We start from the raw sequence: 54,182 nt of genomic DNA, 5'->3' as shown, positions 1-54,182 counted from the left end.
TGGAGGTGGAGCCGAGCAGCAGGGCGAAACCATGGCGGCCGTGGGAGCCGACCACGATCAGGTCGACGTCTTGCTCCTCGGCGAAGCGGTGAATCTCGGTGTCGGGCATGCCTACCACCACGTGCTGGTTCTCGCGGGGCACATGGGTATCGGCGATCTCGGCCAGGCGCTCCTTGGCGTGTTCGTCGAGCTGGTCCTGGATGCTGGTGAGGTCCATGGGGATGTCGCCGCCATAGGCGAAGCCCAGCGGCTCCAGGGTATGCATGATGGACAGCTTTGCCTCGTTGCGGTTGGCGATCTGCATCGCCCGCTCCAGGACCTTGTAGGAGTCCTTGGTCAGGTCGACGGCGACCAGGACATGACGATATTCATTGCTCATGGTGTGACTCTCCGTACAGCGACCCGCGCTTTTGGGTATGCCCCCACTCTAGGACGCCTGGCGTGACAAGACAACGACTTGCATCAAGATTCACAGGGAGAAACGCATGGCCTGGTTGATCATTCTCATCGCGGTGATGCTGGTGATTTCACCGGTACTCTGGCTCAAGCCGAGCCCGCGCCAGAAGCGGGTAGCGCAGATGCGCACGGCCATGAGTCGGGCTGGCGTCACCGTCAAGCTGGCCAAGCCACCGTTTCATGACGCCAGGGGCGTCATGCCCCACTACCGCTGGCCCTATCCGCCGCAGCAGCCAGGGCCTGATTTCACGCTGGTGCGAGACGTCGAAGCCGGACCGGCGCTCAAGCCGTTCCGACATGGCTGGTACTGGCGCTTCGAACCGCTGCGGCCACTGCCGGCAGCGGCCGAAGCACCGCTCGAGGCACTGCTGACGCGTCTGCCCCTGGATGCCAAGGTGCTGGAGTCGAACCGGGCGGCTCTTGGCCTCTGGTGGTGGGAGTCACAGGATGCCGAGCGTTTCGCCAGCTACCTGGAAGACTTCGCGGCCCTGCGTGACGCCCTGGCTGGCCGTCCCGACCATCCGGAAAGGGAGGTACCCCTGGAGGGGCCGCGCGCCTGAGGAAGGTCACTCCACGTCTTCGCGGGCCTGGATCGCCAGGCCGTTCTCCTCGATACTCGTCAGCAGGCTAGCCAGTTGGGCGACCTCCTGATTGTCGAGGCCGGCCAGCATCTCGCTGCGCGCCTGGCTGACCACCGCATCGATCTGCTCCAGTAGAGGCGTCGCCTCGGGCGTCAGGTAGATCCGCTTGGTGCGGCGGTCCTGCTCGCAGCCGCGCCGCTCGATCAGTCCCTGCTCGGAGAGCTGGTCCAGAGTGCGGACCAGGGAGGGGGCTTCGACGCCGATGGCCCGGGCCAGGTCACACTGGGGTTGGCCATCGCCGAGCCGCCAGAGGTGATAGAGAGTGATCCAGCGGGTCTGGGTCAGGCCCAGCGGCGCCAGGCGCTGGTCGATGACGGCACGCCACAGGCGTGGCACGCGAGACAATTGGAAGCCGATGTTCTGGTGCATGGAGCTGTGCATCCGGGAGAAGCCTCGTCGGATTGTCCGAACCGGCGACGTGGAATGCAAGCAGGCTTATCGTTTCAGCCCTCTTCCGGCCCCTGTCCACCCGCGCCCGGGTTACCCTCTGCCTGGTCTGTTTCATCCGCTTCGTCCGCTTCGGCGGTATCCGTCTCTTGGTCGGTGGCCATCTGCTCCCCGGGCACCTTGGATTTCGCCTCCTCCTGACCCTCCTCTGAGGGTGCACCCTCGGCAGCCGGCTCGGGTCGGGGCAGCAGCTGTCGGATGTCCAGGCCGGGAATGCCCGAGGGCCGCTCGATCATGCCGTCGGCCAGGGTGGCCGCCTGGTCGTCGTCACTCACCGTGAAGCGCAGCATCCCGATCCGCTGGCCGCCGTCGGTCATCACGTCGATTCGCCATGAGCCACTGGGATTCTCGGGAAAGTTCTCCTTGTGGCTCCAGGCACGGTAGCCGGCTTCGCGCCCTCCCTGGATTTCCAGCGGGATGCGGTCGACCTCCTCACCATCCTGTCGCCATACGTGCACCACCTCCTCGCGCAGGCCGCGGGGGGCATGGACCGCCGTGAAGGCATAGAGCCCTTCGCTGGTCAGCGCGGCAGGGGTCAAGAGCATGCTGCCGATAGGGCTTCTGGCCTGGGTATCGAAGCCGGGAGAAAGGGCACTACCCGAGATCCACAGGCTGGCCGGTGGCACCCAGATGCGACCTGCCCAGGCCGCGCCTGCCAGCAGCGGCAACAGCACCAGTATCGCCAGCCAGCGTGAGGCGGTCATCGGCCGCAGCAGGTGCATCAGGCTCGGCAGGCTGAACAACACCATAGCACCGATGGCCAGCAAAAGGCTCTGGCGGGTGGTCAGGTGCAGAAGGGTCGGCAGGGCGACAAGTACCACCAGGAAGACGCACTGGGCATGGAAGGCGAAGTAGAGCCAGCGAAGCCGGTCGGCCAGCCGATAATAGAGTGGGTCGAGGATCGACAGCAGTGCCATGGCCAGGATCAGCAGGGTGAAAATTGCCTGGCCGCTCTGCCATACCGTGGTGGCGAGCATGAAGGGCAGGGTGAAGAACAGGGTCTCCTGGTGGATCAGCTGGGCGATGAAAGCGGTCACGCCTCGCGGCAGGGTCGGGTAGCCACGACGGGCCAGCGTCCGGTCAATCAGGCTCTCGGAGAGCAGCAGCATCCATGCCAGCAACATGCCCAGGGCCAGCATCGCCCCGAGCCACTGCTGGCGCTCCACCAGGAAGAAGCTTCCTAGTCCGGCGGCCAGAGCCATCGGTGGCCACAGCCAACTCCAGGGCCGCACGCGTTCCACCAGCCGTTCGATGCGTGCCTGCCAGGTGCTGAGGCGTGGCGACTGCCTGCCGGCGGCAGTTGTCGCAGAGGGCTGGGGTGCATCCGTCGGCGGTTCTCTTTTCATCCGTCGAGTCTAACAGCGCTGTCCCCGTTGGGGTGAGTCGCTCTGGACGTGCCATGCTGTGGGCAGGGCTTGACGTTCGGTCTTGGCTACACCAAGCTGTCAAAAATAAAACGATCGTATGAATTTCTGCGTGGAGGTTCCTGGATGATCTATCAAGGCAATGCCATCACGGTGGCACGTGGTCTCAAGGACGGGAGCGATGCCATTGCCACGCTCACCTTCGATCTGAAGGGCGAGTCCATCAACAAACTCTCCAGCGCCGTGGTCGCGGAGTTGGGAGAGGCCGTCGCGGCCATTCGTGCCGAAAGTGGCCTCGAGGGCCTGGTGATCGGCAGCGCCAAGGAGGCGTTCATCGTCGGCGCCGACATCACTGAATTCCATGGCATGTTCGAGCAAGGGGCGGAGCAGATCGAGGCCATGCTTGAGCGGGTGCACGGTATCTTCAACGCCATCGAAGACCTGCCATTCCCCACCGTCACCGCCATCAATGGCCTGGCCTTGGGCGGTGGCTGCGAGATCTCCCTGGCCACGGACTTTCGCGTCATGGCCGAGTCCGCGAAGATCGGCCTGCCCGAGACCAAGCTGGGTCTCCTGCCGGGCTGGGGTGGCTGCGTGCGGCTGCCGCGCCTTATCGGTGCCGACAATGCCATCGAGTGGATCGCCGGTGGTACCGAGAACCGCGCCGACGCTGCTCTCAGCATGGGAGCAGTGGACGCTGTGGTTCCGGGCGAGCAGCTGGAGGATGCGGCGCGCGACATCCTGGCTCGTGCCCAGGTAGGCGAGCTCGACTATCAGGGCCGCCGCGCCGAGAAGAATGGCCCGCTGGGCCTCGGCCCTATCGAACAGATGATGGCCTTCGAGACTGCCAAGGGCTACGTGGCCGGCAAGGCGGGGCCGCATTATCCGGCACCCATCGAGGCGATCAAGGTCATCCAGAAGGGCGCCGGTGAGTCGCGTGCCCGTGCCCAGGCCATCGAGTCCAAGGCCTTTGCCAAGCTCGCACTGAGCGATGTCGCCTTCAATCTGGTCGGCCTGTTCATGAACGATCAGGTGGTCAAGAAGAAGGCTGGTCAATACGAGAAGCAGGCGCGGCCTGTCAAGCAGGCGGCGGTGCTGGGGGCCGGCATCATGGGCGGTGGTATCGCCTACCAGAGCGCCTCCAAGGGCACACCGATCCTGATGAAGGACATCAAGGAGGATGCCATCGAACTGGGCCTCAAGGAATCACGCAAGCTGTTCGCCAAGCAGGTGGAGCGGGGCAAGTTCTCCACCGAGCAGATGGCCGAGAGGCTCAGCAACATCCGTCCGACGCTCTCCTACGGCGATTTTGGCAACGTTGACCTGGTGGTCGAGGCGGTGGTCGAGAACCCCAATGTCAAGGGCAAGGTGCTGGCCGAAGTGGAAGAGGCGGTCGGCGAGGAGGTCATCCTCACCACCAATACCTCTACCATCTCGATTACTCGCCTGGCCGAGAACCTCAAGCGACCCGAGAACTTCTGCGGCATGCACTTCTTCAATCCGGTGCATCGCATGCCGCTGGTCGAGGTGATCCGCGGGGAAAAGACCTCTGACCCCGCCGTGGCGGTCACCGTGGCCTACGCCCGCGCCATGGGCAAGACGCCCATCGTGGTCAACGACTGCCCCGGTTTTCTGGTCAACCGAATGCTCTTCCCCTACTTCGGCGGTTTCAATTTTCTGCTGGAGAAGGGCGCCGACTTCCAGCGTATCGACAAGGTGATGGAAAAGTTCGGCTGGCCCATGGGGCCTGCCTACCTGCTCGACGTGGTGGGGATCGACATCGCCGTGCATGCCGGTGAGGTGATGGCGGAAGGTTTTCCCGAACGCCTGGCGCAGGAGGGCAAGAGTGCCGTCCAGCTGATGTTCGACAACGACCGCCTGGGCCAGAAGAGCGACAAGGGCTTCTACGCCTATGAAGAGGACAGGAAGGGCAAACCGAAGAAGGTCAGCGACGACGATGCCTATGCGCTGGTCAAACAGGTGGTCAAGGAGGAGACGGCGTTCTCCGATGAGGAGATCATCGCCCGCATGATGGTGCCGCTGTGCCTGGAGGCCGTACGCTGCCTGGAGGACGGTATCGTCGGCAGTGTTGCCGAGGCTGACATGGCGCTGATCTACGGTATCGGCTTCCCGCCGTTCCGCGGGGGCGCGCTGCGCTACATCGATGCCATGGGTGTCGACGCCTTCGTCGAGCAGGCCGAGCGCCTGGCCGAGGAACTCGGCCCGCTCTACGCGCCCACCGAGAGGCTGCGCCAGATGGCCAGCTCCGGCGAGACATTCTATGCCAGCAAGGCCCAGGATTGAGTCCACCACGTAACGGTCAGGACGTTCCGGACATTATTTAAGGAGTTATCGATGAGCTTGAATCCGAGAGACGTGGTGGTGGTCGACTGTGCCCGTTCTGCCATGGCCAAGGCCAAGCAGGGCGCCTTCCGCCATGTGCGTGCCGAGGACCTTTCCGCCGCGGTGATGCAGGCGCTGTTCGACCGCAACCCGGGGCTCGACCCCGCCGAGGTCGATGACGTCATCTGGGGGTGCGTCAATCAGACCCTGGAGCAAGGCATGAACATCGCCCGCAACGCGGCGATCCTCACCGGGATCCCGAATAGCGTGCCGGCCCAGACGGTGAATCGCCTGTGCGGCTCGTCGATGAGTGCGCTGCACATCGCAGCCGCCAACATCCAGGCTGGCATGGGCGAGTTCTACATCATCGGCGGCGTGGAGCACATGGAGCACGTGGGCATGACCTATGGCGTCGATGTCAACCCGGCGGCCAGCAAGCACGTGGCCAAGGCGGCCATGATGATGGGGCTGACCGCCGAGCTGTTGGGCAAGATGCATGGCATCTCCCGTCAGGATCAGGACGCCTTCGGCGTGCGGTCGCACCAGCGCGCCCAGGCGGCGATGGAGAACGGCGGGTTCGACCGCGAGATCATCGGCATCGAGGGTCATGACGCCAACGGCTTCCGGATTCGGGTCGGCCGCGACGAGGTGATCCGCAGTGACGCCAGCCTGGAGAAGATGGCCGAGCTCAACCCGGCCTTCGACCCTCGTGGCGGCACCGTGACCGCCGGTACTTCCTCGGCGCTCTCGGTGGGAGCGGCCGGCATGGCGGTGATGAGCTACGAACGGGCCAGGGCGCTGGGTCTGGCGCCTATCGCCCGGGTGCTCTCCACCGGCGTGGCCGGCTGCGATGCCTCGATCATGGGTTATGGCCCAGTGCCGGCGTCGAAGAAGGCGCTGAAGAGTGCGGGCCTGACCATTGACGACATCCAGACCGTAGAGCTCAACGAGGCCTTCGCCGCCCAGTCGCTGCCGGTGCTCAAGGACCTGGGCCTGCATGACGCCATGGACGACAAGGTCAACCTGCATGGAGGCGCCATCGCCCTGGGCCATCCACTGGGTTGTTCAGGGGCGCGTATCAGCACCACCCTGCTCAACGTGATGCAGGAGCGCGATACCACCTTGGGCCTGGCGACCATGTGCATCGGCATGGGCCAGGGGGTAGCCACGGTGTTCGAACGCCTCGAATGACGCTTCTAGTCACCTGTGCAAAAAGCGGCGGCGTCCTTTGGGGCGCCGCCGCTTTTCCCGGCAAAGTGCGATGAACCTTTTGATTTGGGCTCTTTCGAAGTGGGTTATTTTTTAATTGACTGTGGCGTCATTTCGTCACGGCGGCGAGGCGACGTGTTTCCTTGTCTTCCAAGACCATGGCCTGATTGTCCTTGATCCAGCCCTGTTCGCGATAATAGCGCAGGGCTCCTTCATGCAGGGGAGCGCTGAGCCCTTCCTGAATCATCGACTGGGGGGTCAACATGCCCAGAGCGGGATGAGCCGCCTTGAAGCGCATGAAATCATCGAAGACCCCTGACACCAGCCGGTAGACCAGGTCCGGATCGGTATCCGCCGTGGTGACCAGGGTGGCTCTGACGCCGAAGGTGCGCACCGCCGGCTGGTCCGGGCCGTAGAGGCCGCCGGGAATCGAGGCTCGTGTGAAATAGGGATAGGCCCCGACCAGCAGGTCAACGAACTCGCCCTCCACATCGACGATGGCGGCATTGCAAAGCCGGATAGCCTTGGCCACCGAGGCATTGGGGTGCCCCACGGTGTAGACCATGGCGTCGATGTTGCCGTGGCAGAGCTCCATGGACTGCTGGTCGGCCGGCAGGTCATGAATCAGCCGGAAGTCACTGCGGCTCCAGCCTCGAGCTTCCATCAGCCTGAGCATGGTGCCGCGCTGTCCGGAGCCCGGGTTGCCGATATTAACCGAGCGTTGCTGCAGGTCGTCGAAGCTCTGGATTCCGGCGTCGCGGCGGACCACCAAGGTAAAGGGTTCGCTGTGCAGCGAGAACACCGAGCGCAGGCTTTCATGGGGGCCATCATTACGGAATCCTTCGGTGCCCTGGGTGGCGTACTGATGCAGGTCCGACTGGACCATGGCAAGCTTCATCTCGCCACGCCGCAGGGCCCGCAGGTTGGCACTGGAGCCCTCGCTGGGCTGGGCCCGGCAGGGCATCTCGACGACACGACATAGCGCGCGCCCGACCACATGATAGACACCGGAGGGGCTGGCAGTAGCGATGATCAGGGGGTCGTCGGCCTGGGCTGAAAGTGGGTTCCAGAGGAACAGACTGGTCAGGCCGATGGCCAGCAGCCTTGCGGTTGGTTTCATAATTTACCTCGCGTCAGTGAGTCAGTCAGAGGCATTCCAGAACCAGGAGGGGACTGAGCGGAAGTCATAGGTGGAGAGACTTCACATCATCTCTGGCCGACAGGCTGTATTGTTGTGTTCTTGTTGTCATTGTCTTGTTGTCGCGCGATCAGTTGGTGCGCCATTCGAGACAGTCCGAACATGCCTGCGCATGTTCGGTCTCCCTTGAGGTATAGCCGATGCTCGAGAGTCGGAAGGGCCTATCAAAAGAATATAATCGCATATAGTTAGATCACGCCGGCCTCAAGCCCTGCCGCCATTGTCATGCCCAGCTCCTCCACCTGGTCGGCAAAGGCGTCCTGCCACTTTCCACGCAGGATCAGCGGCGCCTGAACCCACTTCCAGCGCAACCCGGTGACGATCCCCTCCACTGCCCGTTGGGTGCCGGTGCCGTCGCGGCCGGCACGGATATAGAGCGCGCAGGGCAGGCCCTGCTTTTCCTCCAGCACTGGATAGTAGCTGCGGTCGAAGAAGTCCTTCAATGCCCCGCTCATATAGCCCAGGTTCTCGGTGGTGCCCAGCAGGATGGCATCGCAGAACAGCAGATCCTCGGGGCCTGCTTCTAGCGGTGCCTTGACGGTGACCTCGACCCCCTCGACGTCGGGGTGGCGGGCGCCGCATTCGGCGGCCTCACGGAGCCTGAGGGTATTGGTCGAGGGAGCATGAGCGACGATCAGCAGGCGAGGCATGGCGGACTCCCGGGTTGAATTCGTGGCTTACGGCCATCATGCCATGGCCAGGTGGCGTTGACAGGCCGCGGGCTTTCTCCGACGCTGTTTCGGCGCTGTCGCACCGTCATTCCGACAATTCGACACCCAGGGAGGTTGATCACCATGGCCTTTGCACTCTCGACCATGCAGCTGGAAAGCTCCGCCTTCGCGGCGGGGGGTGCCATTCCGACGAAACACACCGGGGAGGGTGACGATACCTCGCCGGCACTTTCCTGGCAGGGCGCCCCGGAGGGCACCAAGAGCTTCGCTGTGATCTGCCACGACCCGGATGCCCCCTTGGTGCAGAACGGTGGCTACGGTTTCGTGCATTGGGTGCTCTACAACCTGCCGGACTCTACCACCTCGCTGACGGAGAACAGCGGCGAGGGCACCGTCGGGATCAATCACTTCGGCAAGACGGGCTACGGGGGTCCCATGCCCCCGGAAGGCCATGGCGTGCACCAGTACTACTTCTGGGTGCTGGCGCTGGACAAGGCCACTGACCTGCCGGAGGGTCTGTCGATGCATGAACTGCTCAAGCAGGTCGAGCCTCACCTGCTCGGCATGAATCGCCTGGTGGGTACCTACCAGCGCGACTGATTCGGGCGACACCTTTTCGCCACCCCTGCCGCGAATGCTGGCTCGTGTCGCACTACGAGGCGGGCCAGCGATCTTCGTCTGACTTCAGGGCTTGGCCTCACTCGGCGCCGGAACAGCTACGTCGTGGTGGTCGATCACCAGATGTTCCCGTTCTTCGCAGAATGCCTCCAGGGCCTCGCTGGTGTGACCTGGCCGATGATGTAACTCGATCTCCATCGGCGAGGTGGGTGCCGCCGATGGCGTCAAGCTCGAGGAGGAGATGCTGATTACCGAGTCGGGCGTCGAAAAGCTCAGCCGCGACCCCTTCAACGAGGCGCTGCTCGGCCGTGAGTTCTTAAGGATCGCGACGCCGGAAGCCTGCTCTGGCCCACCAGAGTTGGTGAGAGCCAGGTCACGCTATACAAGAAAAGCAGGGAACAATGATGGAAATTATCGGTAATACCGTCATGTCCGAGTTTTCGGATTTCAACGATGTGAGCGAGCTGGTCGTTGTTGTGATCAGATTGCTGTCCGCTGCCGTTCTGGGTGGCTTGCTTGGGCTGGAAAGGGAGCTGCGTGGCAAGGCTGCTGGCATTCGTACCCATATGCTGGTCTGCATGGGTGCAGCTCTTTTCATATTTATTCCGCAGCAAGCGGGTATCTCGGATTCGGAGATGAGTCGAGTCATTCAGGGTGTGATTGCCGGTATTGGCTTTCTGTGTGCTGGTACCATTATTACCGGAAAGGATGAGCAGGCTGCCACAGGGCTTACCACGGCGGCTGGTATCTGGTTCACGGCAGCCATAGGGATAGCCGTTGGGCTGGGGCGCGAGCAAACGGCGGTGTTGTGCGCGGTTCTGGCTTGGGTAGTCCTGTATGTGATGCCTTTCTTCACGCGTTTTATTCGCAATAAAATCCCTTGGTAGAAGAGGTCCAAGGATCGAAAGGTGTCAGTATATTGGTACGATATGTGATCGAACTAGTGGCTGAGTTTCCCTGTGTCGCCGGTGACACTGCAAACTCGTTCCTCGCATCGATATCCATCTCGCTATAGACGCCTGCTGAACGCTATCTTGATCATAGGACTGGTCATCTCCATGTTGGTCCAGCGCAAGATGCTTCACAATCCAGTCGCCTCGGTAGCACAGGGGTTGCCGTGCTAGCCACCCTCGAGGGAGAGACACCCCATGTCCGAACTGCCACTGCTGAAGGTCTACTACGACGGCATCTGCCCTGTCTGCCGGCGCGATCGCGCCCGCTACGAGCGCTGGGCGGGGGAGGCTGGTCGGCAAGTGGTGTGGTGCGATGTGACTGAACACCAGGAGACGCTGCGTGAGAGGGGCGTTGACCCTCAGGCAGCACTGCTCTCGCTGCATGTGGAAGAGGAAGGTGGGCACATCAAGGAGGGTATCGACGCCTATATCCTGTTGATGCGCCGGGTGCCACGGCTGAAGCCCCTAGCTTGGCTGATCGGCCTGCCGGGGCTAAAGCCAGGGCTGCGCTGGCTCTATGACCGCTGGGTTAGGCGGCGGCTGGCTCGAGAAGGGCGCCTGCCCTGAGGTCCAGTGGTAATCACCGCGTCGGTCTGGGCTCCGATGGGTGCGGTTTGGCCAGAGCCTGCACCCAACAAGCGGGGCGGTATGTCGCGTCTCTGTTGGTAATGGCTCAGTGCTCGCGATGGGCTGACCAATGTCGCTGCATCTCGAGAAAGGTGAGCGAAGCCGACCAGGTGATCAGCATGAAGCCGATCAGCGCCTCTGTTCCCGTCATGAAGCGGATCGGGCCTGTGGGGAAGAGGTCGCCATAGCCCAGGGTGGTGTAGGTGATCGCCGAGAAATAGACGTAGTCCAGGAAGTTGACGGCCCCGATGCCCGACAGGCCGCCAGCCAGGGGATGCTCAGCGAGCAGGGCCATCGCCACGGCAAAAATCCAGATCTCGGTGACGTGGGCGGCGAAGAGGCCGAAGGTCAGCTTGAGAAAGCGCCGGCGCAGTGTGCTTTGTGACTGTTCCAGGCCCTGCCACAGTCTCAGCGACACCTCGTAGTGCAGCAGGATACAGGCCACCACGGCGATAAGGGTGATCGCCACGGCCCAGAGGTGGCCAGTATCCAGGGGGGCATCGAGCACGTGCAGGGATCCTGTTGTCGAGATGCATGAAGCCTAGCGCGATCATTGGGCGTCAGTCACGGGCCCGGGCCTTGCTCGGCAAGGGGTGACCAAAACAGAGGGCGGGCCCGAGGCCCGCCCTGCTGCATACTTCCAACCGATTTTGCGGTTACTTGTCGGCCGTCTCGGGCTTTTCGGAACCCTGATGTTCCAACGCCCCGGCCTGATCCAAACGGGGGTGGTTGTCGCGGAATTCGCGATGCGGATCCGGCAGGGCGTCCAGGGCCTGGACGGTATGGGTGATGGCATGGATCGCTGCCAGCACGTCCTTGGTGTAGCCGGTCTCGGAGATGGTGTGCATGTTGCGGATCGGGAAGCCGATGGAGGTGGCCACGCAGTCCACGGCGGCGAGTACCCCAGCCATGCCGTCGGTGCCGGTGTCCGGACCCACGATGTCGCGCTGCATGGGAATGTCCTGTACTCGGGCGGTGGTCTCGATGATTCGATTGAGCTGCTCGCTGGCGATGGCGCCCACCGACATGGTGAACCCCTTGCCCATCTCGAGCGGCTGCATGCGTCGGTCGCCGATACCGGGGGCGGCCACGTAGTCGTGGTTCACGTCCACGGCGATGATCGCGTCGGGACGCATCTCACCGGCCATGACGCGACTGCCGAAGCGGCCGATCTCCTCGTAGCTGGCGATGGTGAACAGCACGCGCACCTGTTCGGTGCCACCCGCCTCGGCGATCAATCTCGCGACCTCGGCGGTGACGAAGCAACCCAGGCCGTTGTCTAGGTAGGCACCGTAGAAGGTATCCGGGCTAAAGCCGTGACGGATGGGGCGGTTGAAGATGATTGAGTCCCCGGGCCGCACACCCAGGTTCTCTACCTGCTGCTTCTTGTTCTCGCCATGGATCTGCAGGTCGAGGTAGATCTGCTCCTTCTTGATACCCTTCTCGCCCGAGCGCTGCGCCGGGTCGGAGAAGTGGATGGCACCCAGCGCTTCCACGGTGCCGCCATCGATGCGCCGGTAGCTTCCCTGCGCTCCGGGGTCCTCGCTGAACAGTGTGACCTCATGGCCGATTAGCACGTTGGGCAGGAAGGCGTCGGTGTTGATCCAGATCTTGCCATCATCGCCGATGGAACGGACCTGCATGCGGATCTTGTCAGCATGGCCGATGATCATCACCTTGAAGAGGTCGTCGCGGCCGGGGTGGGTATCCAGTACCACGCCGGCGTGACCCATGAACTGTTGCAGCTTCCATTCCGCGGGGGCGAAGCTCTCGAAGTGGGGCTTGAGGACGCCATAGGTCATGGCGCCCTCGAGGCCTACCGGGCTGGGTGCGGACAGGATGCGCCGCATCAGGTCGAACTGCGGCTCGGGCATGGGGCTGTTCCAGGGCTTTGACGTATCGCTCATGACGTTCTCTCTTGCTCGTTCAGGGAAATGGGGCTGGATGGGGCGGGCGCTTCAGCGCCAACGGCGCATCCAGTAGCGCCGGCCGATGGGACCCGGCCGCTCGTTGATCTCTGCAGGCTTGTGGCCGTGATCCCCGAGAGGATGATGCAGGGAGGATTCAGGCAACTCGTCGATCTTCATCAGCCGGCGGGTACGCTCCTCCGTCGGCGGGTGAGTACGCAGCCATTCAAGCCCCGCGGGTGGGTAGCGGCCAAATAGCGTGGCCAGCCATCGGCCTTGGTGGCGTTCCAGCACGTTCAGCGCCGAGGCCAGTCCCTCAGGGTCGCCTGTCAGGGTCGCGGCGTCCAGGTCGGCGGTGTATTCGCGGTTGCGAGAGAGGGCCAACTGGAGCAGGGTGCTCAGGCTGGGCGCGAAGGCCACCACGAGCAGCAAGCTCCAGGGCAGGCGAACGTCGCCGGCCAGAATCATCGGCACCATCAGCAGCAGGCTGATCTGTAGTGCCGTGGTCAGCCAGAAGGTCAGGCGGGTCATGGCCGCAGCCATGGACATCACCCGCGTATCGCCATGGCGCAGGTGACTTACCTCGTGGGCCAGCACGCCGGCCAGTTGGCGCAGCGTCAGGGTACGCAAGAGGCCGTCGGTGACGGCGATGCCGCCATCGCGCCGGGTGCCCACGGCGAAGGCGTTGAGATCCGACGAGGGGGCGTAGAAGAGCTGTGGGGGCTGGGTCAGGCCGGCGCGCTCATAGAGGGTGTCGAGCAGCCGGTAAACCCTCGGCGCCTGGTGGCGGTCGAGCAGGCCAGCTCCGGCTTCGGCGAGGACGTAACGGGCCGGCACCCGACTGCTGGCGAAGGCTACGGCCATCACGACACCGAGGCTCACCACTATCCCCAGGCCACCGGCCAGCAGGTAGCCGGGCACGGCCAGCACCAGCGCCAGCCCTCCCATGATCAGCAGGGTCTGCAGGCTGTTCTTCAGCCGGCTGTGCAAGAGTCGTAATGTCCCGATCGGCATGGCGTCTCTTTGCGGTGGTCAGCCGTGCAGCCGGTGCAGGCTGTCGATCAGGCGCCGGCAGATGGCGTCGAGTCTCTCCAGCTGTTTCTCGTCGCGCAGCCGGCCGTCCTGGTCCAAGGCATCCGAAGCCCGGGCCACGGCAAGCTGCTCGGGCAGCACTGTCACACCGATGTTGGCCAGCAACTGGCGGATCAGCGCCAGGCTGCGAATGCCGCCCAGCCCGCCGGGCGAGGCAGAGACCACTGCGGCCAGCTTGCCCTCGAAAAGCGCGAGGCCGCTCTCGCCCTTGTGGGGACGGGTCAGCCAGTCGAGGGTGTTCTTGAGCAGCGGAGTGATGAAGCCATTGTACTCCGGTGAGGCGATCAGCAGCCCCTCGTGGTCGGCCAGGCCGCGTCGGAGCACCAGGGCGTTCTCGGGCAGGCCCTGCTCGGCCTCCAGGTCGCCATCGTAGAGCGGCATGGGATGGTCGCGCAGGTCGATGAAGGTGGGCCGGCCCCCCAGCAGTTCGATGCGCTCGGCGGCCTGGCGCGCCAGCGCCTTGTTGTATGAGCCGGTGCGGCTGCTACCGGCAAAGACCAGGATCCGGGGGTGGGGCTGGCGATCCGTCATGTTCGGCTCCTCTATCGTCCTTCTCCCTGCCAGCATGGGGGCGCAGGACTTGGTTCACAACACCGGGGCTTCCGGGGATCAGGCGTGGTGGGGCAGATGGCCGGCGAGCATCCGGCGCAGTGGCTTCACGGCCAGGCTGGTCAGCACGATGAGTCCCAGCCACTCGACCCAGGCCGGCAACAACTCGCCTACCTCCTCGATCTGACGGCTTATGTCGAGCTGCCACCAGTTCGCCACGGCATCCACCGCCAGCCCCAGCAGCACGGCGCTTGTCAGGATTCCGACGAGGTAGGCCGCCAGGCCATGATTGCCCATCTCGCGGCGGAAGACCCCGAGAGTGGCCAGGCTGGTGACCGGCGCGGCGATCAGGAAGACCAGCACGGTGCCCGGCGACACACCGGCCAGCAACAGCCCGGCGGCGATGGGCGTGGCGGCGGTGGCGCACATGTACAACGGTATCCCGATCACCGCCATGATCAGCATGGCCCCCAAGCCGCTGCCCAGCTCGGCGAGTTGCTGTGGTGGCACCAGGGCGATCAGGACGCCGGCGACCAGCAGGCCCACCAGCAGCCAGAGGCTGATATCGTCGAGGATGTCTGTGAAGGCGTAGCGCAGTCCGCCGGCCAGTCGGGAGGTGAGCCCCGGCGACGCGCTCTCGGCAGGGGCGTCTCTTGCCTCGTCACAGCCGCCGCTGCAGCAACTCCCGCAGTCGGCCTCGGCGCGGATCTTGCTGCCGGAAGAATCGCTCGCCGGAGCTGTGCGGCCCACCAGCAAGCCGGTGACGATGGCGGTGAGCACCGCGCTGGTCGCGCGGGCCACGGCCATGAAGGGGCCGAGCAGGGCATAGGTGATGGCCATGGAATCTACGCCGATGCCCGGCGTGCCGATCAGGAAGGCAGTGCTTGGGCCGCGCGAGGCGCCGCCACGATACATGGCCAGCGCCGTGGGGATGGCGCCGCAGGAGCAGAGAGGCAGGGGGGCGCCGATCACCGCCGCGCGCGCGATGCTACCCAGGCCCCGGCCGCCCACCCAGCGCTGGAGCAGGGCCTCGGAGACCAGGGCCTTGATCAGCCCGGCCATTACCAGCCCCAGCACCAGCCAAGGGGCGGCAGAGAGGGCGACATCCAGGATGGCGTTCAGCAGGGACATGGGACGCTCCTCGGGGGAATGCTCTATTCTGGGGCCGGCAGTCACCCGTCCGTCAAGCGTGGCGCACGCCGGGGGTGCGATGCGCCCCTCGTCAGCCCCGGATCTCGGCGATGACCTCGCCGGTCTCCTCGTTCAGCCCTATCTCCTGGAAGCCGAGGCTGGCATAGAAATCCCGGGCGACCTGGTTGGTGGCCACATAGCAGATCGCGATCCGCTCGAAGGGGCCCTGCGCCCGGATCTCGTCCAGCACGCACTGCATGGCCCCGTACCCGATGCCTCTTCCCTGATGGTGTCGGTCGACCATGAGACGGAAGATGTTGTAGGCGGACGGCCGGTCGTCGTGGTCGAAGGATTCGTACATGAGAAAGCCGACCACTTCCCCGTCGCAATAGATGGCGCGAGGCCGGTAGGTCGGATGCAAGCTCGATTCGGCAATGGAATAGAGGTTGTCAGCGACATAGCCCCGCTGTAGTGCCGCGACCTCCAGCGCGATGACGGCGTCGAAGTTCTCGCGGCTGACGTCCTTCAGTGCAATGTCCATCGCCTGCTCCTCCCGTTGGGGCATGACCCGCCGCATGGGGTGAGGCGTCGTAGCCGCTCAGCCGTGGCCGGGTGCCCCGGGGATCGGGATCGTCCGGTGCACCTCACCCAGCCGCGGGCTGCCGACCCGCACGGTCACCTCGCCCTCACCCATGACCACCCAGCATACACGGGCCTGGTGGCTGTTGCCTCGGGAGCGCTGGAACCAGGGCATGTGGGCGGCGTCACCGAGACCGCGGCCCCAGCCGTCCAGATGCCCCAGCACCCGGCGGGCCCGGCCGGGTTCGTGCAGCCGGCAGCCCCCGGGGGGTGGCCTCGGCCTCCACGCCGACGTTCCAGGGGCGCTGGCGCGCGGCCTCCACGCCATGGCTCGGCAGGTAGCCGTGGTTGGCCACCGTCACGTCCAGCGCATGGACCCCCTCGGCCAGCTGCGTGCAGTGCACGGCCTCGATCACCAGCCGCGGCATCATCGAGGCAACCTGAAGCCAGTAAGCCGCCAGGCCGTCGCAGATCGCCGGCAGGATCTCCGGCGGCGGGTTCCAGATGCCGTGGCACGCGTCCAGCCCGCCGACCTCCACCTCCCCCAGCTGGGGGTGCGTCAGAGGTCGCCAGTCACCGAACAGCCGCCGGCCATTGCTCACCCGGTCCCATTGGGCCAGTTGGGCCAGTCGCTCCATCGACTCGCGGCCCAGGGCGGTGTAGTGGTCGATGAAGCGCGCGGGACGGGGCAGGCCCAGGCGCTGGAAGAGGTCCCAGAGCTCGCAGACCTGGGCCAGGCAGCCGTGCTGGTGATAGACGAACTCGATGAGGTCGCCATGCAGCGGGGTCTCGGGCTCGTAGCTGAACTCCTCGTAGCTGCTCACGGTGGGGTAGCCGGTAAGCGACTGGGCCCAGGCGGCGAGCTGACGGTAGAGCGCAAGGTCCTGCGGGGCCATGCCGCTGTCCGGGGCATCGATCAGCGGGCGGATGAAGACGCCGCCAAAGGTGTGCAGGTTGAGCCAGGCGAAGAGGTTCGGGTGGGCGAGGGCGAAGTCGATGATGGCCCGGGTCTCGGGCGCGTCGCCGGGGTAGTGGCCGGCGCCGACCTGCTCCGGCTCGGGCCGCCAGCCCCAGGGGAAGTTGCGGTTGAAGTCCGGGGTGTCGACCAGCCAGTCGGGATCGGGGATCGTCTCGCCGTCCCAGTGCTCGATCACCCCTTCGGGGTAGAGCCGCCAGTAGGGCGGCAAGTCATCCACCCGGCGCGGCAGCATCAGCCCCGGATGGTCGGGGGACGCGACGAAGTCGCCCGCCTCGTCGTGGCGGCGTAGGTAGCGGCAGCGGCCGTCGCCATCCAGGTCCTCGGCGCGCCAGCGAGGCCGGTCGGGGCTGCCGGCGGTGCGCCGCGGGGCGTAGCGCACGAAACCGCCCTGGCGCAGCACCTGCTCGGCACCATCCGGCGAGAGGCGCGGGCAGATGTAGAACAGCACCTCGCGCAGCTGACGGCACTGGTGCTCGGGCCAGCCCCCGGGAAGCAGTTCGGGGGCCAGGTGCAGCGCCAGCACCGTTTCCGCCACGGCCAGGGCGACGCTGGAACCGGCCAGCTCGGTGCCATGCATGCTGCCGTCCACCCAGACCGCGGGGCGCCGCCGGTCGGGCTCGGGACCGAGGGTCAGCACCCAGAGGTCGCGTCCCTGCGGGCTGGTGCCGAGGCTCTCCAGGCGGGCCAGCTGCGGATGGTCCCGGGCCCAGGTCTCGAGCTGGCGGGTCAGCGCCTCGTGACTCAGGTAGCGGTGGCGGAAGGGGCCGTCGAGTGTGTCATGGATCATGCCGATGCCTCGCCGTGGCGTATTGCGCTGTCAGTATGGTGCATCCTCGGGAGGGGCACCGCTGGCGTGCCTTACCCGAGCCTGGTCGGCTATGCCAAGCTGGAGCAAGGATGCAGCACGCAGCGAGGTGGCACCATGAACGATCGGCGGCGCGAGGCGCTGGAGCACGAGCACCGCCCGGAGGTGATCGAGCGGCGGCTGCACGCTCCCTCCCGGCTCCGGCACCTGCCCGATGCCATCCTCGGCGGTATCGACGGCTGCGTGACTACCTTCGCGGTGGTCTCCGGGGCCTTCGGCGCGGGGTTCTCGTCCACGGTGGCGCTGGTGCTGGGTGTCGCCAATCTGCTCGCCGACGGCTTCAGCATGGCGGTCAGCAACTACGAGGCGATCCAGGCCCAGCGCGAGCATGTCGAGGGGGTGCGCCGCACCGAGAACCACCATATCGACGAGGTGCCGGAGGGCGAGCGCGAGGAGATCCGCCAGATCTTCCAGCGCAAGGGGTTCTCCAGTGAGACCCTCGAGCGGGTGGTGGAGACCATCTGCAGCGACCGCGAGGTGTGGGTGGAGACCATGGTCTCCGAGGAGCACGGCCTGCAGACCGTGGGGTTGAGCCCGCTTCGCTCGGCGCTGGCCACCTTCCTCGCCTTCCTGATGGTGGGTGCCATGCCGCTGCTGCCCTATGCGATCCCCGGGCTGGATATCCCCCGGCAGTTCCTGGCGAGCCTGGCGGTAGCCGGGCTGATGTTCTTCCTGATCGGCATGGGCAAGAGCCTGGTCTACCACCAGCCGGTGCTGAAGTCGGGGCTGCGAACCCTGCTGATTGGCGGGGCCGCGGCGGGGCTGGCCTTCCTCACCGGCCACCTGGCGCAGGCGCTGTTCGGCGTGGGCCTCTAGGCCACCTTCCCTACGCGTTGAGCCCTGGGGCCAGCCAACCGGGTCGCTTGCGAGGGTGAGCGGGACCTGGGTGGCCTGGACGCTGGCATGCCCGGGCCAGGGCGGCGTAGGCTGGGGGGCACCGTCACGTCAGGGAGTCAACGAATGGATCGCTTCATGCAGGCCGCGCTCGAGGAGGCCCGCCATGGTCTCGAGGAAGGCGGCATCCCCATCGGCTCGGTGCTGGTGCACCGCGGAGTGGTCATTGGCCGCGGCCACAATCGACGCGTGCAGCTGGGCAGCGCGGTGCTGCACGGCGAGATGGATGCCCTGGAGAACGCCGGGCGCCATCCGGCCGAGACCTACCGCGAGAGCATCCTCTACACCACGCTCTCGCCTTGTCCGATGTGCAGCGGTGCCATCCTGCTCTATGGCATTCCGAAAGTGGTGATCGGCGAGAACCGCACCTTCCTGGGCGAGGAGGCCCTGCTGAAGGAGCGTGGCGTCGAGGTGGAGGTGCTCCAGGATCCCGAGTGCATCACGATGATGGAGGGCTTCATCGCCGCCTCGCCCGAACTGTGGCATGAGGACATCGGCGAGTAGCGCGCTGCGGCGCCAGCGCATGACGAGAATCATGCTGATCTGGGTCAAGTCGGCCGGGCAGGGCTGGACTACCTTTGAGGATGAGGCGGGCCTGCTCGAGGAACGGCAGAGGCCCTTGCCGGTATCCGGCACCTCGAATATCCATCGGCTTCGCCTTCCCTGATCTGCATTAGAGGAGTCATCGACATGGCCAAGAAAGCGTCCAAGGATGTCCCGGTCTCGACCGAGAAGTCTTCTCAGCCGTCGGAGTCCCGGGCGATGAGCCCGTTCCGGGAGTTCGATCGGATGCTCGACAGTTTCTTCGACCGCGGCTGGATGCCCTCGCGCTGGGAGCACCCCCTCTGGCAGCGCTTCGCCGCCTTCGAGAAGGGCATGCCGAATGTCGACGTCATCGACCGGGATGCCGAGGTGGTGGTGCGCGCCGAGGTCCCGGGCTTCGAGCGCGAGGAGCTCGATGTCTCGGTGACCGATGGCGCGGTTACCATCAAGGGCGACCACCGCGAGGAGAGCAAGGAGGAGGAGGGCGACTACTTCCACTCCGAGATCTCCCACGGCTCGTTCTCCCGGACAGTGGCCCTGCCCGGTGAGATCGATGCCGACAAGGCGGACGCCAGCTTCAAGAACGGCGTCCTCGAGCTGACGCTGCCCAAGCTCAAGCAGGCCAACCGCCGCAAGGTCGAGATCAAGTAACCATCCGGGAAGATCGGCAGGCCGGGACGCCCGGCCTGCCGGCTCCCCTCGCGTGAGGGAACGACATGGACACCACCTGGGTAGTGGTCGCCGACCAGGCACGGGCACGGCTCTTCTCGGCGTCCGACCCGAGAGGGCCGCTGGAGGAGGTGGAGGACCTGGCCAATCCCGAGGGCCGCCTGCATGACCGGGACCTGAATGCCGACAGCCCGGGGCGCGCCTTCGACTCCATGGGCGAGGGGCGCCATGCCATGGGTAAGCACCATTCGCCCAAGGAGCAGGAGGCGATCCGCTTCGCCCATGAGGTGGGGGAGCGCCTGGCCGCCGGCCTGCACGACGGTGTCTTCCGGCACCTGATCATCAGTGCCACGCCGCGCTTCCTGGGGCTGCTGCGCGAGACGCTGCCCGAGGCGGTCGCGACGTGCATCGTGCTCGAACTGCACAAGGACCTCACCGCCCTGGGCCGCGACGAGATCCGGGCCCACCTGCCGGAGCGGCTGCCTCGGGCGCCCCGCTCCTCGCAGGGATAGGGGCCGGGACCCGGACCGGAAGAGGGAGACGATGGCCGGCGTGACCCTCTGGCTGACCGGGGACGTGATGACCGGACGCGGCATCGACCAGATCCTGCCGCATCCCGGCGATCCCCGAATATTCGAGTCCTACATGAACTCGGCCATCGACTATGTCAGGCTGGCCGAGCGAGTGACCGGCCCGATCCCGCATCCCGTCGATTTCCCCTATCTCTGGGGCGACGCCTTGGCGTGGCTCGAGCGCCAGGCTCCCGACCTGCGCCTGATCAACCTCGAGACGTCGGTCACCACCAGCGACGATGCCGAACCCAAGGGGATCCAGTACCGCATGCATCCCGCCAACCTGCCGGTGCTTGCCGCGGCGAGGGTGGATGCCTGCGTGCTGGCCAACAACCATGTCCAGGACTGGGGACGGCGCGGGCTATGCGAGACCCTGAAGGTGCTCGGGGAGGCCGGCTACGCGACGGCCGGTGCCGGCCTGGACCGGCATCAGGCGAGGGTCCCGGCACGCTTCTAGGTCCCCGGCGGGCGCCTGCGGCTGCTGGCCTTCGGGATGTCCAGCAGCGGCGTGCCCCTCGACTGGGCGGCCGGTGACGGCAGCCCCGGGGTCAACGTGCTCGCCGACCTCTCGTCCGCCGCCGTGTCGGCCATCGCCGCGGACGTCGGCCGGGGGCGCGAGCCTGGGGAGTTGGCCCTGGTCTCCCTGCACTGGGGCGGCAACTGGGGCTATGCGATCCCCGATGCGCATCGGGCGTTCGCCCACCGGCTGATCGACGAGGCCGGCGTGGACCTCGTCTGGGGTCACTCCTCACACCATCCGCTGGGCATCGAGGTGTATCGTGGTAGGCTGATCCTCTACGGCTGCGGTGACCTGATCAACGACTACGAGGGCATCACCGGCCACGAGGCCTTCCGCGACGACCTGGCCCTGCTCTACTTTCCGACGCTCCGCCCGGCAGACGGCCGCCTGGAACGGCTGGTCATGGTGCCCCTGCAGCGCCGCCATTTCCGTCTCGAGCGAGCCCCCCGTGATGAGGCCGAGTGGCTGTGCCGGATGCTGAACCGCGAGGGACGGCCGCTCGGCACTCGGGTACGGCAGGATGGCCCTGACCGGCTGGTGCTCGAGTGGCAAGCCGAGCACTGAAGCCGCTCAGCTCATGTCGTTCCTGATGGCCCGTCCGGACCGGCGTCGGCTGGAGGGCTCGACGTATACTCTTCGATGACGAAGGCACCGCGATGGAAGGCCGCCGCGGCTTCCACCTCGGCAAGGCCGCGCAGGCCGGGTTCCGGTGGCTCGTCGCCGGCCAGCACCCGAAGTACTGACCTGACGCCGCGGGAGAGCGATACGAGGTTGTAGCCCCCTTCCAGCACGAAGACCAGCCTTCCTTCGCACTGCCGGCGTGCCAGGCTCTGCAGGATGCCGGTCATGGCGGAAAAGCCGTCATAGGAGACATTCAGCGCCAGGTCATGGCCGTGGGGATCGAATCCCGCCGAGACCAGGATCAGGTCGGGTCGAAACCACTCGGCCGCGGGTACCAGGATCTCGTGGAAGGCCTTGAGGAAGGCGGCGTCTCCTGCATCGGCAGGCAGGGGAACGTTGACGATGGCGCCATCCCCGAGGCCCTCACCGATCTCCTCGAGATTGCCGGTGCCTGGATAGAAGGGAGAGGCACGGTGGATATCGAAGAACAGCACATCCGGGTCGGCCCAGAAGATGTCCTGGGTACCGTTGCCGTGATGGGCATCCCAATCGATGATCATTACCCGTTGACAGCCCAGTGTCGCCCGGGCATGGGCGGCGGCCACCGCCACGTTGTTGAATAGGCAGAAGCCGCGGGCGCGTACCGGTTCGGCGTGATGGCCTGGGGGTCTCACCAGCGCGAAGCTGCTCTCGGCTCGCCCCTCCATTACCGCCTCGACGGCAGCAATGGCCGTGCCGGCGGCCACCTCGGCGGCCTCGACGCTGCCAGGTGATACGGCCGTGGTATCCACGTCCAGCCAGGCGCTCTTGCCACGTAGCTGGTAGATGCTGTCCAGGTAGGCGTTGGTGTGGACGCGTCCCAGCTGCTCGCGAGTTGCCGGCTTGCCGGTCTCGAAGGTCACCCCGGGAACCGGTTCAAGTTCCAGCTGCCGGCGGATGGCGGTGAGCCTGGCGGGATGTTCGGGATACTTCCAGGGCACTCCCAACCCCGACAGTAGCGAGCGGACTCGCTTGTCCATGCGCCCCGGCAGGAAGGGCACCTCGATATTCGGCTCATGAGCCAGCATCCGCTCGTCATAAAAGGCGATCACGCTGTTCTGTTCGGCCACTGGGAAGGGCTCCATATTGTGGGCAACATAAAGGTGAGGCGAGTCATGCATCGGCCTATAGCATATCAGGGCTCTGGCATCGAGGGGGGATGAGGGGCCGTCACATCAGCGCATGGCGTCGAGCAAGCGTTCCACCGCCAGGAACAGTTGACGGCGCGGCTGAGCGCCCTCGAGCACGCCGGCATGCTCGCCGTCCAGGGAGAAGCGCAGGCCCGGCACCCCGCCGATGCCGAGCTCCCGGGCGGTCTGTTGGTCGATCCGTACCTCCTGGCGGAACTCGCCCTGCGCCAGGGCCTGGCGCAGGGCCTGGCCATCCAGCGCGAGCGTCTGCGCCACCCGGACCAGTGACTCGGGGTCGGCCAGGTCGAGGCTCTGCTCGAAGAAGCCGCGGAACAGCGCCGTGCGCATGGCGCCGCCGGCCCCGGGCCGGATGGCCTCCTGTGTCCGGGCCCAGGCACCGGCCTCATGGGCCAGCCGCGAACGGGGCTGGAGACGGGGCAGGCGTAGGGTCATGCCGCGCTCCGCGGCCATGGGATAGACCGCCCGTTCCCAGGTGACGTGCAGGTAGTCGCCATCGGGGTCGAGGGTCGGCTCGGGCTCGGGGCGCAGCTCGAAGGCGCGCCAGCGGACCGCCACGACGTCGCCGAAGCGCTCTTCCAGGGCGTCGAGCTCCGGGGCCTCCAGGTAGCAGAAGGGACAGACGTAGTCGCTGAAGACATCGAGGGTAATGCGCGGCCGGGTCATCGGGTGTCTCCTGTGGCAATGCGGCAGGACCCGAGAGGGTAACACCAGTCACCCGGCAGGGCATGGTAGGGGGCGAGTGGAGCGGTCTCAGGCGCTACGGACGGCTGGTTCGGCACGAATATGCAGATGCACGGCGCACGCGACCCGCAGCAGGGAGGCGAGGTTGTGGACCGCGCCCTTTGAGGCCATCACTTCTCCGTAGAGTTCGCTGATGAACTGCCCCGTGGAGAGTTGCTGGTCTTGGGCCAGGTGATCGAGGATCTCCCAGAACTCATTTTCGAGCCGAACACTTGTCACGCTGCCCTGCAGGCGAAGCGAGCGGGTGGAGCACTCATAGCGTTGGGGATCGGTGGAAGCATAGACGTGGCACATGGCATTCACTCTGCAGGTAACTAGAACCGAAGCGGCCCCGGATATTTCGACCTTGCCCTCTATGGCCGTTCAAGAGCATTAGACCATCGTCGACGTAGTAACCCGCTATTACCCCTTCTGACATGCATGCACCTACTCTTTATACAAGTGGCCGGTTTGCCGGTTCACCCTGACAATAACAAGCAAAGCGTGGCTTACCCTCCCGGGGTACTGCGCTATCCACCCCCGGAGAGGTCAGCGATGAGTTCATCCCCTATTTCCCGCCGCGTCTTTCTCAAGGCAAGCGGCGGCGTACTGGCCGGTACCTTGGCCTTCGCCAGTGGCCCCATTGCCCTGCTGGCGCCCACACGCAGTTGGGCAATGCCGCTCGACAACCTAAGTTCCCGCCAAGGTGAGGTTCTGCTGGCGGTCACTCGGCAGATTTTCCCCCACCCGGATCTCGAGGATGCCGTCTACGCCATGGTCGTCAAGAGCCTGGATCGCCAGGCCGAGAGCGCTGACTTCTACCAGGTGTTGCACGAAGGCATTGTCGAACTCGACGAAGCAGCGGGCGGAGACTGGTTGGCCTTGGATGATACAGCGCAGCTCGAAATCCTGGCGCCCATGAATGGCAAACCTTTCTTTGCAACCGTGCGTGGTGATGCAGTGGTATCCCTGTACGACAACTCCCTGGCCTTCGCTCACTTCGGCTACGAGGGAGAGGAAGGCGACGGCGGCTATCTGACCAAGGGATTCAACGACCTGACCTGGCTGCCCGACCCGCCCCAGCCCGAGGGCGGCTACCTGCCCTTCGAGGAGCCGACGGCCTGACGTCAACGCCAAGCGATCAATGATCAGAACAATAACGCATGTGGAGACACCAAGATGGCAATGACTGATAACCAGAAGACCTTCACCCACGATGACGATAGCGTCGTCGTAGTGATCGGGTCAGGTGCTGGGGGAGGCACCCTGGCCAACGAGCTGGCCCAGCAGGGCATCGACGTGGTGGTGCTGGAGGCGGGCGCGCTGCATACCACCGCCGATTTCCTGGCTGACGAGTGGGCCTCCTTCGCCCAGCTTGCCTGGCTCGATACGCGCACCACCTCGGGCAGTTTTCGCCTGGCCCGCGACTTTCCCACCCTGCCGGCCTGGATCGTCAAGGCGGTGGGCGGGACCACTGTCCACTGGGCGGGTGCCAGCCTTCGAATCCAGCCACACGAGTTCCGGGCCTTGACCCATTACGGGGAAGTCGAGGGCGCGAACCTGCTCGACTGGCCGCTCGGCTACGATGATCTGGCGCCCTACTATGACCGTGCTGAGCAACGCATGGGGGTGACTCGCACAAACGGAAACAAGGGGCTACCCGGCAACAACAATTTCAAGGTGATGTACAACGGGGCGAAGAACCTGGGCTATGCCTGTAACACTGGCCACATGGCGATCAACAGCGAGCCACGTGATGGGAGGGCGGCCTGCCAGCAGCGCGGCTTCTGCTTTCAAGGCTGCAAGACGGGTGCCAAGTGGTCGACTCTCTATACCGAGCTGCCCGAGGGCATCGCCACCGGCCACATGGAGTTACGTCCTGAGTCCCACGTGGCGCGTATCGAGCACGACGAGAGTGGCAGAGTCACGGCAGTGGTCTACTTCGATGCCGACGGCAACGAGCAGCGCCAGAATGCGCGTCTGGTGGCGGTTGCAGGAAACTCTCTGGAAACGCCTCGCCTGCTGCTCAATTCGGCCAGTGAGATGTTCCCAGAGGGGCTGGCCAATGGGTCGGGCCAGGTGGGGCGCAATTACATGCGCCATATGACGGGTTCCGTCTATGCCACCTTTGACGAGCCGGTGAACATGTACCGCGGCACTACCATGGCCGGGATCATCTCCGAAGAGTCGCGTCATGACCCGTCTCGCGGCTTCGTTGGTGGCTATGAGATGGAGACCCTGTCACTGGGCCTGCCTTTCATGGCCGCCTTCCTCGATCCGGGTGCCTGGGGGCCGCGATTCACCGGTGCGCTGGACCAATACGACCATATGGCCGGTATGTGGCTGGTGGGTGAAGATTTGCCCCAGGAGAGTAACCGTATCACCCTCAACCACGATGTCACCGATCGCTTCGGCTTGCCGGTCGCCAATGTCCATTACGACGATCATCCCAATGATATCGCCATGCGTGAGCATGGTTACCGGCAAGGGGCCGAGCTCTATCGCTCGGTGGGAGCGAAGGACATCTATGAAGTGCCGCCTTACCCCTCGACCCACAACGTCGGTACCTGCAGGATGAGCGAGCGTCCAGAGGATGGCGTCTGCAACGGCTATGGTCAGACTCACCAGATACCCAACCTGTTTATCTCGGACGGGAGTCAATTCACGACCTCTGCGGCGGAGAACCCGACCCTGACCATCGTATCGCTGGCCATCCGACAGGCCGAGCATATTGGCCAGTTGATGCGTCAAGGCGAGGTGTGACGCGCGCACCCAACGCGCCTGGCTGCGCCGGGCGCGTTGTTCATTCATTCGGATCACCGATCAAGGAGTGACGACATGAGCTTTACAGGCGAGCAGTATCCTGGCGTCCAGGCGCCGACCCCCGAGTCCGACGGCTTTCGCCTAAACCACACGATGCTCAGAATCAAGGACCCACAGCAGGCGCTGGCCTTCTATACACGGGTGTTCGGCATGCGGGTGTTGCGACGGCTCGACTTCGAGGAAATGCAGTTCTCGCTGTACTTCCTGGCGCGGCCGGAAGTTGGTGAGGCCGTCCCCGAGGAGACCGGCGAGCGTACCGTCTGGACCTTCAGCCAGCGCGGCGTGCTGGAACTGACACACAACTGGGGTACCGAGAGCCAGGAGGGGCGAATCTATCATGACGGAAACGCCGAACCTCAGGGCTTCGGTCATATCTGCTTCTCGGTGCCAGACCTGGAAGCAGCCGAAACCTGGTTCGACGCCAACGACGTCGAATTCGTCAAACGCTCGGATCAAGGCAAGATGCGAAACGTGGTCTTCGTCAAGGATGTGGACGGGTATTGGATCGAGGTCGTTCAGGCCGACCGGCTCTCTGCTCTGGGCGACTGAGCACAAATCCGCCTTCGTCAACAAAGCCTGAAGGTCAGCCCTGGGTCAGGCCGCTCGGTAGACAGCTCGGCAGGCTCTCGCGCAGCGAGTGGGGCAAAATGCCCAGGTCGCGGAAAACGCCGACGTCCTCATTGGCGACGTTGTCCGTCTGCATCAGGATTACCTGGTCACGCGTCAACGGCGGGCCGGGCAGCCAGGAGGCGAGGGCCGCAATCAGCCGCCAGGCGAGAAAGGGCAGCGGCATTAGTGGCCGCTCGCGCTGCAGATGGGCGAGCAGCTTCTCCAGGACCTCGCGGTAGCTCATCACCTCGGGTCCCCCGAATTCGAAGAGGCGACGTTCAGTGGCGGGGTGGCGAGTGAGCTTGGCGATCGCCCGGGCCACATCCACCACGTGTGCCGGTTGCAGTCGTGTCGTGCCGCGACCGAACAGCGGGATCAGCGGCAGCCGGGTGAGGCCCTCCAGGCCGGTGAGGAAGGCATCGCCGGGTCCGAACAGCACGCTGGGCCGCACAATGATCGCCTTGGGCATGGCCTCCAACACCGCGTCCTCACCTCGGGCCCGGGCCCTTACGTAGGCCGAGACCGAGTCATGGTGAGTGCCGATGCCCGAGACATGCACCAGCCGCTCGATACCGTCTGCCCGGGCCAGGCGGGCCAGCAGACCGGCGCCCGTCACATGGATGGCCTCGAAGCTGACATCGCGCGTTTCCACATAGAGGCTGACGGCATTGACCACGGCGCTGGCGCCCTGCAGGGCCGCGCTGATGCTTGACTCGTCGCGGATATCGGCGGTAGCGAGTTCCACCGGGTCTCCGTCCTCCAGCCAGGCCGGCAGGGCTGGCTGGCGGGCGGCGATACGCACCCCGCAGCCGGCCTCGACCAACTCCCTGACGATGGTGTCTCCAAGAAAACCTGTGCCGCCGAAGACCGTGACTGGACCATTTTGCATCGTTTTCCTCCCTGTGGCCGCTCGACGTTGGCAAGCATAGTCGCTGGTCGGCGACCTTGTGCTGCCGGAGTGTGACGAGGTCGGGGAAGCGGCGAGGCCTCGGTGAGTTGCCCCACGCGAGGCCCTGTAGCATAGCAGAGCGTCCTATCTATTTGTTTTTCGGAGGATGAGGGTTCGCAATAAGTCGAGTGGGGAGTGCAGGCGCCTCTCTGGTAGGACGGGTGAGACCGACAAGATATGCAAATGAGAAATACTATCGTTATTGTCGATAACGTCCACGAACATGCTGCGATCCGTTTGTAATCCAGCGGCAGGGCTTCACATCAAAATGATACAGGACTAAAATGGTCCCCAATCGAATCTGAGGGGGAATGCCCCCGGGGAGTCAGACCTTGCTCAAGCTTTCGCGGCTGACCGACTACGCCGCCGTGGTGATGGCGCAGATTGCTCGTCACCCGGATCAGCCTCAAGCTGCCGCGGAGCTTGCCGAGGCGGTGCAGCTTCCCCATCCCACGGTCAGCAAGACCCTCAAGATGCTGGTGCGCGCCGGACTCCTCGAGTCGCGCCGTGGAGTCCAGGGGGGATATTCATTGGCACGTCCTGCGTCCCGGATCACCGCCACCGACATTATCTCTGCCATCGAAGGGCCGGTGGCGATGACCGAGTGCAGCCAGGCCGGCGGCGATTGTGACCTGGCCGCCACCTGCGGGGTCGCGGACAACTGGCAGCGGGTCTCGCTGGCCATCCGCACCCTGCTCGACAGCGTAACCCTGGCCCACCTGGCCGATACCAGTCCGATCAAGCTGCCGGTGCAGCTGCCCATTCAGAGCGTGAGTCTGGCCGCCGAGGCCTGACGCACCCGAGCATTTCACTACCCGAGGTGAGCCTTGCTCGCCGACCCAACCGCCCGGGAGGGGATACATCATGGCAAGTCAGGAAATGGAACAGCTTGTCCGTCGCGAGTACAAGGAAGGCTTCGTGACCGACATCGAGAGCGACACGGTACCGCCCGGTCTGGACGAGAGCACCATCGCCTTCATCTCGAACAAGAAAGGCGAGCCGGAGTGGATGCTGGAATGGCGCCTCAAGGCCTACCATCAGTGGCTGAAGATGACGTCGCCCTCCTGGGCGCATCTGGACTACCCGCCCATCGACTATCAGGCAATCTCCTACTACAGTGCGCCCAAGCGTGACGAGGATCGTCCCCAGAGCCTCGACGAGGTGGACCCCAAGCTGCTCGAGACCTACGAGAAGCTGGGCATTCCCTTGCACGAGCGGGCGGCACTGGCCGGCGTGGCGGTGGATGCCGTCTTCGACTCCGTCTCGGTAACCACCACCTTCAAGGAGAAGCTTCACGAGGCGGGGGTGATCTTCTGTTCCATCTCCGAGGCGATCCGCGACTATCCGGAACTGGTCAGGCAGTACCTGGGCAGCGTGGTCCCCCAGGGGGACAATTACTTCGCGGCGCTGAACTCGGCGGTGTTCACCGACGGCTCCTTCGTCTTCGTCCCGGAAGGCGTGACCTGTCCCATGGAGCTCTCCACCTACTTCCGCATCAACGCCGCTAACACCGGCCAGTTCGAGCGGACCCTGATCATCTGCGAGAGCCGTGCCCAGGTCTCCTACCTGGAAGGCTGCACCGCGCCGCAGCGTGACGAGAACCAGCTGCATGCGGCAGTGGTGGAGCTGGTGGCGCTTGAAGACGCCTACATCAAGTACTCCACGGTGCAGAACTGGTATCCCGGCGACGAGGACGGCAAGGGCGGCATCTACAACTTCGTCACCAAGCGCGGCGACTGCCGTGGCGATCGCTCGCGCATCAGCTGGACCCAGGTCGAGACCGGCTCGGCGATCACCTGGAAGTACCCCTCCTGCGTGCTGCGCGGCAAGCACAGCATCGGCGAGTTCTACTCCGTGGCGGTGACCAACGGCCGCCAGCAGGCCGATACCGGCACCAAGATGATCCACATCGGCGAGGGCACCCGCTCGAGCATCATCTCCAAGGGCATCTCCGCCGGTCGCAGCAACCAGTCCTATCGCGGCCTGGTGAAGGTGGGCCCGCGGGCCAAGGGGGCGCGCAATTTCACCCAGTGTGACTCGCTGCTGATCGGCGACCAGTGCGGCGCCCACACCTTCCCCTATCAGGAGATCGGCAACAGCACGGCCACCGTCGAGCACGAGGCGACCACCTCCAAGATCGGTGAGGACCAGCTGTTCTACTGCCAGAGCCGGGGCATCTCCGAGGAGGATGCGGTGAGCATGATCGTCAACGGCTTCTGCAAGGACGTCTTCCAGGAACTGCCCATGGAGTTCGCCGTGGAGGCCGAGGCGTTGCTGAACGTCACCCTCGAAGGCGCTGTGGGTTAAGGCGCTGCTCACGCGTTCCTCGGGATTCGCGAGAAGGTCGAAAATATTCAAGCAGTCGCAGCGGCGGCTCATCACGAATCAAGGGTAGTCAACATGCTCGAAGTCAAAGATCTGCACGTCACGGTCGAGGGTTCCGAGATCCTCAAGGGCCTCAGCCTGACCATCAACGCCGGTGAAATCCACGCCATCATGGGCCCCAACGGGGCCGGCAAGTCGACCCTCTCCGCGGTGATCGCCGGCAAGGAGGGTTACGAGGTGACCCAGGGTTCGATCACCTTCGAGGGCCAGGACGTGCTGGAGATGGACGTCGAGGAGCGGGCCCGCGCCGGCCTGCTGCTGGGTTTCCAGTACCCGGTGGAGATTCCCGGGGTGAAGAACATCTACCTGCTCAAGGCGGCGCTGAATGCCCAGCGTGAGGCGCAGGGCCTGGGCGAGATCCCGGCACCGGAGTTCATGAAGCTGATCAAGGAGAAGGTCGCCTCCATGAAGATGGACAACAGCTTCCTGCAGCGTGCCGTCAACGAGGGCTTCTCCGGTGGCGAGAAGAAGCGCAACGAGATCCTGCAGATGCTGGTGCTGCAGCCGAAACTCGCGATGCTCGACGAGATCGATTCGGGGCTCGACATCGACGCCATGAAGGTGGTTGCCGACGGCGTCAACTCGCTGCGCGCCCAAGACCGCGCCATCCTGCTGGTGACTCACTATCAGCGCCTGCTCGACTACATCGTGCCGGATCGCGTTCATGTGCTGGTCGATGGCCGCATCGCCAAGAGTGGCGATGCCGATCTTGCCCGCGAACTCGAGAGTCGTGGCTATGACTGGGTGCAGGAGGAGACCGCCGCATGAGTGAAGAAGTGCAGAGCGATGTGAAACGTTTCCTCGATCGGCTGGACGAGCGCGTCGCCGAGCGCATCGCCGCCCAGGGAACCGAGCCGAGCTGGATCGCTGCCCGGCGCCAGGCGGGAGCCGCGCGCTTCGAGGCACTGGGCTTTCCCCACCGCCGTATCGAGCAGTGGAAGTACACCGATGTGCGGCCCATCGCTCGCGGTGACTTCCGCCTGGCCACGGATGCCGACTTCTCCCCGGCTACGGCGGCGCGGCTGACCCTGCCCCTGGAGGCCCATCGACTGACCTTCGTCGATGGCGTCTTCGCCCCTGCCTTGTCGCAACTCGACGACCTGCCCGACGGCGTACAGCTTGTATCGCTCTCCCGCGCCCTGGATGAGAACCACGAGGCGGTGGGCGGCCCGCTGGGCCGGCTCACCGGGGTCGAGTTCTCGTCCTTCGCGGCACTCAACACCGCCTTCATGGAAGAGGGCGCCGTGCTGCGCCTGGCGCCGGGCACGGTGGTGGAGAAGCCGATCATCCTGCAGTTTCTCTCCCGTGCAGGCGAAGCGCCGGTGATGAGCCACCCGCGCATCCTGCTCGAGATGGCCGGACGCAGTCAGGCCACGGTCATCGAGCATCACGTGGGCGAGGAAGATGCCGCCAACTTCACCAATATGGTGGAGGAGATCATCCTCGACCGCGGCGCTATCCTCACGCATTACAAGCTGCAGGAGGCGCCGCTTGGCGACCTGCACGTGGCCAGCATCCACATCGAGCAGGCCCGCGATAGCCGCTATACCTCGTTCAACCTGAACCTGGGCGGCGGCCTGGTGCGCAACGACCTGGTGGCCGAGCTCAATGGCCAGGGGGCCGAGGCCAACTTCAACGGCCTCTTTTACGGCCAGGGGCGCCAGCACGTGGATAACCACACCCTGGTCAACCACAACGCGCCCCACACCTTTTCCAACGAGAACTACAAGGGCATCCTCGATGACCGCGCCCATGGCGTGTTCAACGGCAAGGTGATCGTCAAGCGCGACAGTCTGAAGATCGAAGGCTTCCAGAACAATGCCAATCTGCTGCTCTCCGATCGCGCCGAGATCGACACCAAGCCCGAGCTCGAGATCTATGCCGACGACGTCAAGTGTTCCCATGGCAGCACTACAGGTCAGCTCGACGAGGAGGCGGTTTTCGCCTTGCGCACACGCGGCATCGACCAGCAGACCGCTCGCGGTCTGCTAACCCTGGCGTTCGCCGGTGAGGTGCTGGAGCAGGTCGATCTCGATGCCATCGCCGAGCGGGTCGAACTGGCGGTGGCAGGCAAGCTCCCCGAGCGCTTCAACCTGTCTGGCCTGGTGGAAACCGCTGCCGCGCTGAACGAGGAGTGAGCCATGGCCGACTTCAGTGACCTGACGCTGGACGTGGTGAAGGTGCGACGCGACTTCCCGATCCTTGATCGGGAGGTCCATGGCAAGCCGCTGGTCTACCTGGACAATGCCGCCACCAGCCAGACCCCGCGCCAGGTTACCGCGGTGTTCGATGACTACTATGGTCGCTATAACGCCAATATACATCGCGGGCTGCATACCCTGGCCGACGAGGCCACGGCGGCTTTCGAGGGCACCCGGGAGACGGTGCGTGCCTTCCTGAATGCGGGGGAGGATCGCGAGATCATCTTCACCCGCGGCACCACCGAGGCGATCAATCTGGTGGCCAACAGCTGGGGGCGCGCCAACCTGGGTCCCGGTGATGAGGTGTTGATCTCGCGGCTGGAGCATCACTCCAACATCGTTCCCTGGCAACTGCTGGCCGGCGAACTGGGCTTTACCATCAAGGTGATCCCGGTAGACGAGCGCGGTGTGCTGGACATGGTGGCCTATCGTGATCTCTTCACCGGGCGTACTCGGTTGGTGGCGGTGAACCATATCTCCAATGCCTTCGGCACTATCAACCCGGTCCGCGAGATGGCACGGGTAGCCCACGAGCACGGCGCCCGGATCCTGGTCGATGGGGCCCAGGCCGCACCCCATCAGTGCATCGACGTGCGTGATATCGATGCCGACTTCTATGCCTTCTCCGGCCACAAGGTCTACGGGCCCACCGGCGTGGGTGTGCTCTACGGCAAAGCCGAACTGCTCGAGGCGATGCCGCCCTGGCAGGGGGGTGGCGAGATGATCCGCACGGTCTCCTTCGAGACGCCCACCACCTTCGCCGACATCCCGCACAAGTTCGAGGCCGGGACACCGGCCATCGCCGAGGTGATCGCCCTGGGGCGTGCCCTGCAGTGGGTCCAGGGGATCGGCCTAGAACTGATCGGCGCCTGGGAGGCACGTTTGCTCGAGCATGCCACCGAGGGGGTGCGGGGTATCGAGGGGTTGCGTGTCCTGGGTACCGCACCGGACAAGGCGGGTGTGCTGTCGTTCGTGGTCGACGGAGCGCACTCCCAGGACATCGGGCTGCTGATCGACCAGCTGGGTGTGGCGATCCGCACGGGCCATCACTGCGCCCAGCCGTTGCTGGCGCAGTTCGGGCTGGACGCCACCTGCCGGGCATCCTTCGCCGCCTACAACACCCCCGAGGAGATCGACGTCTTCGTCGAGGGGCTCGAGCGCGTCGTCGGCATGCTGCGCTGACGCCTATCAAGGAGCGACATGAGCGATATCGAGCAGATTGCCACCCTCCACAAGGGCCAGCAGCTACCCCTGCAGCGTGATGTGGAGGCGATCTCCATTCCCTTCGGCAAGACCGTGACACTCCCTGAGGACAGCATCGTCAGCGTGATGCAGGCCAAGGGAAGCACGGTCAGCGTGGGCTACGAGGGTCGCCTCTACCTGATCGAGGGGGCCAACCTGGATGCCCTGGGCCTCGAGGCGCTGCCGCGGCCGACGCTGCCCGAGGATGCCTCGGAGGACGAGATCGAGCAGTTCGTGTGGGACCAACTGAGGACATGCTTCGACCCGGAGATTCCGGTGAATATCGTCGATCTGGGTCTGGTCTATGGCTGTCGCATCGAGCGGCTGATTTCCGGCGAGCGTATCGTCACCATCCGCATGACCCTGACCGCACCGGGCTGCGGCATGGGTGATGTGATCGCCGCCGATGCCCGCAACAAGATCCTGGGTGCCCCGCAGATCAGCAAGGTCCACACCGAGATCGTCTTCGATCCCCCCTGGAGCCGTGAGATGATGAGCGACGAGGCCAAGCTGGAACTCGGGATGTTCTAGCGCCTCCTCCTCCGGGGAGAGTGATGCACTGGCCATTCTGGAAGGTTTTCAAGGCGGTACTGATGTCGCTGGGAGCGCTTGCGCTCCTGGCGGCCTTGCTGTTCGCGTTGGCCAATCTCTATGTGCTGAGCCGCACGCAGGGGAAGATCGAGAGCAATCTGTCGCAGTGTGGCAGCGAGCGCGTGGGCATCGTCTTCGGGACGTCTCACTGGACGCGCAGCGGAGCGCGCAACCCGCACTTCGAGGGGCGCATGGGCGCCGCCGCCCACCTGATCCGCCTCGGGCGGGTCGACCACCTGCTGATCTCCGGCGACAACAGTACCCGCTACTACAACGAGCCGGTGACCATGTGGCGTGACCTGAGGGACCGCGAGGTGCGCGACGCGGACATGACCCTGGACTACGCCGGCTTCAGTACCTTCGATACCCTGGTGCGGGCACGGGAGGTGTTCGGAGTGGAGCGGGCGCTGCTGATCACCCAGGGCTGGCATCTGCCGCGGGCGCTGTTCATCGGTGAGGCGCTGGGGATGGAGGTAAGGGGTTGTGCGGCCCCGGAGCGTGATGTGGCCGGGCTATGGCGGCTCAAGCTGCGGGAGTGGGTGGCGCGAGTGGCCACCCTGGGGGATCTCTACCTGTGGGAGCGCGAACCGCACTTCCTGGGGCCACTCGAACCCCTGCAGATCATGCCGCGAGAGCGAGACCGTCTGCTGCTACCGCCGAGGGTGTTCAGCGTTTCGGACCCTGCTTCTGGAGACGATACAGCTCGCGAATCAGCGCTCGACAGCCCTTCCAGCAATCCTCGATGATCGGCTCCATCGGCTCGGGCAGGGGGTGAGTGAACAGCGTCGAGAGAGCCTGCATCAGCACCCGTTCCTGTTCCAGCAGCTCGCCGATCACCACCTGGCTCTCGTTGCCGACGAAGCTCTTCAACCGGCTCCACAGCCACATGTAGTCGTCGCGCTCGACATCGGCGTCGCGGGGCAGCAGGTTGAGATGCTTGCGCGACAGCTCCTGGAGCTCGTGCATCGACTGGGCGCGGGCTTCGTAGTGGGGTTTCAGGCTGTCGCGCAGCTCGGGGCGCAGGCGCTCCAGATTGTCCTGAAAGTAGTCGATGCTGTCGGCCATCGCCTCGAGGGCACTGTCCATCGCCACCTGGCGATTGTCGAGAAACATGAGTGGTCACCTCCTCCGGTGACGCAGATTGTGGGGCTCCCGCTTCCTATTTGCCACCCCCGGGCTCAATATTTGCTGCTTCTCCGTCAGCCTTTTGCCCGAGGATTCAGCCCTTGGGACGAGGCGGGACCTTGTGCCGGTGGGCGGCATTCTTCTCCAGGTGTTCGATGACCAGGCCGGCGATGTCCTTACCGGTAGCCGTCTCGATGCCCTGAAGTCCCGGCGAGGAGTTGACCTCCATGATCACCGGGCCGTGATTGGAACGCAGCAGGTCGACACCGGCCACCCGTAGCCCCATGGCCTTGGCGGCGCGGATTGCCGTGGAGCGCTCTTCCGGCGTGATGCGGATCGTGGTGGCACTGCCACCGCGATGCAGGTTGGAGCGAAATTCGCCTTCGGCGGCCTGGCGTTTCATCGAGGCCACCACCTTGTCACCGATCACGAAGCAGCGGATATCGGCGCCCTTCGCCTCCTTGATGTACTCCTGCACCATGATGTTGGCCTTCATGCCCATGAAGGCCTGGATCACGCTTTCGGCGGCCTGGTTGGTCTCGGCGAGCACCACGCCGATGCCCTGGGTGCCCTCCAGCAGCTTGATGACCAGCGGGGCGCCCCGGACCATGGTGATCAGGTCGGGAATGTCGTCCGGGGAGTGGGCGAAGCCGGTGATCGGCAGCCCCAGCCCCTTGCGCGACAGCAGCTGCAGCGAGCGCAGCTTGTCGCGGGAGCGGGTGATGGACACGTTGTCGTTGAGCACATAGGTGCCCATCATCTCGAACTGACGCAGTACCGCACAGCCGTAGAAGGTGATCGAGGAGCCGATGCGCGGGACCACCGCGTCGAAGGATTCGAGTTCCTCGCCCTTGTAGTGGATCGAGGGATGGTGCGAGGCGATGCTCATGTAGCAGCGCAAGGTGTCGACCACCCGCGCGCTGTGGCCTCGCCGCTCGGCCGCCTCGATAAGGCGCCGCGTGGAATAGAGGTTGCGATTGCGGGATAGCAGCGCGATATGCATTCGGGGCTCCAGGGTCGATGACCGGGAAAGATCAGGGTTCACCATGCAGGAAGGCCACGCCCGGCGCCACCAGCAGGCGGCGCAGGGCTCGGCGGCCCATCAGCATGGGGTGGCGCATGTCGCGGCGGTCGGTCAGGCTCAGTTCCACCGGGAACGTCAGGGTGCCCAGCTGCATCGTCGTGCGGATCACGAATCGCCACTCGGCCTGGCCGTTGGAGCTGGTCACCCGCCGGCGGTCATGCAGGTGCATGCGGTGTACGTGAGCCGGCGTGCCGGGGCCACTGCTCCGAGTCGTGAAGCTGACCCAGAGTTGGCCGTCCTCCTCGTAGGACTCGATGTCCTCGGCATGCAGCGCCGAGGTTCGGGCACCGGTATCGGCCTTGGCGCAGAGCGTCAGGTGCAGCTCCGGCAGGGTGACCATCTCGCGGCGACCGATCACCGCCATGGGCGTATAGGGAAGTTCTTTCATCATTTCGCTCCCAGGTCTCTGCACTCAGCGTGACAGGCCGGCCAGGCGGCGGCCGATGGCGGATTCCGTCCCGGCCTCGCGCAGCGTCATCAGTAGCGGCAGGCGCAGCCGGGGGATCAGCGCAAGGTCACGGGCCACCGCCGTGAAGTCTACCCCGGGAGTCTCGGCCAGCCGGGTTAGGAAGCGGGGCAGGCGCTCGGCATCCTCCAGGTGGTGCCAGCCGCGACCGGCGATGGCCGCCAGCAGGTCGGGACCGCAGGCGTCCGGGTCATCGAGCAGTACATCGAACCAGGCGCCGGCGAGTTCGGTCGAGGCGCCGCTCATGGCTCGCACGCAGGCGCAGAACGTCTCGATGTCCCCCGAGCGGCTTGCCGCCTCTCCGCGACGGCGCAGCGAGCGTGCCAGGTCGTCGGCAATCGCCACATGCTCCAGACAGTAGCACAGCGAGGTCAGCACCTCGCCGGGCAGGGTGTCGAGGCGAGTGGCCAGGGGCCGGCTCGTGGTCGCGTCCAGGCGCACCGCAAAGTCGGCGAGGCCCTGCAGGCCCAGGGCTCGCCAGTCGATCGCCTGCTGCCCGCTCAGATAGGCCTCGACCGGCTCGAGGTGCTGGCTGGCGGGAAGGCCCGTATCCAGGCTGGCGCGGGCATGCAGCACGGCCTGGAAGGGCAGCGAGGGATTGAAGGCCAGGGGATTGTCCTTCATCAGGTTGTCGATCTCGGAGCTCTGTGTGGGCCCCAGTCCCTGCACGCCGCGGCCGAGGGTCTCCAGCAGGCGCTGCAGGAAGGCGTCCCGCGGGGCCGGATCGAGGTGGCCCTGCTCGTCCAGCGGCAGGGCCAGGAACCAGATCAGCGGGTCTTCCAGGTCGCCCAAGCGGAACACCATGGCCAGGCGGGCCGTTCCTTGCCAGGGGACCGGCCACGCCATTTCGCCCGACTCGAAGGCGGCGAGGATGTCGAGCGCGCAGGGCTCCACCCGTCGGCCCAGGTGATAGAGCTTCACCTCGGCGCCGCTGCGCAGGAAGAAGTCGTGAAGGCTGTGGATTGGTTGCATGCTCTCTCCGGGTCAAGAACCGTGCACTCTACCGCGGTGCCGGGGTGCTGTCAGCCGCCCAGGAGGGTCGTCGTCGGCATCGGCGGTTGGTCAGTTGTTGACCAGTCCTGCCCATGGCCCTTGGGAAGCGGCCAGGGGAGACCTTTCCAACGTTTATCCACAGGCCCGTTCAGGATATCTGTGCACTGCTCACAAGACGGGTGAGGGGGGCGTAGAGAAGGGAGGAGCTCCCACGGGGTGGCCAGCGGCGGGAGCGAACGGGGATAATGGACCCACATGCATTAAAGAGACTGCCCATGATCGTTCACGACGAACTCGGCACTGCCCTGCGCGAGCTCGAGGCCACCATGAAGGCTGCCAACCTGTGGCGCGTGGAGCGACCCGAGCCGGATGCCTACCGCAGCGTCCAGCCTTTCTGCATTGACACCATGACGCTGCCCCAGTGGTTGCGCTTCGTGTTTATCGTGCGCCTGGAGGCACTGGTCGAGACACGTTCGCCGATGCCGGCGAACTGCGACGTGGCCCCGGCAGTGGACGCCTGGCTGAAGCAGGAGGGGGCCCGTGCCAGCGACCGACTGCTGGTGTGCCGGGTGGTCGAGGAGATCGACCGCCTGGTCACCGAGAACTGAACCATGCCATATTACTTTGCTTACGGCAGCAACATGAATCCAGCTCGGGTCGCGGCCCGGATAGGCCCGACTCGCCGGGTACTGGCCGGCGTGCTGCATGATCACGCGCTGCGCTTTGACAAGGCATCTCGCATAGCGGGTATCGCCCATGCCAATGTGGTCCCCTGGCAAGGTGAATGCGTGGAGGGGGCGCTGTTCGAACTCGAGCAACCCGGGCAGATCCAGCGAATGGATCCCTTCGAGGGCTATCCTCGGGAGTACGATCGTCACCGCCTGCCGGTTGCGACCCGCGAGGGGACGATCGATGCCTGGGTGTATATCGCCGCGCCGGGGACCACCGCCGAAGCGCTGCGCCCGGCGCGGGAATATCTCGAACACCTGCTGGCCGGTGAATCCTTTCTCAGTGCCGCCTACCATGCGCGGCTCTCAACGGTTGAGGCGGTCAGCGGACTCGACGAGAGGACGCTGGCGGCGCTTGGGCTCTCGCGCGACTCACCCCGCTAGTCTCCCGATGCCTGGCAGCCCGCTGGCATTGAATGCAATGAGGCCCGCCGAATGGCGGGCCTCGTCGTGCCGGTGGAGCGGTCAGAAGCGGAAGCTCAGGCCCGCCATCACCGCCACCGGATCGATCTCGACCTTGCCGATATCGGCCCCATTCAGACTGGCATCGGTATCGATGTCCATATACCAGGCGGAGGCATTGAGCGCCCAGTTGTCGTCAATCAGCAGATCGATGCCTAGTAGGCCGGCGGCACCCCAGGAATCATCCAACTCGAGATCGTCGCCGGTGGCGATCTTCTCGTTGGAGAAGAGGGTGTAGTTGACGCCGATACCGGCATAGGGCTGGACACGAGCCTCGGTGCCGCCCAGCGGGTAGTACTGCAGGGTCAGGGTCGGCGGCAGATGGTCCGTGGAGGCCAGGTTGTCCCCGTTGAGTTCGATATCATGACCGAAGGGCTCGGCGGCCAGCAGTTCCACGCCCAGCTTGTCGGTAACGCGATAGCCGAGGGTAAAGGCGAAGCCGCTGTCATCCCGGACCTCAACCTCTAAGGAACCGATGACCAGCGAGCCGTTGTCGCTCTTGGGCTCGACCTTGGCCACGCCCATGCGGGTGAAGAAGTCGCCGGCACCGTAGGCGAAGGCCTGGGTGCTGTTGGTGAAGGCGGCTGCTGCAATGCCGGCGGCGAGCAGGGTGGGAAGAGCGATCTTGCGCATGGTTCGATTCCTGTTGGACGAATGTGCGGCCGCTTGCCGCAATGGAAGAGGCCGGGAGTTTATCCAGGTAGGGCCGACTTATTATTGATCCAGCACAAGGATACGTCGTAAGTGGTGTGAAGAATCGCAAGGTAAGACGCCGGTCCAAGGGGGCATGCCGCCTTTGGGACTCGCATCCTCGCCATGAATCGTCTTGACTGGGGGCAGGCGACAAGGAGGGCTGTGATGGAGACCGAGACACGTCGACGCCTACCCGGCGTGACGCTGGGGGCGATGCTGCTGGCGGCGGTGCTGGCCATGTGGTTGCTGTGGCAACCAGGGCTGATCAGCACGTTGCCGATGGCACTGCGCCTTCCGCTGATCGGGCTGGGGGTGTGGGCTTTGGGCGCTGCCTTCATGGCGGCCATGGGACTGGAGGCACGCCGTTACCGGCTGCGGCGGATGACCACACCTCCCTGGAGTTTGATAGCGCTGGGCGCCTTCACTCTGGTACTGGTGCTCCGGGCCATCATGGTCTGAGCCATGTAGTAGCAGACAATCAAAAGGGCTCCCGCAGGAGCCCTTTTTCTACTTCTGTTGCGCTATGCGCGCGCTTTTAGCGAGCGATCTGCTGATATTCACCGGCATCGGCAGTAACGCTGCTCACCACCAGGATGGCCATAAAGGAGGCGATGAAGCCAGGAATGATCTCGTAGACACCGGGGCCTCCCATGAACGAGGCGTTCCAGCCCAGGGAAATCCAGATCATGACGGTGGCGGCACCCACGACCATGCCCGCAATGGCGCCAGCGCCGTTCGTCCGTGACCACATCAGCGACAGGATGATGAGCGGGCCGAAGGCGCTACCGAAGCCGGCCCAGGCGTTACTGACCAGCCCCAGCACCTGAGAGTTCGGGTCCGAGGCAATGACCGCCGCGACCAGGCCCACCAGCACGACGCAGATCCGGCCGACAGCGACGGTTTCCTTGTCGGTGGCCTCCTTACGTAGGAAAAGGCGGTAGAAGTCTTCGGTCAGTGAGGAGGACGACACCAGCAGCTGGCTGGAAATGGTGCTCATGATCGCCGCCAGCAGTGCTGCGTAGAGGAAGCCGGTGATCAGCGGATGGAACAGCAGGTTTGCCAGAATGATGAAGATGGTTTCCGCATCCTGGACATCCAGGCCGTTGCGAACGGCATAGGCCCGGCCAAAGATACCCAGCGAGATCGCACCCACTAGGGAGATGAGCATCCAGCTCATGCCGATGTTACGGGCGACAGGCACTTCTTTCAGGGTGCGGATGGCCATGAAGCGCACGATGATGTGCGGCTGCCCGAAATACCCCAGCCCCCAGGTGACCGCCGACAGCCAGCCGATAAAGGTCAGCCCCTCCGTCCAGGTTAGCAGTGTCGGATCGACTTCGTTCAGGGTCTGTGAGGCCTGGTCGAAACCGCCCCCGCCCTCGCCAAAGAGCACTACCGCCGGCATGATCACCAGGGCCAGCATCATGATGCAGCCTTGCACGAAGTCCGTCAGACTCACGGCCAGGAAGCCGCCGACGACGGTGTAGGCCAGTACCACACCCAGGGTGATGAGGACGCCCGCTGCGTAGTCGCTCATGCCGCCGATATTGATGACGCCGGAAAACGCGCTTTCGAACAGCTTGCCGCCTGCCACCAGGCCTGACGCCGTGTAAACCGCGAAGAAGATCACTATGACGATAGCGGACACCGTCCTCAGCGACATGGCGCGGGTCGGGAACCGGTTGGCCAGGAATTCCGGAATGGTGATCGCATTGCCATAATGAACCGTCTGTTCGCGCAGGCGTGGGGCAACCAGCACCCAGTTGAAGAATGCCCCCACGAGCAGGCCGATGCCGATCCAAGCTTGACCCAAGCCCGATACAAAGAGCGCACCGGGCAAGCCCAGCAGCAGCCAGCCACTCATGTCGGAAGCGCCGGCCGAGAGTGCCGCGACTTGCGGGCTGAGCTGTCGGCCACCCAGCATGTAATCCTCAGACGACGACGTTGCGCGTTGCATGGCATAAAAGCCGATGGCAATCATGAGCGCAAAGTAAGCAAAAAGACTGATCCATACACCTATAGCCATAAAACTTCTCCAGTTCGTCAGGACGGAGCGAACTCCGACAGGTCAGCGCCAATACCGTACAGAATCCGGTAGCGCCCCGCTTTATTTATTGACTTCGTTTTCTATTCACGTTCAAAGATGCTACCGCCTGTGACGCCAGCCTTCCCGTCTCACTACTCACCTCCTATCGTCCAGTTTTCGTTCCGCACTGCTGCAAGAGCAAAGCGCCCTTCAACCTTTCCGGTCCCTAGTGACAACAATGATGCGTTGCCTTCGTTGTCTGCTGTATTGATGATGCGAGCTCTTTCTGTTGCAAAGCGTAGCAGGTAATTCACGCCCGGCTTTCGGTCCCTGCTCGATGAGCTGGAACCCCCAGTGGCTCGTCCAGGGAAAAAGTGCGGATCGTCTATCAGGCAGGTCTTCCCTATCAGCCCGATCAGGATCTGATGAGGAACATGTGAGTGGTGGAGGGTAGCGGTGTCGAGAGAAATCTGTCGGATCGAACTGGTCATGGAGCGCTCCCGTCCAAGTCAACGCTCATGACATCATATCGTTCCGTGGTGAGGTTCAACGGTCATTACTCGTTTTGCTTCCCCTCTGCGAGCGAGGTGTGCGCCGCCAGGTGGTCGCGCAGGGCCGCGAGTTCCTCCTGGCCGATGGCGTCGAGAAGCGGCTTTCCTCGGGTCACGCGAGCATGGCGCCCGTGTTCGTCCATCAATCGTTGGGCGCGGCGACGGATTCCGTCTAGATAGTCATCATGACGGATCGGATAGCCGATAATGGCATTCCATTCGGTCTCGCCGACGCGACTCTCAAGTGCCTTGTCGAACAGCTCGAGCAGATGGTTTGGCTCGGTGCGATAGCGCGGGGTACCGGAAAGCATCAGCAGGGCGATCATGCTACCGAAGATGGCCAGGCAGACGACGAGGACCAGCAGGAACAGGGCCATGATTCGCGACTCCGGGTGGCCGGGCCCGATCACTGCCAGGCCCGATGATGCGGTGTGCGTTATATGTTGGTTCTTCGTCGTTTCATGTGGATTTGGCCTGATCAAGCATGCGCCCTACTGGGCTACCAATCAGGTAGATCATGGCGATGAAGTTGGCCTCGTTCCGGTAGCCGCGTGCACGTGACCTGGCCGCCTGGAACAGGCCATTCATGCCCTCCAGCCGCGCGTTGGTCAGACCGGAGAGCCAGCGTCTCACCACCTGCTCGGCATGCCGTTCCAGCGTGTTCAAGGCTTTCGCCATCGGCTTGAGCAGTGGCTGATCAGTGACCGCCTCGCGCATGACCCTGAGATAGTTAGTGATGCGCCACCGGGCACCCCGCGGCGTCGGCGCCTGCTGAATCCAGCGCAGCTTCTCCTTGATGATCCAAGCATCCGCCATGGCACTCCGATCACTCACCAGCTCCTGGAGCGCGGTGATCTGGTTGGCCGTCAGGTTGCCGGCCTCGGTGTTCTTCAGCACTGCCCAGCGCAGCGCCTTGGGATGAGCTTGTTGGCGACGCTCTCTCTTGCGGACCTCGTCCAGCGCCTTGGTGAAGGTCTGCACGATATGGAACCAGTCGATGGTGACCTCGGCGCCGGGCAGGTGCTCGGCCACGCCACTGAGAAAGGCCTGGGACATGTCGCAGACCACTTCAACGACGTTGTCTGGGTCACCACCATGCTCGGCCACAAAGGCGCTGAAGGCCTCGATAGTGGCCTTGCCATGACCGGGGATGGCGAAGATCACCGGCTCCTGCTTGCGCTGCATGTCGAGAAACACCGTCACATAGCGGTGACCGCGCCGAGAGGCCGTTTCATCCAGGCCGACAGCCTCGACCTTGGACAGGTCCAACTGACCCAGCATCCGTCCCACATAGTGGTGCACGATGCGCCACAGGCGCGTGTCGGAGATCTCCAGTTGCCGAGAGACGGCCAGCACCGGCATCTCCTTGACCAGTGACATGGCCGCCTGCTCGAACAGCAGGGTGAAGTCGCTGCCGGAGCGCGCCCAGGGCACCTCGATGCGCTTGACGCCATGCTCGGGGCACTTGGTGCGAGGCACCCGGGCATGCAGGTAGCAATGGTGCTGGAAGAAGTTCAGATGCCGCCAGGTCTTGTCGGCAAAGTCGTGGGCCGGACAGGCCTTGCCGCACTCAGGACACGGATAGAGGCTGCCTCGCTCGGCTTCGACATAGAGGTCCAGGCGGTGAGGCGACACGGAGGTATCCAGGTGCTGGTCCTTGAGAATCCAGGGCGCTTCCAGGCCCAGGCCGAGGGTCATAATCTGGGTGCCGTCCATGCCATGCCTCCTGTCCAGGTGGAGGTCATATCCTGGCCCAGCTCAGGGGGCGAATTCCACACCCAACGACGAAGAGCCTATATGTTTCGTGGAACATACATGACCTCCTGCACGAATCACAGCCATAGGCTATGACGTGTCATGACGCCCTGGGACTGGGTCTTGAGGGAATTCAAGAGCTTGAGAGGTAGGCCGTGCGTTGGTGCCGTGTTGGAGCGGGTGAAGGGAATCGAACCCTCGTCTTAAGCTTGGGAAGCTTCTGCTCTACCATTGAGCTACACCCGCGAGGCGATTTCGATAGTAAAACCAATCGGTTAGCTTTTGCAAGAAGTCCCTGGGCCTTTTTGCCATCCCTGCGCTAAGTCGCTGTTTTTCTCAGTCTTGCAGAAAGGTATGAGAGGCTCGCACGCCTCGACAACGGCCCGATGCCGAGATTTTTTAACGGCCTGGCGAACTTTTTTCTGTGGGGCTGTCTGAATGAGGGTAGGCAGCAACGCGATAGCAGTCGCTAACACTGTTGCCTTTGCTTGCACTTTCGATCTTGCCGCCCCATGTCGTCTCATGGGGCGGCTTTTCTGTGTGAGGGTATTTCGGAAACGACGACACCCGGCGCTCGGCCGGGTGTCTAGGAGATACGGCAAGCTGGCGGTCAGGTGTGGCGCATGCGCAGCAGCGCGCTGAGCACGTCGCGGCGAGTGACGATACCCACCAGTCGGTTCTGCTCGACCACCGGGTAGACCTTGGGCTTGGCACCTAGCATCTCCTGGGCCAGGTCGGTAATGCTCTTGTTCGGCGGTACCGAGAGCACCTCGTTGCGCATCAGTTCACGAACCAGCGGCGGCTCATCGTTGAGGTAGGAGCTTTCCAGTACCTTGCCCATCACGTCCTGCTCGGAGATGAAGCCGATAAGGTGGTCCCGCTCATCCACCACGGGCACGCCGGGCAGGCGATGCAGCGCCAGGCCCTCGGCCAGGGTGGAGACCGAGGTCTTGCCGGTGACCCGGTAGCAGTCGCGCGACATGATTTCGCGCACGGTGGTAGGGGCCTTGCTGGGCATGGCGTGTCTCCTTGTGGTGCCAGACAGTAATGGCCTGGGCTGCAGCCAGCGTTCGCGATGCCAGGCATGGGCTGCAGCCGTGTCTTGTTTCCAGCATAGCCGACTACCGAGACTCCCCGAAATGCGGGCCGCCAACGTTTCTTCACGCGGGGCAGGGCGTCCTGTCGGCAGCCAGGAACCCGGCCTCGGTTTCTGGCTCCAATGTGTCACACTTAGGGGTCTTTACCGGTCAAGCCCGACAGGCTTCTGGAATACCGGCCGGCCGTGGGGCCGGCGTGCAACGATCAACGGAGCTGATTCATGGATGCTCGAGAGTATATGGCCAAAAAGGGGTTGGATGGTGAGCGTGACCAGGAACGCCCCAACACCCTGGAGGAGAAGGCCTGGTCACGCGCAATAGAAGCCGGCGAGCAACGCCCCCGCGCGGGGACACCCTTCGATTGGGAGGAGTGGGAGCGCTACCACGAGACGCTGGCCGAAGGCGCCGAGGAGCTCGACCAGAAGATCGACCACGAGGCCCATCGACGGGCACGACATCACGAGTCCCGCGAGGCCGTTCAGCATTTCACTCCGGCAGCTGGTGACCAGGTTCGGATCGACCAGGCCCAGGCACCGTCCGATGCAGACGAAGGGCAGGTGCCAGCGGCCGAGCCCCGGTTTGCCCTGTATGCCCTGGCGGTGCTGCTTCCGCCTCTGTGCGTTGGTCTCTCGCAGGGTGGTGGGGGCAGGGTGGTGCTCAACCTGGTGCTGACCCTACTGGGCTGGCTGCCGGGGGCCGCGCATGCGCTCTGGTGGCTGCGTCAATCACGGCGCTGATGGGGCATTTCTCGCTCAAGGGCTTTGTTCGGCGAGCGCGATGAGTATAATCGCCGTCAACCTAGCTTTCTTCAGGAGTTGACCTTGGGCCTACTCGTCGTTGTTACCGTCCTCTGGGCATTCTCGTTCTCGCTGATCGGCGTCTACCTGGCCGGCCAGGTAGACAGCTATTTCGCGGTACTGATGCGTATCGGCCTGGCCGCACTGGTCTTCCTGCCGTTCCTGCGGCCCTCGCTGCTGCGTGGCCGCCAGCGTCTCGCGCTGATGGGGCTGGGGGCGGTACAGCTGGGTGTGATGTATATCTTCTTCTACCAGTCCTTCCTGCTGCTCTCGGTGCCGGAGGTGCTGCTGTTCACCATCTTCACGCCAATCTACATTGCCCTGCTCGACGATGCCCTCTTCGGGCGCTTCACGCCCTTTTATCTGCTGACCGCCTCGCTGGCGGTACTGGGTGCGGCAGTGATTCGCTACCAGGGACTCGACAGCGGTTTCTGGGCGGGCTTCCTGGTGGTTCAGGGGGCCAACCTCTGCTTCGCCCTGGGGCAGGTGGGCTATCGTCGCCTATCGGCGGACCTGCCCGAGACCCTGCCTCGTCACAGCGTGTTCGGATGGTTCTACCTCGGCGCTCTGGCGGTAGCCGTGCCCGCTTTCGCGCTGTTAGGCAATGCCGCTGGATTGCCCAGCTCGGGAATTCAGTGGGGCGTGCTGCTGTGGCTGGGGCTGGTGGCTTCGGGTCTCGGCTACTTCCTGTGGAACCTCGGTGCCACCCGGGTCGATGCCGGCGCGCTGGCGATCATGAACAATGCCCTGATCCCCGCCGGATTGCTGGTCAATCTAGTGATCTGGAACCGTGATGCCGATCTGCTGCGCCTGGGGCTGGGCGGTGCCATCATCGTTGGTTCGCTGGCACTCAACGAATGGTGGCTGAAGCGCCGCCGTCTCGAGACCGCCTGAGCGCGTTTGCCCGCCTCGTAGCCAGTCGCCATAATGAGCGGCCGCGAAGCGAGAGGCCTGCGCATGTCATCCTTCAAGAACATAGGTCTGATCGGACGCCTTGGCAGTGCCAAGGTGGTCGACACCCTCAAGCGCCTGATCCGCTTCCTCGACGATGGTGGCTACCATGTCATCATCGAGGACAGGACCGCCACGGTACTGCTTGACCATGGCCATCCCGAGGCCAGCCGACGACTGCTCGGCGAGCTCTGCGACCTGGTGATCGTGGTCGGTGGCGACGGCAGTCTGCTCGGTGCCGCCCGTACCCTCTGCCAGAGCGGTACTCTCGTGCTGGGTGTCAATCGCGGGCGGCTGGGCTTTCTCACCGACATCTCGCCCGACGAGATTGAGGCGCGCGTCGGTGAGGTGCTCGAGGGCCGCTATGAGCTCGAGGAGCGCTTTCTGCTGGACGCCGAGCTCTTCCGGGACGATGTCCAGGTCGGCAATGGCGATGCCCTCAACGAGATCGTGCTGCACCCGGGGAAGGCGGTGCGCATGATCGAGTTCGAGCTGTTCATCGACGACCAGTTCGTCTACAGCCAGCGCAGCGACGGCCTGATCATCGCCACGCCTACCGGCTCCACGGCCTATGCACTCTCCGGCGGCGGACCGATCATGCACCCGAGGCTCGATGTCATCACCCTGGTGCCGATGTTCCCGCATACCCTGTCGAGCCGCCCCATCGTCATCGATTCCGCCAGCGAGATCCGTATTCACATCGGCGAGACCAACCAGACCTACCCGCATATCAGCTGCGATGGTCAGACCCGTGCGGTGGCCAAGCCAGACGATGTTTTGGTGATACGGCGTAAGCCGCGGCGTGTGCAACTGGTGCATCCGCTGGGCCACAACTTCTACGAGGTCCTGCGCAGCAAGCTGGGCTGGAGCAACCGCCTTGGCGATTGAGGGGAGGAGAGCTAGGTGAGCATGCAAGGCGGCCTCGAAGGCTACGACCTTATCGGCGATGTCCATGGCTGCGGTGCAACGCTAGGCTCGCTGCTCGAGCGTCTCGGCTATCATCAGCGTGGCGGTGTCTATCGTCACCCGCGACGCAAGGTGATCTTCCTCGGTGACCTGATCGACCGAGGGCCACGCATTCGCCTGGCGGTCACCATCGCACGACGCATGGTGGAGGAGGGCGAGGCCCATATCGTCATGGGCAATCACGAGGTCAATGCCCTGGCCTACTGCCATCGTGCTCCCGACAGCCTGGGACACGAATGGCTGCGCGAACACTCCCCGCGCCATAATCGGATCATCAAGGAGACCCTTGAGCAGTACCGTGACCATCCCGAGGAGTGGGAGGAGGCGCTCGCCTGGTTCCTGGACATCCCGCTGTGTCTGGAGCTTGACGGCCTGCGGGTGGTGCATGCCTGCTGGGACCAGCCCCTTGTCGAGGCACTGCATCGCGAGCATCCCGACGGTCGCATCGACGAGGATTTCCTGGCCGCCTCGGCGGTGCCCGGGACGCTGGCGTTTCGTATCCTCGACCGCCTGACGCGCGGTACCCATGTGCCCCTGCCGGAGGGCGTGGAGATCCAGTCGGGAGACGGTTTCACCCGGCGCAGTTTCCGTGCCCACTTCTGGGCCCGGCAGCCACAGACTTGGGGCGATGTGATCTTCCAGCCGGACAACCTGCCCGGCGACCTGGAACGTCGTGAGCTCTCCACTGAGGAGCGTTCGTATCTGAGCTACTATGGGCCCGAGCAGCCACCGCTGTTCATTGGCCATTACTGGTGCGAGGGTATCCCGGCCCTGCCCGCTGCCAACATTGCCTGCCTGGACTACAGCGCGGTCAAGTTCGGTCGCCTGGTGGCCTACCGCTGGAGCGGTGAGTCGAGGCTCGATGCCGATCACTTCGTCTGGATCCGCGTACCCCGCGAGGAGCAGGCCCGTCCTCAGCCCTGGGAGATCGATTTCGATTGATACATTTCGTTACGAAAAGGCGTGCTATCGGATTGAACTCTCGCCAGCCCCTGTTATCAGAGTAGGTGTTCCCTTGAATGATCCCTTGCTCTTGTCCGGCGGCCCCCTCCGCCGGACTTTTTCTTTACGTGGCCTGCATACGTCGTCACACCGAGCTCGCCAATCGCTGGAGGCGTCATGTACCGGGTGATTCTGCTGCCCCACGATGTTGACACCCGTGAATTGCGGCGGGCCCTGTGGGCCCATCGCATCGGGCATCGGTTTACCGAGGAGAGCGAGGGGCAGGTTCTCTGGCTTGTCGACCCCGAGCAGCACGAGGCGATGCTCGGGCTGCTCGAACGCTGGAGACAGGGCGAGCCCCTGATGCCCGAACGTTCACCGGCCGCAAGGCGCTCGACCGGTGAACTCCTCGGTCCCTTCCTACAGGTGCCGATGACATCCCTTGCGCTGGCGCTTTGCCTGGTGATCTTTGCCGCCCAGGGAGTACTCGGTGATCGTGTGGTTGCGGCACTGACCATTGTGCCGGTGGTCGTGGCCAATGGTAGTCTGGCCTTCGGCAGTCTTGGCGAGGCGCTCGCCTCGGGCCAGGTGTGGCGGCTGCTGTCACCGGCCTTCCTGCACTTTGGCTGGATGCACCTGATCTTCAACATGCTTTGGCTCTGGTACTTCGGTCGCCAAATTGAGGCGCTGCAGGGCAGTACGCGGATGCTGACGCTGCTGCTCATTGCCGGCATCGGTGCCAACCTGGCCCAGTACGCCACCGGCATCGTGCTGTTCGGCGGTATGTCCGGCGTCGACTTCGCGCTGCTGGCCTATGTCTGGCTGATGTCGCGGCGCGCGCCGCACAGCGGCTTCTTTGTGCCCCAGATGCTGGTGATCTTCATGCTCGGCTGGCTGGTCTTTGCGATGACTGACATGGCCGCCATGGTGGGGTTTGGCAATGTGGCTAACGAGGCGCACCTGGGCGGGCTGGTCGTGGGCCTGGCGCTGGGCTGGTATCATTCCGGCCGTGCCCGCCGTCAATCCTGAGAGACCCCTTCATGAGCGAGATGTCCTTCGATCGCATGATCCAGCAGATGACCCCCGCCATCTATGAAAGCCTCAAGCGGGCCGTGTCGCTGCGCAAGTGGCCGGATGGCAGGATGCTGACCGCCGAGCAGACCGAGCTGTGTCTCGAGGCCGTGATGCGCTACGAGGTGGAGAACCGGGTGCCCGAGGAAGAGCGGGTCGGCTACCTGCAGCGACGCACCTGTGGTAGTGCCAGCAGCGGGGCCGACGTGCCCCCTGAACGGGCTGGACTGGCCCGGGATGCCAGTCGTGACTGAGCCGCTCGATACGGCCACGGCGTTACAGGGCTGCCTGAGCAAGATGACCATCGAACCGGGGTCACCGGCCCGCTATCTGTTGCGGGCCGGCGAGGTCCGTCTCGACCTCAACGCCTGCCTCGGCAAGCCCTTGCGCCTGGAGTGGACCGGCGCTATCGCCTGCACCCACTGCGGCCGTGCCACCAGGAAGAGTTTTGCCCAAGGCCACTGCTACCCGTGCTTCAAACGGCTCGCCCAGTGCGATACCTGCATCATGAAGCCGGAACTCTGCCACTTCTTCGAAGGCACCTGCCGCGAGCCCGATTGGGCCGAGCGCCACTGCTTCCAGCCCCATGTGGTCTACCTGGCCAACGCCTCCGGCCTCAAGGTGGGGATTACCCGCTCCAGCCAGATGCCGACCCGCTGGCTCGACCAAGGGGCCGTGCAGGCCCTGCCGATCCTGGAAGTGGACACTCGCCAGCAGTCGGGATTCGTCGAGATGCTGTTCAAGGAGGAGGTCTCGGACCGCACCAACTGGCGGGCCATGCTCAAGGGCGACACTCGGGCTCTCGACCTGGTGGCTGAGCGTGACCGCCTGCTGTCGCGCCTGGACGCCGGCCTGGCCAACCTTCGCGAACGCTTCGGGGCCGACGCCATCCGTCCGCTCGACGTGGCGCCACTGAGCTTCGATTATCCGGTGCTGGAGTTTCCCGCCAAGGTGGTCTCCCACAACCTGGACAAGCAACCTGTGGTGGCCGGCGTCCTGCAGGGCATCAAGGGCCAGTATCTTATCCTAGACAGCGGCGTGATCAACCTGCGCAAGTTCACCGGCTACGAGGTCAAGGTCTCCACTTGAGTCCTGGGCTATCCTCCGGGCAGTGAATACGTTCAGCAGCCGGAGGAAAGTCGATGAGTGAGTCCATGCGTGCCATGCGCCTGCATGCCCCTGGCAGGAAACTCGAAATGGAGCGGGTTGAACGCCCCTCGCCCGGCCCCGGTGAGGTCGAGGTACGCGTGCTGGCGTGCGGGGTCTGCCGAACCGACCTTCACGTGTTCGATGGCGAGCTCACCGAACCGCGGCTGCCGCTGATCCCCGGCCACGAGATCGTCGGTGAGGTGACGGCGCTGGGGGAGGGTGTCCAGGTACCAGCCCCGGGCACTCGGGTCGGGGTGCCTTGGCTGGGCTGGACCTGCGGCGAGTGCGATCCCTGCCGGGCCGGCCGAGAGAACCTCTGCGAACGGGCCGAGTTCACCGGCTACACGCGCGACGGCGGCTATGCGGAGTACTGTGTGGCCGATGCTCGCTACTGCTTTCCCTTGGATGTCGAGGATGCTAAGTCTGCCGCCCCGCTGCTGTGTGCGGGGCTTATCGGTTACCGCACCTGGCGGCTGGCCGGTGGCGAGGCGAACCGGCGAATCGGTATCTACGGCTTCGGTGCTGCGGCGCATATCCTTGCCCAGTTCGCCGTCGAGCGGGGACAGGAGATCTACGCCTTCACCCGCCCCGGCGATGACGAAGCTCAGGCATTCGCCCGTCGCCTGGGTGCCGTCTGGGCCGGTGGCAGCGACGAGGCCCCGCCCGAGCGCCTGGATGCCGCGCTGCTGTTTGCCCCGGTGGGCGATCTCATCCCCATGGCACTGGCCGCGGTGCGGCCCGGTGGGGCGGTGGTCTCCGGGGGCATCCACATGTCCGACATCCCCTCTTTTCCCTACCGCCTGCTCTGGGAAGAGCGCCGCCTGAGCTCAGTGGCCAATCTCACCCGTCGCGATGGTGAGGAGTTCCTGGCGCTCGCTCCCGAGGTACCGATCCGCACCGAGACCCGGGCTTATCCGCTTGATCAGGCCAACCAGGCGCTGGATGACCTCCGAGAAGGGCGCCTCTCCGGCGCGGCGGTACTGATTCCCTGAGCCACTGTTTTATTTATTCGAAAAGATCTCCCTGGGCGCGGGGAGGTCGGAAGGCCGTGGTATCCAGCGCTTGCGCCTGTCGGGCGGCTTCGGTATTGAAGCCCAACTGCCTGCACGCCCTCCGGAAGCGCTGCTCGAGCAGATCCGCGAATACTCCTTCGCCGCGCATCCGTTTACCGAAGCGGCTGTCGTAGGTTTCGCCGCCGCGACACTGGCGCATCAGGCTCATCACCTTGTTGGCCCGTTCGGGGTAATGCGACTCGAGCCATGCCTTGAACAGCGGGGCGACTTCCCGGGGCAGGCGCAGCAGCATCCAGCCGGCGGTGGTGGCGCCGGCGTCCGCGGCGGCCTCGAGCAGGCGTTCGAGTTCATGGTCGGTGAGCCCGGGAATCACCGGAGAGACCAGGGCGCCCACAGGGACGCCGGCCTCGGCCAGGGAGCGGATCACTTTCAATCTCGCGGAGGGAGAGGCGGCCCGCGGCTCCAGGCTGCGCTTCAGCTCGGTATCCAGGCTGGTCAGGCTGACCATCACACGCACTAGGCGCTGTCTCGCCAGGGCCTGCAGCAGGTCGAGGTCACGCAGGATCAGTCCGCCCTTGGTGACCAGGGTAAGCGGATGGCGGCACTCCAGTAGCAGCTCAAGGATGGCACGGGTGGTGCCATAGCGAGCTTCCAGGGGCTGGTAGGCATCGGTATTACCGGCGAGGTTGATGGAACGGCACTGGTAACCGGGTCGGCAGAGCTCTTCCCGGAGTCGCTCCACCAGCCCGGTACGAGCGATCAGCCGGGTCTCGAAATCCAGCCCCGGGGAAAGGTCCCAGTACGCGTGGCTCGGCTTCGCATAACAATAGACACAACCATGCTCGCAGCCGCGATAGGGATTGATCGAGCGGTCGAAAGGCAGGTCGGGTGAGCTGTTCCAGGAGAGCGCGCTATGAGTGCGTTCCTCGCGCACCTCGGTGGCCAGGTTCATCGGCGCCTCTTCCTGCCACCAGCCGTCGTCGTCCGGCACGCTGATGGTCGGGGCGAAGCGGTTATGGGGATCAAAGGTGGCGCCGCGACCCTTGCGGGCCACCTGGTCGCGATTCGGCTGATGGATCATCGAAGCACCTTTAAGCTGTATAAATATGGCTATGTTGGTATCTGTTGTTGGTCTGCGCCTATCGCCTTGCGAAACCACGCTTCCTCTGCTGGCTTCGCGGTTTCAAACAACCGTCGCCATGCCAGGTAATTGGGTAAGTACTCGGTCCCCACCCCATGAAAGCGCGTCATCCAGCCCTTCAAACGGCTCATATAGCTGTTTACGTTCTGAATGTGGTATTCCTTGCCAAGCACTCGCTGATTGTCGAGTGTGATCAGTCGATGATGAGCAATGCCATGGTCGGCAGAGAAGGTTTTATACCAGCTGTGCCCGTCCGAACATAAAATCGAGTCACGATCGATGATCGGTGCCAAGAATTCATGAACAGTGGATTTCTTGAGCGCCGGATCGACCAAGTCACTGATCTTTCCGTTACGGTCTCGCGCAATAAGAACCTGAATCTTTTGCCCTTTTTTCTTCATATCGCCTTGCCCGCCGCGCCTTCGAGGTTTGCGGTGCGTGAGATTACGCTTTCCTTTGCAGGACTCCAGGAAGAAGGTTTCGTCTACCTCGATGATGCCGGATAGTGGGTTGGCGTTGTCTTGAGCGCTCGTTTTCAGGAAGCGATGTCGCCAGCGGAAGGCCGTCTTCAAATCGATGCCCACTCGGGCCGCCGAGACACGTAACGTCAGACTGTCTCGCATGCAGCGCAGGTAATCAAACCACTTGTCGCGGTGCTGCAGTTTGGCCAGGGGCGTACCTGTGAGGGCATTGAAGGTCTTGCGACAATCGGGATTCCGGCAGCGATACCGCTGCAGGCCACCGCTGCGCCCCCACTTTGCAGGGTATTCAGCGCCACAGTGTGGGCAGGGAAGGTGAGGTCTCGCGGTGTCGAGCAAGGTGTTCGCTTGGGAGCTTATTTGCCCAAGAATCTGATCTGCCAGGTATTTCTTGAGATGGTCAGGGAGGCGAGTCAGTGTCTGTTCGAGGGCTTTGAGGTCTGATTGATTCATGGCGTGCCCCAGAGGAAAACTGGATATACAGTAGTTTATACAGTATTTTTAAAGCACGCCAACAACAGATACCAACATAGCC

Annotated in this window: 61 protein-coding genes, 1 tRNA gene and 1 pseudogene (1 of these 63 running past the window's edge); 33 read left to right on the top strand and 30 right to left on the bottom strand. The window is 64.3% G+C overall.

The window, feature by feature from the left end:
* Nucleotides 1-379, bottom strand: the 5' portion of a protein-coding gene (locus tag BMY30_RS14985) for a universal stress protein (protein WP_089715154.1). It extends 77 nt beyond the left edge of the window; only the first 379 of its 456 coding nucleotides appear in the window; it begins with the start codon at nt 377-379; the stop codon falls past the left edge of the window.
* Nucleotides 380-485: 106 nt separating this feature from the next.
* Here BMY30_RS14985 and BMY30_RS14980 point away from each other — a divergent pair, with 106 nt between their 5' ends.
* Nucleotides 486-1,016 carry a preprotein translocase subunit YajC gene (locus tag BMY30_RS14980; RefSeq protein ID WP_089715152.1) on the top strand — a complete coding sequence of 177 codons (531 nt, stop codon included), beginning with the start codon at nt 486-488 and terminating at the stop codon, nt 1,014-1,016.
* Between the two features lie 6 nt (nt 1,017-1,022).
* On the opposite strand, the gene slyA is transcribed toward BMY30_RS14980, so the two are convergent.
* Together slyA and BMY30_RS14970 are read right to left on the bottom strand one after the other, a co-directional pair.
* Entirely contained in the window at nt 1,023-1,466 is a 444-nt protein-coding gene (slyA, locus tag BMY30_RS14975) for a transcriptional regulator SlyA (protein ID WP_089715184.1), read from the bottom strand.
* Between the two features lie 74 nt (nt 1,467-1,540).
* Nucleotides 1,541-2,890, bottom strand: coding sequence for a DUF5924 family protein (locus BMY30_RS14970; protein WP_244516235.1), 1,350 nt, complete (start codon nt 2,888-2,890; stop codon nt 1,541-1,543).
* A 144-nt stretch (nt 2,891-3,034) separates the two neighbouring features.
* Here BMY30_RS14970 and fadB point away from each other — a divergent pair, with 144 nt between their 5' ends.
* Complete coding sequence (fadB, locus tag BMY30_RS14965; protein ID WP_089715149.1) at nt 3,035-5,212, top strand: fatty acid oxidation complex subunit alpha FadB; 2,178 nt, start codon at nt 3,035-3,037, stop codon at nt 5,210-5,212.
* 51 nt (nt 5,213-5,263) lie between these two features.
* The gene (fadA, locus tag BMY30_RS14960; protein WP_089715147.1) at nt 5,264-6,442 is read left to right on the top strand and encodes an acetyl-CoA C-acyltransferase FadA; all 1,179 of its coding nucleotides are present in this window, start codon (nt 5,264-5,266) and stop codon (nt 6,440-6,442) included.
* 127 nt (nt 6,443-6,569) lie between these two features.
* On the opposite strand, the gene BMY30_RS14955 is transcribed toward fadA, so the two are convergent.
* The gene (locus BMY30_RS14955) at nt 6,570-7,580 is read right to left on the bottom strand and encodes a TAXI family TRAP transporter solute-binding subunit (RefSeq protein WP_089715146.1); all 1,011 of its coding nucleotides are present in this window, start codon (nt 7,578-7,580) and stop codon (nt 6,570-6,572) included.
* A 266-nt stretch (nt 7,581-7,846) separates the two neighbouring features.
* Nucleotides 7,847-8,308 (bottom strand): flavodoxin family protein, encoded by a 462-nt coding sequence (locus tag BMY30_RS14950; RefSeq protein ID WP_089715142.1) that lies wholly within the window; start codon nt 8,306-8,308, stop codon nt 7,847-7,849.
* A 144-nt stretch (nt 8,309-8,452) separates the two neighbouring features.
* Between BMY30_RS14950 and BMY30_RS14945 the strand changes: the two genes are divergently transcribed.
* The 3 genes from BMY30_RS14945 (at nt 8,453) to BMY30_RS14930 (ending at nt 10,467) form a co-directional block, all read left to right on the top strand.
* Nucleotides 8,453-8,929 carry a YbhB/YbcL family Raf kinase inhibitor-like protein gene (locus tag BMY30_RS14945; RefSeq protein WP_089715140.1) on the top strand — a complete coding sequence of 159 codons (477 nt, stop codon included), beginning with the start codon at nt 8,453-8,455 and terminating at the stop codon, nt 8,927-8,929.
* Between the two features lie 419 nt (nt 8,930-9,348).
* Entirely contained in the window at nt 9,349-9,834 is a 486-nt protein-coding gene (locus BMY30_RS14935) for an MgtC/SapB family protein (RefSeq protein ID WP_089715136.1), read from the top strand.
* Between the two features lie 261 nt (nt 9,835-10,095).
* Nucleotides 10,096-10,467: a thiol-disulfide oxidoreductase DCC family protein gene (locus tag BMY30_RS14930; protein WP_089715134.1), complete on the top strand. Its 372-nt coding sequence runs from the start codon at nt 10,096-10,098 to the stop codon at nt 10,465-10,467.
* Nucleotides 10,468-10,573: 106 nt separating this feature from the next.
* On the opposite strand, the gene BMY30_RS14925 is transcribed toward BMY30_RS14930, so the two are convergent.
* The 8 genes from BMY30_RS14925 to BMY30_RS14890 form a co-directional block, all read right to left on the bottom strand.
* Nucleotides 10,574-11,035 carry a potassium channel family protein gene (locus BMY30_RS14925; protein WP_089715132.1) on the bottom strand — a complete coding sequence of 154 codons (462 nt, stop codon included), beginning with the start codon at nt 11,033-11,035 and terminating at the stop codon, nt 10,574-10,576.
* Nucleotides 11,036-11,183: 148 nt separating this feature from the next.
* Nucleotides 11,184-12,434, bottom strand: a complete 1,251-nt coding sequence (locus tag BMY30_RS14920; RefSeq protein WP_089715130.1) for a M20/M25/M40 family metallo-hydrolase — start codon at nt 12,432-12,434, stop codon at nt 11,184-11,186.
* A 51-nt stretch (nt 12,435-12,485) separates the two neighbouring features.
* Nucleotides 12,486-13,448 carry a zinc metalloprotease HtpX gene (locus BMY30_RS14915; protein ID WP_089715128.1) on the bottom strand — a complete coding sequence of 321 codons (963 nt, stop codon included), beginning with the start codon at nt 13,446-13,448 and terminating at the stop codon, nt 12,486-12,488.
* Between the two features lie 18 nt (nt 13,449-13,466).
* A complete protein-coding gene (locus BMY30_RS14910; protein ID WP_089715126.1) occupies nt 13,467-14,057 on the bottom strand; it encodes an NADPH-dependent FMN reductase in 591 nt (196 codons plus the stop codon).
* A gap of 78 nt (nt 14,058-14,135) precedes the next feature.
* The gene (locus BMY30_RS14905) at nt 14,136-15,206 is read right to left on the bottom strand and encodes an SO_0444 family Cu/Zn efflux transporter (RefSeq protein ID WP_089715124.1); all 1,071 of its coding nucleotides are present in this window, start codon (nt 15,204-15,206) and stop codon (nt 14,136-14,138) included.
* 91 nt (nt 15,207-15,297) lie between these two features.
* Entirely contained in the window at nt 15,298-15,747 is a 450-nt protein-coding gene (locus BMY30_RS14900; protein ID WP_170840159.1) for a GNAT family N-acetyltransferase, read from the bottom strand.
* Nucleotides 15,748-15,804: 57 nt separating this feature from the next.
* Nucleotides 15,805-15,960, bottom strand: a complete 156-nt coding sequence (locus BMY30_RS17890) for a hypothetical protein (RefSeq protein ID WP_170840158.1) — start codon at nt 15,958-15,960, stop codon at nt 15,805-15,807.
* 10 nt (nt 15,961-15,970) lie between these two features.
* Complete coding sequence (locus BMY30_RS14890) at nt 15,971-17,551, bottom strand: M14 family metallopeptidase (protein ID WP_089715117.1); 1,581 nt, start codon at nt 17,549-17,551, stop codon at nt 15,971-15,973.
* Here BMY30_RS14890 and BMY30_RS14885 point away from each other — a divergent pair.
* From BMY30_RS14885 to BMY30_RS18210, 6 genes and pseudogenes are all read left to right on the top strand, one after another.
* Complete coding sequence (locus tag BMY30_RS14885; RefSeq protein WP_244516234.1) at nt 17,543-18,445, top strand: VIT1/CCC1 transporter family protein; 903 nt, start codon at nt 17,543-17,545, stop codon at nt 18,443-18,445. The two genes, BMY30_RS14890 and BMY30_RS14885, sit on opposite strands and share 9 nt — an antisense overlap.
* Nucleotides 18,446-18,589: 144 nt before the next feature.
* Nucleotides 18,590-19,027: a nucleoside deaminase gene (locus tag BMY30_RS14880; RefSeq protein ID WP_089715113.1), complete on the top strand. Its 438-nt coding sequence runs from the start codon at nt 18,590-18,592 to the stop codon at nt 19,025-19,027.
* 31 nt (nt 19,028-19,058) lie between these two features.
* Nucleotides 19,059-19,190, top strand: a complete 132-nt coding sequence (locus BMY30_RS18315; protein WP_280140907.1) for a hypothetical protein — start codon at nt 19,059-19,061, stop codon at nt 19,188-19,190.
* A 23-nt stretch (nt 19,191-19,213) separates the two neighbouring features.
* Complete coding sequence (locus tag BMY30_RS14875; protein WP_089715111.1) at nt 19,214-19,717, top strand: Hsp20/alpha crystallin family protein; 504 nt, start codon at nt 19,214-19,216, stop codon at nt 19,715-19,717.
* A gap of 65 nt (nt 19,718-19,782) precedes the next feature.
* Nucleotides 19,783-20,247: a host attachment protein gene (locus BMY30_RS14870; protein WP_089715109.1), complete on the top strand. Its 465-nt coding sequence runs from the start codon at nt 19,783-19,785 to the stop codon at nt 20,245-20,247.
* A gap of 31 nt (nt 20,248-20,278) precedes the next feature.
* Nucleotides 20,279-21,391, top strand: a pseudogene (locus tag BMY30_RS18210) (CapA family protein).
* Between the two features lie 11 nt (nt 21,392-21,402).
* Here the strand turns inward: BMY30_RS18210 and BMY30_RS14860 are convergent.
* The 3 genes from BMY30_RS14860 to BMY30_RS14850 form a co-directional block, all read right to left on the bottom strand.
* On the bottom strand, nt 21,403-22,557 hold the full coding sequence (locus tag BMY30_RS14860) for a histone deacetylase family protein (RefSeq protein WP_244516233.1): 1,155 nt from the start codon (nt 22,555-22,557) through the stop codon (nt 21,403-21,405).
* A 105-nt stretch (nt 22,558-22,662) separates the two neighbouring features.
* Complete coding sequence (locus BMY30_RS14855) at nt 22,663-23,301, bottom strand: DsbA family oxidoreductase (RefSeq protein ID WP_089715105.1); 639 nt, start codon at nt 23,299-23,301, stop codon at nt 22,663-22,665.
* 87 nt (nt 23,302-23,388) lie between these two features.
* Nucleotides 23,389-23,673: a ribbon-helix-helix domain-containing protein gene (locus BMY30_RS14850; RefSeq protein WP_089715103.1), complete on the bottom strand. Its 285-nt coding sequence runs from the start codon at nt 23,671-23,673 to the stop codon at nt 23,389-23,391.
* A gap of 240 nt (nt 23,674-23,913) precedes the next feature.
* Here BMY30_RS14850 and BMY30_RS14845 point away from each other — a divergent pair, with 240 nt between their 5' ends.
* The 3 genes from BMY30_RS14845 (at nt 23,914) to gloA (ending at nt 26,730) form a co-directional block, all read left to right on the top strand.
* Nucleotides 23,914-24,483, top strand: coding sequence for a tat (twin-arginine translocation) pathway signal sequence (locus BMY30_RS14845; protein WP_089715101.1), 570 nt, complete (start codon nt 23,914-23,916; stop codon nt 24,481-24,483).
* A 54-nt stretch (nt 24,484-24,537) separates the two neighbouring features.
* Nucleotides 24,538-26,121, top strand: coding sequence for a GMC family oxidoreductase (locus BMY30_RS14840; RefSeq protein WP_170840156.1), 1,584 nt, complete (start codon nt 24,538-24,540; stop codon nt 26,119-26,121).
* Between the two features lie 75 nt (nt 26,122-26,196).
* Entirely contained in the window at nt 26,197-26,730 is a 534-nt protein-coding gene (gloA, locus tag BMY30_RS14835; protein ID WP_089715099.1) for a lactoylglutathione lyase, read from the top strand.
* 34 nt (nt 26,731-26,764) lie between these two features.
* On the opposite strand, the gene BMY30_RS14830 is transcribed toward gloA, so the two are convergent.
* Nucleotides 26,765-27,679 carry a complex I NDUFA9 subunit family protein gene (locus tag BMY30_RS14830; RefSeq protein ID WP_089715097.1) on the bottom strand — a complete coding sequence of 305 codons (915 nt, stop codon included), beginning with the start codon at nt 27,677-27,679 and terminating at the stop codon, nt 26,765-26,767.
* Nucleotides 27,680-28,071: 392 nt separating this feature from the next.
* On the opposite strand from BMY30_RS14830, the gene BMY30_RS14825 reads away from it, so the two are divergent.
* The 7 genes from BMY30_RS14825 to BMY30_RS14795 all read left to right on the top strand — a co-directional run bounded on the left by BMY30_RS14825 (nt 28,072) and on the right by BMY30_RS14795 (nt 34,904).
* Nucleotides 28,072-28,533 (top strand): SUF system Fe-S cluster assembly regulator, encoded by a 462-nt coding sequence (locus BMY30_RS14825; protein WP_089715095.1) that lies wholly within the window; start codon nt 28,072-28,074, stop codon nt 28,531-28,533.
* A 70-nt stretch (nt 28,534-28,603) separates the two neighbouring features.
* The gene (gene sufB, locus BMY30_RS14820) at nt 28,604-30,046 is read left to right on the top strand and encodes a Fe-S cluster assembly protein SufB (RefSeq protein WP_089715093.1); all 1,443 of its coding nucleotides are present in this window, start codon (nt 28,604-28,606) and stop codon (nt 30,044-30,046) included.
* Between the two features lie 93 nt (nt 30,047-30,139).
* Nucleotides 30,140-30,892, top strand: a complete 753-nt coding sequence (gene sufC / locus BMY30_RS14815) for a Fe-S cluster assembly ATPase SufC (RefSeq protein WP_089715091.1) — start codon at nt 30,140-30,142, stop codon at nt 30,890-30,892.
* The gene (sufD, locus tag BMY30_RS14810) at nt 30,889-32,262 is read left to right on the top strand and encodes a Fe-S cluster assembly protein SufD (protein ID WP_089715089.1); all 1,374 of its coding nucleotides are present in this window, start codon (nt 30,889-30,891) and stop codon (nt 32,260-32,262) included. The genes sufC and sufD overlap by 4 nt, the downstream gene beginning before the upstream one ends.
* Nucleotides 32,263-32,265: 3 nt before the next feature.
* Nucleotides 32,266-33,507: an aminotransferase class V-fold PLP-dependent enzyme gene (locus BMY30_RS14805; protein ID WP_089715087.1), complete on the top strand. Its 1,242-nt coding sequence runs from the start codon at nt 32,266-32,268 to the stop codon at nt 33,505-33,507.
* 18 nt (nt 33,508-33,525) lie between these two features.
* Nucleotides 33,526-34,098, top strand: coding sequence for a putative Fe-S cluster assembly protein SufT (sufT, locus tag BMY30_RS14800; RefSeq protein ID WP_089715085.1), 573 nt, complete (start codon nt 33,526-33,528; stop codon nt 34,096-34,098).
* Between the two features lie 23 nt (nt 34,099-34,121).
* On the top strand, nt 34,122-34,904 hold the full coding sequence (locus BMY30_RS14795; RefSeq protein ID WP_244516232.1) for a SanA/YdcF family protein: 783 nt from the start codon (nt 34,122-34,124) through the stop codon (nt 34,902-34,904).
* On the opposite strand, the gene BMY30_RS14790 is transcribed toward BMY30_RS14795, so the two are convergent.
* From BMY30_RS14790 to BMY30_RS14775, 4 genes are all read right to left on the bottom strand, one after another.
* Nucleotides 34,825-35,271 (bottom strand): hypothetical protein, encoded by a 447-nt coding sequence (locus BMY30_RS14790; protein WP_089715083.1) that lies wholly within the window; start codon nt 35,269-35,271, stop codon nt 34,825-34,827. The two genes, BMY30_RS14795 and BMY30_RS14790, sit on opposite strands and share 80 nt — an antisense overlap.
* Before the next feature lie 106 nt (nt 35,272-35,377).
* On the bottom strand, nt 35,378-36,286 hold the full coding sequence (gene rimK / locus BMY30_RS14785; RefSeq protein WP_089715081.1) for a 30S ribosomal protein S6--L-glutamate ligase: 909 nt from the start codon (nt 36,284-36,286) through the stop codon (nt 35,378-35,380).
* 31 nt (nt 36,287-36,317) lie between these two features.
* Entirely contained in the window at nt 36,318-36,755 is a 438-nt protein-coding gene (locus BMY30_RS14780; protein ID WP_089715080.1) for an ATP-dependent zinc protease family protein, read from the bottom strand.
* 24 nt (nt 36,756-36,779) lie between these two features.
* On the bottom strand, nt 36,780-37,805 hold the full coding sequence (locus BMY30_RS14775; protein ID WP_089715078.1) for a DUF3549 family protein: 1,026 nt from the start codon (nt 37,803-37,805) through the stop codon (nt 36,780-36,782).
* 296 nt (nt 37,806-38,101) lie between these two features.
* Between BMY30_RS14775 and BMY30_RS14770 the strand changes: the two genes are divergently transcribed.
* Both BMY30_RS14770 and BMY30_RS14765 read left to right on the top strand, forming a co-directional pair.
* Nucleotides 38,102-38,434, top strand: a complete 333-nt coding sequence (locus tag BMY30_RS14770) for a YqcC family protein (RefSeq protein ID WP_089715076.1) — start codon at nt 38,102-38,104, stop codon at nt 38,432-38,434.
* A gap of 3 nt (nt 38,435-38,437) precedes the next feature.
* On the top strand, nt 38,438-38,938 hold the full coding sequence (locus BMY30_RS14765; RefSeq protein WP_089715073.1) for a gamma-glutamylcyclotransferase family protein: 501 nt from the start codon (nt 38,438-38,440) through the stop codon (nt 38,936-38,938).
* Between the two features lie 81 nt (nt 38,939-39,019).
* Here the strand turns inward: BMY30_RS14765 and BMY30_RS14760 are convergent, their stop codons facing one another.
* The gene (locus BMY30_RS14760; protein ID WP_089715071.1) at nt 39,020-39,649 is read right to left on the bottom strand and encodes an OmpW/AlkL family protein; all 630 of its coding nucleotides are present in this window, start codon (nt 39,647-39,649) and stop codon (nt 39,020-39,022) included.
* Nucleotides 39,650-39,874: 225 nt separating this feature from the next.
* Between BMY30_RS14760 and BMY30_RS14755 the strand changes: the two genes are divergently transcribed.
* The gene (locus tag BMY30_RS14755; protein ID WP_089715069.1) at nt 39,875-40,168 is read left to right on the top strand and encodes a hypothetical protein; all 294 of its coding nucleotides are present in this window, start codon (nt 39,875-39,877) and stop codon (nt 40,166-40,168) included.
* A 76-nt stretch (nt 40,169-40,244) separates the two neighbouring features.
* Here the strand turns inward: BMY30_RS14755 and putP are convergent, their stop codons facing one another.
* The 6 genes from putP to BMY30_RS14730 form a co-directional block, all read right to left on the bottom strand.
* Nucleotides 40,245-41,735, bottom strand: coding sequence for a sodium/proline symporter PutP (gene putP, locus BMY30_RS14750; protein WP_089715066.1), 1,491 nt, complete (start codon nt 41,733-41,735; stop codon nt 40,245-40,247).
* Nucleotides 41,736-41,887: 152 nt separating this feature from the next.
* Entirely contained in the window at nt 41,888-42,226 is a 339-nt protein-coding gene (locus BMY30_RS18025) for a hypothetical protein (protein WP_211607361.1), read from the bottom strand.
* A 65-nt stretch (nt 42,227-42,291) separates the two neighbouring features.
* On the bottom strand, nt 42,292-42,663 hold the full coding sequence (locus BMY30_RS14745) for a hypothetical protein (RefSeq protein ID WP_089715065.1): 372 nt from the start codon (nt 42,661-42,663) through the stop codon (nt 42,292-42,294).
* A gap of 82 nt (nt 42,664-42,745) precedes the next feature.
* The gene (locus tag BMY30_RS14740; RefSeq protein ID WP_089715063.1) at nt 42,746-44,002 is read right to left on the bottom strand and encodes an ISL3 family transposase; all 1,257 of its coding nucleotides are present in this window, start codon (nt 44,000-44,002) and stop codon (nt 42,746-42,748) included.
* Nucleotides 44,003-44,213: 211 nt separating this feature from the next.
* A tRNA-Gly gene (locus BMY30_RS14735) sits at nt 44,214-44,287 on the bottom strand.
* 364 nt (nt 44,288-44,651) lie between these two features.
* Entirely contained in the window at nt 44,652-45,059 is a 408-nt protein-coding gene (locus tag BMY30_RS14730) for a CBS domain-containing protein (protein ID WP_089715061.1), read from the bottom strand.
* A 300-nt stretch (nt 45,060-45,359) separates the two neighbouring features.
* Between BMY30_RS14730 and BMY30_RS14725 the strand changes: the two genes are divergently transcribed.
* The 8 genes from BMY30_RS14725 to BMY30_RS14690 all read left to right on the top strand — a co-directional run bounded on the left by BMY30_RS14725 (nt 45,360) and on the right by BMY30_RS14690 (nt 52,006).
* The gene (locus tag BMY30_RS14725) at nt 45,360-45,875 is read left to right on the top strand and encodes a YqaE/Pmp3 family membrane protein (RefSeq protein ID WP_089715059.1); all 516 of its coding nucleotides are present in this window, start codon (nt 45,360-45,362) and stop codon (nt 45,873-45,875) included.
* Nucleotides 45,876-45,959: 84 nt separating this feature from the next.
* Nucleotides 45,960-46,829 (top strand): DMT family transporter, encoded by an 870-nt coding sequence (locus BMY30_RS14720; protein ID WP_089715057.1) that lies wholly within the window; start codon nt 45,960-45,962, stop codon nt 46,827-46,829.
* Nucleotides 46,830-46,892: 63 nt separating this feature from the next.
* The gene (locus tag BMY30_RS14715; protein WP_089715055.1) at nt 46,893-47,774 is read left to right on the top strand and encodes an NAD(+) kinase; all 882 of its coding nucleotides are present in this window, start codon (nt 46,893-46,895) and stop codon (nt 47,772-47,774) included.
* A gap of 21 nt (nt 47,775-47,795) precedes the next feature.
* Nucleotides 47,796-48,794, top strand: coding sequence for a metallophosphoesterase (locus tag BMY30_RS14710; RefSeq protein WP_089715053.1), 999 nt, complete (start codon nt 47,796-47,798; stop codon nt 48,792-48,794).
* Between the two features lie 177 nt (nt 48,795-48,971).
* A complete protein-coding gene (locus BMY30_RS14705; protein WP_089715052.1) occupies nt 48,972-49,823 on the top strand; it encodes a rhomboid family intramembrane serine protease in 852 nt (283 codons plus the stop codon).
* Between the two features lie 11 nt (nt 49,824-49,834).
* Nucleotides 49,835-50,119: a YeaC family protein gene (locus tag BMY30_RS14700; protein ID WP_089715050.1), complete on the top strand. Its 285-nt coding sequence runs from the start codon at nt 49,835-49,837 to the stop codon at nt 50,117-50,119.
* Complete coding sequence (locus BMY30_RS14695; protein ID WP_342027795.1) at nt 50,103-50,954, top strand: DUF2797 domain-containing protein; 852 nt, start codon at nt 50,103-50,105, stop codon at nt 50,952-50,954. Before BMY30_RS14700 ends, BMY30_RS14695 begins: the two co-directional genes overlap by 17 nt.
* Nucleotides 50,955-51,007: 53 nt before the next feature.
* Complete coding sequence (locus BMY30_RS14690) at nt 51,008-52,006, top strand: zinc-dependent alcohol dehydrogenase family protein (RefSeq protein ID WP_089715048.1); 999 nt, start codon at nt 51,008-51,010, stop codon at nt 52,004-52,006.
* 13 nt (nt 52,007-52,019) lie between these two features.
* On the opposite strand, the gene BMY30_RS14685 is transcribed toward BMY30_RS14690, so the two are convergent.
* Together BMY30_RS14685 and BMY30_RS14680 are read right to left on the bottom strand one after the other, a co-directional pair.
* Entirely contained in the window at nt 52,020-53,108 is a 1,089-nt protein-coding gene (locus tag BMY30_RS14685; RefSeq protein WP_089715046.1) for a PA0069 family radical SAM protein, read from the bottom strand.
* Nucleotides 53,109-53,137: 29 nt separating this feature from the next.
* Nucleotides 53,138-54,100 (bottom strand): IS1595-like element ISHda1 family transposase, encoded by a 963-nt coding sequence (locus tag BMY30_RS14680; protein ID WP_086558114.1) that lies wholly within the window; start codon nt 54,098-54,100, stop codon nt 53,138-53,140.
* Nucleotides 54,101-54,182 lie beyond the last annotated feature (82 nt).

This window comes from Halomonas daqiaonensis (genome assembly GCF_900109725.1).
Classification (GTDB): domain Bacteria; phylum Pseudomonadota; class Gammaproteobacteria; order Pseudomonadales; family Halomonadaceae; genus Halomonas; species Halomonas daqiaonensis.
Note: the sequence above shows the minus strand (reverse complement) of the source record. Positions and strands in the feature narration are given on the sequence as shown.

Coding starts and splice junctions, on each gene's coding strand:
- BMY30_RS14980 (WP_089715152.1), top strand. CDS start 486: ATGGCCTGGTTGATCATTCTCATCGCGGTGATGCTGGTGATTTCACCG.
- slyA (WP_089715184.1), bottom strand. CDS start 1,466: ATGCACCAGAACATCGGCTTCCAATTGTCTCGCGTGCCACGCCTGTGG.
- BMY30_RS14970 (WP_244516235.1), bottom strand. CDS start 2,890: ATGAAAAGAGAACCGCCGACGGATGCACCCCAGCCCTCTGCGACAACT.
- fadB (WP_089715149.1), top strand. CDS start 3,035: ATGATCTATCAAGGCAATGCCATCACGGTGGCACGTGGTCTCAAGGAC.
- fadA (WP_089715147.1), top strand. CDS start 5,264: ATGAGCTTGAATCCGAGAGACGTGGTGGTGGTCGACTGTGCCCGTTCT.
- BMY30_RS14955 (WP_089715146.1), bottom strand. CDS start 7,580: ATGAAACCAACCGCAAGGCTGCTGGCCATCGGCCTGACCAGTCTGTTC.
- BMY30_RS14950 (WP_089715142.1), bottom strand. CDS start 8,308: ATGCCTCGCCTGCTGATCGTCGCTCATGCTCCCTCGACCAATACCCTC.
- BMY30_RS14945 (WP_089715140.1), top strand. CDS start 8,453: ATGGCCTTTGCACTCTCGACCATGCAGCTGGAAAGCTCCGCCTTCGCG.
- BMY30_RS14935 (WP_089715136.1), top strand. CDS start 9,349: ATGATGGAAATTATCGGTAATACCGTCATGTCCGAGTTTTCGGATTTC.
- BMY30_RS14930 (WP_089715134.1), top strand. CDS start 10,096: ATGTCCGAACTGCCACTGCTGAAGGTCTACTACGACGGCATCTGCCCT.
- BMY30_RS14920 (WP_089715130.1), bottom strand. CDS start 12,434: ATGAGCGATACGTCAAAGCCCTGGAACAGCCCCATGCCCGAGCCGCAG.
- BMY30_RS14915 (WP_089715128.1), bottom strand. CDS start 13,448: ATGCCGATCGGGACATTACGACTCTTGCACAGCCGGCTGAAGAACAGC.
- BMY30_RS14910 (WP_089715126.1), bottom strand. CDS start 14,057: ATGACGGATCGCCAGCCCCACCCCCGGATCCTGGTCTTTGCCGGTAGC.
- BMY30_RS14905 (WP_089715124.1), bottom strand. CDS start 15,206: ATGTCCCTGCTGAACGCCATCCTGGATGTCGCCCTCTCTGCCGCCCCT.
- BMY30_RS14900 (WP_170840159.1), bottom strand. CDS start 15,747: ATGGACATTGCACTGAAGGACGTCAGCCGCGAGAACTTCGACGCCGTC.
- BMY30_RS17890 (WP_170840158.1), bottom strand. CDS start 15,960: ATGCCCTGGTTCCAGCGCTCCCGAGGCAACAGCCACCAGGCCCGTGTA.
- BMY30_RS14885 (WP_244516234.1), top strand. CDS start 17,543: ATGGATCATGCCGATGCCTCGCCGTGGCGTATTGCGCTGTCAGTATGG.
- BMY30_RS14890 (WP_089715117.1), bottom strand. CDS start 17,551: ATGATCCATGACACACTCGACGGCCCCTTCCGCCACCGCTACCTGAGT.
- BMY30_RS14880 (WP_089715113.1), top strand. CDS start 18,590: ATGGATCGCTTCATGCAGGCCGCGCTCGAGGAGGCCCGCCATGGTCTC.
- BMY30_RS18315 (WP_280140907.1), top strand. CDS start 19,059: ATGCTGATCTGGGTCAAGTCGGCCGGGCAGGGCTGGACTACCTTTGAG.
- BMY30_RS14875 (WP_089715111.1), top strand. CDS start 19,214: ATGGCCAAGAAAGCGTCCAAGGATGTCCCGGTCTCGACCGAGAAGTCT.
- BMY30_RS14870 (WP_089715109.1), top strand. CDS start 19,783: ATGGACACCACCTGGGTAGTGGTCGCCGACCAGGCACGGGCACGGCTC.
- BMY30_RS14855 (WP_089715105.1), bottom strand. CDS start 23,301: ATGACCCGGCCGCGCATTACCCTCGATGTCTTCAGCGACTACGTCTGT.
- BMY30_RS14850 (WP_089715103.1), bottom strand. CDS start 23,673: ATGTGCCACGTCTATGCTTCCACCGATCCCCAACGCTATGAGTGCTCC.
- BMY30_RS14845 (WP_089715101.1), top strand. CDS start 23,914: ATGAGTTCATCCCCTATTTCCCGCCGCGTCTTTCTCAAGGCAAGCGGC.
- BMY30_RS14840 (WP_170840156.1), top strand. CDS start 24,538: ATGGCAATGACTGATAACCAGAAGACCTTCACCCACGATGACGATAGC.
- gloA (WP_089715099.1), top strand. CDS start 26,197: ATGAGCTTTACAGGCGAGCAGTATCCTGGCGTCCAGGCGCCGACCCCC.
- BMY30_RS14830 (WP_089715097.1), bottom strand. CDS start 27,679: ATGCAAAATGGTCCAGTCACGGTCTTCGGCGGCACAGGTTTTCTTGGA.
- sufB (WP_089715093.1), top strand. CDS start 28,604: ATGGCAAGTCAGGAAATGGAACAGCTTGTCCGTCGCGAGTACAAGGAA.
- sufC (WP_089715091.1), top strand. CDS start 30,140: ATGCTCGAAGTCAAAGATCTGCACGTCACGGTCGAGGGTTCCGAGATC.
- sufD (WP_089715089.1), top strand. CDS start 30,889: ATGAGTGAAGAAGTGCAGAGCGATGTGAAACGTTTCCTCGATCGGCTG.
- BMY30_RS14805 (WP_089715087.1), top strand. CDS start 32,266: ATGGCCGACTTCAGTGACCTGACGCTGGACGTGGTGAAGGTGCGACGC.
- sufT (WP_089715085.1), top strand. CDS start 33,526: ATGAGCGATATCGAGCAGATTGCCACCCTCCACAAGGGCCAGCAGCTA.
- BMY30_RS14795 (WP_244516232.1), top strand. CDS start 34,122: ATGCACTGGCCATTCTGGAAGGTTTTCAAGGCGGTACTGATGTCGCTG.
- BMY30_RS14790 (WP_089715083.1), bottom strand. CDS start 35,271: ATGTTTCTCGACAATCGCCAGGTGGCGATGGACAGTGCCCTCGAGGCG.
- rimK (WP_089715081.1), bottom strand. CDS start 36,286: ATGCATATCGCGCTGCTATCCCGCAATCGCAACCTCTATTCCACGCGG.
- BMY30_RS14780 (WP_089715080.1), bottom strand. CDS start 36,755: ATGAAAGAACTTCCCTATACGCCCATGGCGGTGATCGGTCGCCGCGAG.
- BMY30_RS14775 (WP_089715078.1), bottom strand. CDS start 37,805: ATGCAACCAATCCACAGCCTTCACGACTTCTTCCTGCGCAGCGGCGCC.
- BMY30_RS14770 (WP_089715076.1), top strand. CDS start 38,102: ATGATCGTTCACGACGAACTCGGCACTGCCCTGCGCGAGCTCGAGGCC.
- BMY30_RS14765 (WP_089715073.1), top strand. CDS start 38,438: ATGCCATATTACTTTGCTTACGGCAGCAACATGAATCCAGCTCGGGTC.
- BMY30_RS14760 (WP_089715071.1), bottom strand. CDS start 39,649: ATGCGCAAGATCGCTCTTCCCACCCTGCTCGCCGCCGGCATTGCAGCA.
- BMY30_RS14755 (WP_089715069.1), top strand. CDS start 39,875: ATGGAGACCGAGACACGTCGACGCCTACCCGGCGTGACGCTGGGGGCG.
- putP (WP_089715066.1), bottom strand. CDS start 41,735: ATGGCTATAGGTGTATGGATCAGTCTTTTTGCTTACTTTGCGCTCATG.
- BMY30_RS18025 (WP_211607361.1), bottom strand. CDS start 42,226: ATGACCAGTTCGATCCGACAGATTTCTCTCGACACCGCTACCCTCCAC.
- BMY30_RS14745 (WP_089715065.1), bottom strand. CDS start 42,663: ATGGCCCTGTTCCTGCTGGTCCTCGTCGTCTGCCTGGCCATCTTCGGT.
- BMY30_RS14740 (WP_089715063.1), bottom strand. CDS start 44,002: ATGGACGGCACCCAGATTATGACCCTCGGCCTGGGCCTGGAAGCGCCC.
- BMY30_RS14730 (WP_089715061.1), bottom strand. CDS start 45,059: ATGCCCAGCAAGGCCCCTACCACCGTGCGCGAAATCATGTCGCGCGAC.
- BMY30_RS14725 (WP_089715059.1), top strand. CDS start 45,360: ATGGATGCTCGAGAGTATATGGCCAAAAAGGGGTTGGATGGTGAGCGT.
- BMY30_RS14715 (WP_089715055.1), top strand. CDS start 46,893: ATGTCATCCTTCAAGAACATAGGTCTGATCGGACGCCTTGGCAGTGCC.
- BMY30_RS14710 (WP_089715053.1), top strand. CDS start 47,796: ATGCAAGGCGGCCTCGAAGGCTACGACCTTATCGGCGATGTCCATGGC.
- BMY30_RS14705 (WP_089715052.1), top strand. CDS start 48,972: ATGTACCGGGTGATTCTGCTGCCCCACGATGTTGACACCCGTGAATTG.
- BMY30_RS14700 (WP_089715050.1), top strand. CDS start 49,835: ATGAGCGAGATGTCCTTCGATCGCATGATCCAGCAGATGACCCCCGCC.
- BMY30_RS14695 (WP_342027795.1), top strand. CDS start 50,103: ATGCCAGTCGTGACTGAGCCGCTCGATACGGCCACGGCGTTACAGGGC.
- BMY30_RS14690 (WP_089715048.1), top strand. CDS start 51,008: ATGAGTGAGTCCATGCGTGCCATGCGCCTGCATGCCCCTGGCAGGAAA.
- BMY30_RS14685 (WP_089715046.1), bottom strand. CDS start 53,108: ATGATCCATCAGCCGAATCGCGACCAGGTGGCCCGCAAGGGTCGCGGC.
- BMY30_RS14680 (WP_086558114.1), bottom strand. CDS start 54,100: ATGAATCAATCAGACCTCAAAGCCCTCGAACAGACACTGACTCGCCTC.